Below are 40,705 nucleotides of genomic sequence, written 5' to 3'. Positions count from 1 at the left end.
CGAGAGGGTGTTCTGTGCGGTTTCGCCGGGTTTCCGGTTGAGTTGATATCTGGTACGCGGGGTCGATCGTATTGCGTTCGGGGGCTGATGCGTTCTACTGGGTGTGGCCAGACGGCAGCCGCGTGGTCGCCTCAGGTAACCATCAGGTGTCGTCGCGGCGCGAGGACGTTGGCGTCCCGGTTCCGGCTGAGCCCCCGGGCGCGGGACGGCTAGTCTGCCCGGGGTCCTCGCCGAGGAGGGTGAGGAGTAGCTCGCGGAGCGAGCTAAGGCCGTCGGGGCTGAGCCGGGTAGACCATTCCTGCTCGACCGCCAACGCGGTGGCGCGCATCGCGCGTAGTGCCGCCAAGCCGTGGGCGGTGAGCCGGACAATTTTGGCCCGACCGTCGTGGGGGTCGGCGGCCCGCTCGACGTAGCCTGTGGGGCTCCAGAACCCCGATTTGGGCGGTGACCTGCGCGTTTGCCTGCCGGACAGGGCCCGCGTCGGGCAGGCTGGATGGTCATGGTGTGGTCGCTGCTCCACGCCCTGACACGCAACGCTCTCGGACTGACGTTGCTCCGCGTGCGCGGCGACACCGCGAAAGACGTGGAGCTCCTCGTCCTGCGACATCCGGTGGCGGTGCTGCGACGGCAGGTGAACCGCCCGACGATGGAACCGGCGGATCGGCTGATCCTCGCAGCCCTGTCCCGGCTGCTACCCCGAGCTCGCTGGGGTTCGTTCTTCGTCACCCCAGCCACCGTGCTGCGCTGACACCGTGAGCTCCTCGCACGAAAACGGACCCATTCGCGCAAGACCCCCGGACGGCCACTGATCCGCAGGGAGATCCGCGATCTGGTCCTGCGCCTCGCCCAGGAGAACCCGACCTGGGGCCACCGCCGGATCCAGGGAGAACTCGCCGGGCTGGGCTACCCGGTCGGAGTCGCCACCGTCTGGCGGATCCTACACCGCGCCGGTGTCGATCCCACGCCCCGGCGGGCCGATGCCTCCTGGCGCACGTTCCTACACACCCAGGCCTCCGGCACCCTCGCCTGCGATTCCTTCACCGTGGACACCGTATTCCTACAACGGATCTACGTGTTCTTCGTCGTCGAGCACGCCACCCGCCGAGTCCACCTCCTCGGGGTCACCGAGCATCCAACCGCGGCCTGGGTCACCCAACGTGCACGGAACCTGCTGATGGACCTCGAGGAACGTGGCCACCGGTTCCGGTTCCTCATCCGTGACCGCGATACGAAATTCACGGTTTCCTTCAATGCTGTCTTTGCCGGGGCCGGTATCGACGTGGTGCGCACACCGCCACAGTCGCCGCAGACGAACGCGATCGCGGAACGCTGGGTCGGCACCGTCCGCCGGGAATGCACCGACAGGCTGTTGATCGTCTCCGAACGGCACCTGACATCGGTCCTCGACAGCTACGCGGAGCATTTCAACACCCACCGACCCCACCGCTCCCTCAGCCAGCACCCACCCGACTCGCCACCCGTGGCCACCCCGACGCCGGATTCCACCGTCCGTCGCACACGCATCCTCGGCGGGCTGATCAACGAATACCGCAACGCCGCCTGACGACCTCCACAGGCGATCACCCGGGCTACAAAAGAGCAGCTCACAGGCCGCACCCGGATTTTGGAGCCCAACAGCCACCGGCTGGGTGTGATCCCCGAAAGGGTGCTGTGGCTATGACTTACGCGGCGCGCGACAGCCAGACCGCCGCTGTTCGCCGTGCGCGCCTGCTGCGGTGACTGGCCGCCCGACCGCCATCGCAGCGACGCCCCGTCGATGATCCGCCCCTGGAGCGGCGGTGAAGTAGCCAGGCGACCATGCGGGCAGTCCTCGCAATGGCTGCCCCTATGAGGATTGCAGTCGACAGAAGCCAATCGTCGAATACGGCAGCATACATATCCGCCCTTACAGACAAAACGAAGCGGGCGAGCCCTTACCTCCGGGATCGTCGCACACGTCGCGGCGCACTGATTTCGCCGTCGAACAGCGTTCAGAAATTTCGAATCAGCGCACTTCCGCGGTCGGGCAGAGCTGGTCGCGGCGGGCCGCGTAGTCGGCGAGCATTGTTACGGTCGTGAGGTGGAGGGGGGCACTTTAAGGGTGCGGCCTTTATTGCCGGTCACGGTCAGCTGGGCGGTGTCCCAGCCGACGTCTCCGCGGTCGAGCCCGAGCGCCTCGCCGATCCATCCACTGGCGGCGTGCACCAGCCTGCCGTGTCCCTCGAGGGCTCAGCAGCTTTCGACTGTCCGATCTTTGTCGCCGGGCGAGACGAAGCCGGTTTCGTAGGCGAGGGTCACGAGTTGTGCGCGGTCGCGGCGGTCGAGTTTGGCGAGGATGTTGCTGATGTGGGTTTTGGCGGTGAGGGGGCTGATGAGGAGTCGGCCGGCGATCTCGGCGTTGGTGAGGCCGCGGGCGACGAGGCGAAGGACGTCGCGTTCCCGGTTGGTGAGGGTCGCCAGCGTCGCGGGGGGCACGCTTGGGTCGCGGCGGGCGGCGAACTCGGTGATCAGCCGGCGGGTCACGGACGGTGCGATCAGTGCATCGCCGGCTGCGACGACGCGGATAGCGTGGAGCAGTTCGCGGGGTCCGGCGTCTTTGAGGAGGAAGCCACTGGCTCCGGCCCGCAGTGCTGTGTAGACGTACTCGTCCAGGTCGAATGTGGTGAGGATGAGGACCCGGGTGCGGGTGAGGGTCGGGTCGGTGCTGATGAGGCGGGTTGCTTCCAGTCCGTCGAGAACGGGCATGCGGATGTCCATCAGCACCACATGCGGAAGCACTCGCCGGGCGATGTCGACGGCCTGGCGTCCGTTGCTGGCCTCACCGGCCAGCACCAGCCCGCTCTCGGCCGCGACGAGGGCGGCGAAGCCGCCGCGTACCGCGGCTTGGTCGTCGGCGATCAGAACGCGCGTCATGTGACTGCCGGTGCTGGGCGGTAGGGCAGCTCGGCGGACACCCGGAATCCGTGCGGTATCCGGGTCGCCGCGAGAGTTCCGCCGATCGCTGCCGCTCGTTCGGTCATCCCGATGATTCCGACTCCGGCACCGACCTCGCTCTTGCCGGCAGCCCCGGCTGCGGCCGCGGTGTCAGTGCCGGTGCCCGTACCGACGCCTATTCCCGCAGGCTCGGTCGGGTTCTCGATGGTGATGAGCATCTGCGTCGCGGTAAAGGTGAGGCCGACCTGTGCGGATGCGCCGGGGGCGTGGCGGCGGACGTTGGTCAGTGATTCCTGGACGATCCTGTAGGTCGCGAGACCGACCGCATCCGGTATCCGTTCGGGCTGCTCACCCTGTACTCGGACGGTGACGTCGAAGCCGCTGTCGCGGAGCCGGGCGACGAGGTCGTGAACGGTTTCGACGGCGGGAGTCGGTTCGAGTGGCGCTCTGGCAGGGCCGCTGTCGGAGTCGCGATCGCGCAGGACTCCGACGACGGCCCGGATCTCGTCGAGGGCGTCGCGGCTGGCGTCGGCGATCGTCGCGAGGGCCGCTCGGGCGTGTCCGGCCTTGTCGTCGAGCAGGTGCGCCGCGACGCTGGCCTGGACGTTGATGGTCGTCAGGGTGTGTGCGACGACGTCGTGCAGGTCCCGGGCGATCCGTAGCCGTTCCTGCTCGATGAGCCGCCGTGCTTCCTGCTCACGGGACTGTTCGGCGAGTTCGACGCGCTCCAGCAGCAGCGACACGTAGGAACGGCGGGTCCGCAGTGTGTCGGCGGCGAGCATCGGTATGGCGACGAGAGCGGCGTGGCCGAGAGTATGCGGGGCGATGGTGGCCGGGCTGGTGAGGAAGAGGTCGGTGGCGAGGATCGCGGCGACGGCCGCGAGCGCCGCGACGACCTGATGGGCCCGGCCGCGGCGCAGTCCCACCGAGTACAGCGCCGCGGCGGGTGCGAAGACGGCCGCGGCGCCGGCCGCGGGCTCGATGGTACACAAGCCGAGAACGAGGCCACCGGTAACGGCGAGTGTGATCACAGGAGCGCGGTGGCGTGCCGCCAGAGCCGCGGCTGCGGCCAGTCCCAGTGGTAGCGCCGTGTGGACGGTTTCGGTCTGCGCACGAACGACGATTCCGGCGGTGATCACGGCACCGACCAGGATCGGGACGGCGGCGTCCACAGCGGAGATCTGCCCGCGTCCCATGAGCCGAATCTAACCGCGCCCTGCCCGGCGCGCATACGCCTACAGGAGTAGACGACCCGCTTCCCACGGCCGATGCCACCGCACCCTGGTACCGACACGATCGGTGCCGGACAGACAACCAGACATCACCGTGAGGAGTTGCGCATGGACCACCGGACCGGCGATGTGAGGCCCACAGCCTTGGCGTCGACCCACGACGCGATCGTCAGCGTGCGCTCGCTGAGTAAACGCTACGGCGACACCGTCGTGCTCGACGACCTGACCTTCGCCTTGGAGAAGGGAACCGTCACCGGATTTCTCGGCCCGAACGGAGCAGGGAAGACCACAACACTTCGGCTTCTGCTAGGCCTGGCCACGCCGAGTTCCGGCGAGGCCCTCATCCTCGGCCATCCGTATCAGGACCTGGGTAGTCCCGCGAGGCAAGTCGGTGCGGTGCTGGACGTTCATGACCTTCACCCCGCCCGCTCCGGCCGCGAGCACCTGCGTGTCCTCGCGCTGGCTGCCGGGATCCCCGATACCCGCGTCGAGGAGGTGCTTGCCATGGTCGAGCTCGACGCGGCGGCTGACCGACGGGTGCGGACCTACTCCCTGGGGATGCGTCAGCGGCTCGGGCTCGCCGGAGCCCTTCTCGGTGAACCCCGCCTACTCGTCCTCGACGAGCCTGCGAACGGCCTCGATCCAGCAGGGATGCAGTGGCTGCGCGCGATGCTGCGCGGATTCGCCGAGCGGGGCGGGGCAGTCCTCGTCTCCAGCCACGTCCTCGCCGAGGTCAGTCAGACCGTCGACCAGGTACTGATACTCCACCGAGGTCGGCTGGCAACACAGGGTCGGCTCGATCAGCTGACCGCGGACGGGCAGACGCTCGAAGAGGTCTACCTCGCCGTCACCTCCGAGGTGGCCGCGTGAACACCGTCCTCGCCGCCGAACTGCGCAAGCAGCGCTCGACCCGCACCGACCTCACCCTGCTGCTGACCCTGCTCGGTCTCGGCCTGTTCGCGGTGGCCCTCCATGCGTTCAGCCTCAGCACAGACCAGCTGGTAACCGTCACAGATCAGATGCGGGTGTTCGGCTGGGGAGTCCTCGCAGCCCTGTTCGCCGGGATCGGCGGCGCGATGACCATCGCCACCGAGTTCCGTCATGGAACGATCCGCTCGACGTTCCTCGTCACCCCGCGGCGAGGACAGGTCCTGACCGCCAAGCTCGGCGCGAGCGCCCTCACCGGGGCAACGTTCGGGTTCGCCGTGGAACTCGTCGCCATCGTCGTCGGAAGCTCTGTCCTCGCTGGTCGTGGCATCGACATCACCCTCGCCCACCCCGATGTCGTGCGTCTCCTTCTTGGCGGGGCCCTGGTGGGCGCGCTGTGGGCCGCCTTCGGTCTCGGTCTGGGCGCGATCCTGCGTAATCAGGTCACCGCCCTGGTTGGTCTGGCCACCTGGCTGCTGTTCATCGAGAACCTGCTGATCGCCTATATTCCCGACGTCGGACGGCTCGCCCCCGGCCAGGCCGGCTTCGCTCTGATGGGGCAGGACCCCGACATCCTGCTCCCACCGGCCGTCGGCGCCCTCGTACTTGCCGCTTGGTCGGCGCTCGCGGCCACCGCCGGTCGCGTCCTCACCATGCGGCGCGACGTGCCCTGACCGGCCTGAGTCAGGCGCTGCTCCAGCTTGTGGGTGCGGGGTCCCCGACGCATCGATGAACCCGGACGACGAACGTTAGCTGGCCCGGTAGATGAGGGGCTGGGTGTCCGCGTCGGCGTGACCGGCTGGGGCGAAGTCGGTGTCGGTGTCGATGTCGGTCGAAGGGGATGCCGAGCCTGGGGGGTGTCGTCGTGATGCGGCGAGTGCCGCGATGGCGGTGGTGAGGGGTACCGAGGCGACGAGGCCGATGGTGCCGGCCGCGGTCCGCACGATTTCGGCGCCGACGAGGTCGGTGCTGGCCAGGTCGGCGCTGCTGCGGTCGGCGAGGGTGAACAGGAGCAGGGTCGGGAGCGCGGCGCCGGCGTAGGCGAGGACGAGGGTGTAGACGCTGGAGGCGATGTGGTCGCGTCCGACGCGCATCCCGGAGCGGTACAGGTGCCGCAACGAGGCCTGCGGGGCCGCGGCGGAGACCTCCCAGACCGCAGCAGCCTGGGTGATCGTCATGTCGTTGATCAGGCCGAGTGAGCCGATGATGACACTGGCGAGGACAAGACCGGGAAGGCTCAGCTGCCCGGCGAACCCCTTGAGCATCACGTCCTCGTCAGAACCGAGTCCGGTGATGCGCGCGAGGTCGATCGCCAAGGCGCCGAAGGCGCCGGCGAGGGCCATGCTGGCGAGGGTGCCCAGCAGCGCGGCGGTCGTGCGGGCGGAGACGCCGTGGGCGAGGTAGAGCAGGACGACGACCAGGGCGGTGCCTGTGATCAGGGCGACCGCGACGGGGGAATGTCCGTCGAGCAGGGACGGCAACGTGAACTTGACGATCACGAGGTAGCTGAGGGCCAGGCCGGCGAGCGCGGCCAGTCCGCGCCAACGGGCAACCGCGACGACCACCGCGGCGGTGAGGAACGCGATCCAGCCGATCGGAGTGGAGCGTTGGAAGTCCGCGACGTAGTAGGTCGCCTGGCCCGCGATGTCGGTGGTCGGGGCGAGACGGACCTTGTCCCCGGCTTTCAGGATCGGGCCGGTGGGGTCGACCAGAGTGTCGAGATGGAGCCGGCTGTCGGATTCCGACGCATCGTCCAGGACGACGTCGATCTGTTCGCAGGTCGCAGGAGGTGCCCCTGCGCCGGTCAGGTCAGGGCAGGGACCCCGGCCAGCGCGTTCGATGGTGGCGTTGACGAGCTGGCTGGCGCCGCCCACCAGGCCGCGCAGATCCTCGGGGGTTTCTCGGGTGCCACCGGACGGCCAGAGCAGGACGACACCGACCACGGTGAAGATCAGAAACAGCGCCACCGCCACCGCCATGACAGTCGTGGCCGGCCGCGACGTCTCGCCGGTCCCCGCTCCTCCACTGTGGTGATGTCCATGCCCCATGGCTCCCGAGTGTGGCCGTTGGGCATGGTGCTACCTGCGGCCAGGTGGCGCCCGCCTCGTGGCATTCGCCGAGGACCGGCTACTGCTCACCAACCGCCGGGGGCAGACCTGGTACTTCCTGCCGGGCGGGAACGTCGAGCCGGACGAGACCGTGGACACGGCACTTCGCCGGGAGACCGCCCTACGAGGAGACCGGTCTCCGGGTCCGGAACGTCGAGTTCCTAGGCTGCATCGAGCATGCCTACGACGAAGACGGCGAACCCTTCCACGAGATCAACCTTCTCTTCGCGGCGCTTCTTCTGCGAACCCATGACACAGTCCTGACTGGCAGAGAGGAAGAGATCTGCCAGACCGAACCTCTCAACCAGACACGCCAGAACTAAGCAGCGACACGCTACTAGACGAGCTCACCAGCGCCGCCGCCATAAGCCCCGGTGCAGCAGCGCTGCTCCGTCACCGGTCACCACCCATCCCAGGCTAGACCTGTGCCACCCTCGGCGGGCTCAACCGGTGATGGCAGGCAGTCGCGGTCGGGGTAGTAGGCGGGGTCAATACGTGGGTCGGGTCCGCTGTCCCAGCCGTTCCCGAGGGCGACGAGGTGCCCATCGGGCCAGCGGTGGCGGTCCTCGGCGATCGAAACCGTCTGGACGAGATTAAGGCCGGCCTGGGAGTCATCCTGTCGAAGCGGGTCGAAGCCGTTGTCGTAAACCAGGAAACGACCATGGCCGTCACGAGCGAGGTGTAGGTCACCGGGGTCAGCAACCACGATCACCTTGGTGACCCTGCCACCTTGACCGTCCACGTCCGACTGCACCCGTACGAACACTGGCGCCTGGTATTGCACCCACCGCACCAGCGACCCACCGACGGAAGGCGGATTGCCCTGTGTCCCACCGACAACCGGCCCCACACCGTCTACCTGCTCGAAGTTTTTGGACATAGTCATATATTTCACCTCGTAATTGACCCGCGCCACGGGTCCGATCCGCTACGACCGGCACCCGCTGCGGCCTAGCCGCCGACGACGCCTGGAACTGGGCTCTGGCGCAAGTTCCGTGATTGTGGTTTGGATCTTTATTGGTCGGCGAGCTCACAGGTGCGGAGCAGGTCTGGGTTCGCTCGTCCAAACATTTGACGTTTGATCATTTTGATCCAACATGACCCCCTGCCCTCCGGCCTGGCCGGAGCTCCACGTGTGGGTGACACCGGCGGCGACCGCGTCCCAGCCGGAACGCAGGCCGGTGGCGTAGCCGCGTAGCGCAGGCAGGGCGCATGCCTCGGCCCACTGGACCCATGCTTCCAGCGCTGCGCCGCTGCGGCGATGGACGAGTACGTCGGCGAAGGAAGCGACCCGTTCGCGGGCGAAGAGCCGAGGTCGGGGCAGCCGTCGCACAGCTCCTGGTGGAGCTGGCGGGTGCTGGTGACACCGGCGTTCCACCGTGCGGTCAGATAGACGGCATGGCGGTCCGAGGTGCCGCGTCGTCTCGTAGGAGCACCGTTGATCGGCTCGTCAGAGGTGGTCGCACGGGCGAAGCGACGCACGGTCTTGCCGTCGAGCCAGAGTCGCCCGGCGATCTGAGAGTGGGGTAGCCCGGCGACAAGCAGCACGTGCACGCACCACCCATTCAAGATCTTACCTTCACCGAACTTGCCATGGCAGTCTGATCACGACACCAGCCGGGGGGAGCAGAGCCCCTTGCCGCGGCCCTCAGCTTCGCCCGTAACCAACCACACCCCGTGGCGCTCACACGCGCTGGCTGAAAGTCACGCGGGAAAGGCTCACTTCTCTGTCTTCTTACCGACTACGGCCGGTTGGCGTTGATTCATTTCCCGGCGGCAGGGATTCCGAGCCGTCGGAGCAGAGTCTTTGATTTACGACATCGAACGCGGTGCCGGTGGGGTTGACACGGACGAACGCGAAGCAATCGAGGGGGTGGGTAGAGTTGGTACTTAGGTCGACAGGCGAGATCAGACCGTCCGCATCATAGTCAGTGACACTCCGTAGAGCTTTGATGAACCCTTCACGGGTTGGGCAGGTGCCGGCCAGGTCAAGTCCGCGTAGGAACAGGTCGGTGTATATGTAGGCGAGCATGGCGAACTGCTGGTCGGGTTCGATACTTTCAGGCGCGTAGAGTGTCATTGCATCGCGGTAGCGGTCGATGGCTGGGCCTCCCGCCTCGAACGGACGAAAATACACGGGGATCGACACACCAGCCAGCGCTTGACCGAACGCGGGAAGAAGGGCTTTGTCATAGCCGGTCAGGGAAACACCGACGTTCAGGCGTAGGCTCGCGGCACGAGCTGCCTGCACGATGTCAGCAAGATCCTCTGGCGCGGTGAAGCCGATCAGGGCATCGGCGCGAATAGCAGCGAGCTGGTGGACTATGCGCTGCGGGCTGTCACTACTGCTCGTGTACGGGATGGGATCGGTCGCGGCGAGTCCGAGAGCACTGAAGGCGTTTTTGTACTGAGTGATGGTCTCCATGGTTAAGGCTACAGTGCCAGTGGTAACAACAGCGATTCTCGTCCCACCGTGGGCCTGGATATATCGGGCGACCGTTCCCGGAGAGGGCATGTAGAGGTGGGAAAAAAGGTTACGATACCTGTTCCAAGACGGAAGCGCGATACCTACCACGGGGATGCCCTGCGCGTCGAGACGAGCCAGTGAACCTTCGAGCGAGGCCGTAGCTGCCACGAGACCGAACACGGATTCCTGCACAAGATCCTGAGTGGCCAGCGCGTTCTGCGACGAGGAACTCGCGTCATCGCGCCACTGGTAAAAAATCCTACGACCGTGGATGCCACCTTGAGCGTTGGCCAGGTTGATCCGAGCATCCACCCCGGACCGGGCCGAGGAAAGTGCAGTGCTACCAATACCCGAGTCAGAGAACACCAACCCCAGTTTCACCTGGTCGGAGGTGACTCCCGGGCTGTCACAGCCAACCGCCACCGGTCGCCGCTTCCCACTGCCCGGCAAAGTACAGCCAGCCACAACAACGACAATTGCAACCGACACTATCCATCGTATCGACAATCTACCGAAAATCATCGCTTCTCCGTGGAATGGCGAAGAGCAGCGACCGGAAGTATCCATTTCGCTACTCTGTAGAGCACACTATGCGCCTTGCCTCGTCTGTCGCTGTATTCGGCCGCCCGTGCTGTCGACGCCGGCTTCTCCGAACTCGCGCAACGCACGAAGGGGTATTCAAGGACGTGGACGGGGTCCCGGCGATACCAACCTTAACGATTCGAGGCTCCGCCAAGCCCACCACGCATAGATAGAAACCCTCGCTGTTTTCTCGGCAAGACTACCGGAACCTCTCCGCGCGCGCCGAGATTGGGCATGCCATTTTCCCTCTCCGGCACGGCGTTCACGGATTCCTCGCGCTTCGCTCCACCCTCGTTCCGGACGCACCATAGTCAGACCCTGACCCTTCAAGATTGATAAGGGGGGAGACTGTCAGGATCTCTTCGGGCCCCCTGGCCCATGTGAACGGTTTCAGGTTCTTGATCCCCTGCCCGCCAACAGTAGAGATGCTCCGGGCGTCCAGGCCGTCCATAACGTTGGCGGCGGATTGCCAGCCGTTCCTGGGCCAACCGTTCGAGGTAACGTCGGGCGGTTACTCGGGAAATGCCTAATGTTCTGGCAACATCGTCCGACGAGACCGGCGTGGACGCCGCGCGCAGGCACGTGACGATGGCATCGAGTGTCGCCGCGGTCAGGCCCTTCGGGGCTTTTGGCTGCGCCGTGGGGTCTGGCGACAGCATGGCCAGAGCGGAATCGATCTCGTGCTGTCCTATCTGGCCGGTGGCATTATCCGCGACCTGCTGTCGGAATAGCGCGTACCGGTGGAGGCGGGCCCGGAAGTCGGCAAAATCGAAAGGCTTCACCAGGTAATGAATGACTCCGTAGGAGACGGCTACTCGGACTGTTGCAAGTTCACGGTCGGCGGTGACAGCGATTATGTCCGGCCCCGCGTTACGGGACCGAATTGATCTACATACTTCAAGGCCAGCCATATCGGACAGGTCGAGGTCGAGTATGACTAGATCATACGAGTTGTGAGTGAGTAGCCGTATGGACTGGCCGCCGGTGAGAGTCACCGCACCAACGGCAAATCCGGAGATCTTCTCGATGTTCATCCTGATGGACTCGGCATACGACGAGTCGCCGCTGACGACCAGCGTGTCAATCTGGCTTTTTGGTGCGTACCGTGCTCCGGTGGGGCGAGGGCGGCAGACGTATGATATTGGCATGAATGCGCAGCCTTTCAGCCCGGTAAGCGTGTCTGAATCTGCCTGTACGGCGGAGGGCGATGACCTGCATCGGGCACTCAGTGGATGCGATCTGGTTGTGCGTAGGCGAGCAGTGCGGCGCGGTCGGCAGTCAGCGCGAAACCGGCCTCGATGGTCTTGTCGACCGCAGCGGTATAACGCTGCAGGTAGGCGTCCTTCGTGGGGTAGAGCATGGCGATGCGCGTGACCGGCAGTGGTTTCGTCGAGCCGAACAGTTCACAGAGCACTGAGGCGTTCGTTGCGGGAGTACCAGACAGGATATCGACGGGCGGGGTACGTATGCCGCCTTCGGCGATGCCGTCGGTGTCGCGGGCGACGTCGGGACTGTCGCCGGAGATGACCGTGATTCGCGGCGCGGTGGGCGGTGGGGTCCCGGCCTGGACCCAGGTCTCGAGGGCACGGATCGCGGCCTTCACCATGATGTGTGTCGGGGCGTTGTTGACTGGCACCCCGCAGTCGAGCGCATTCACGAACGGGCCGAGCGCGTGGGCGTCGGCGTGTGCGGCTCCGGCCACCTCCCAGAGGCGGAACCGGCTGCTGTCATCCTGCCGCGCCCGCAGGGAGTTCAGGACGACGGTGAGGTCACCCTCGGTCTGGACGTCGAGCACAGGCACGCCGGTATCGCTTCGGACGAGTGTCGGTGTGGTCGCGGCGGTGTCGGTGAGGCTGGTGGACTGGCCTGGCCCGACGAGCGGTAGTGCGCCGCTGCCTCTGCTGTGGACCAGGAAGCCGTCGAATGCCTGGGTGAGCGGCTGCACCCCGTTGATGTAAGTGACCATGGCATACGCCGACTGGGATTCGCCGGCGGCGAGCAGGTATTTCGGCGTGGAGCCGCCCATCGCCACACCGCCCGCGCGTATCGCCCGGGCCACCGGGGTGAAGATGTCGAAGGCGTAGCCGTCCCCGGGCTGGTTGAGCGACCCGTATCGGGCCGGATCGGTGCCCCGTAGGCCGGTTGTCGTACTGCCGGCGGCGGACGGTGTGAGTACGTCCCCGCCCATCACGCCGATGCGCTGGGCCGAGACGCCCACCCAGACGTCACCGTGCCGCATCAGCTCCTCATAGGTGTTGTACCACTCGACGTCCGAGTCGACGCCGGAGCTGACATTCAGCCATTCGATGACCACGGTGCCGCTGACGTCCCGCGCATCCGCCGGACGCCGGACGAGAACCCGGGTGCGGTAGGCGGCAGCATCGGCGGGCTGGAAAACCCAGCGGCCATCGCGGGCCAGCGCACCCTGTGGCCGGTAGGACGTCGCGGTGCCCGAGGCTACATATTCGTTCTGGATGTAGCCGGGCCCGGTCAAGTCGACCACCACCGGCGAGCCCATGTTCACCCCTTTGCCGCCGGTCAGCTCCTGTAAGTCGGCCGCTGGCCCTGCTGGCCGCGGCGCGGGCATCACGGACGTCGTCGGCTTCTGCGGCGCCCCGTCCGAGCAGCCCGCCACCGTCGCAGTGGCGGCAAGCAGGCAGCAGAGCAGCGCCGCCCTCAGCCAACCCGGTGCGATCCCTCGGCCACGGGGGCTCATGTCAGCAGGCATCAGTCCAACTCTCCAACTGTGATCATCAGTTCGGGTGGACGTTCACGGAGGGCGACGGCGGACAGCATCCGGATCAGCCGGTCCGCAAACGCCTCCGGGTCGAGGGGATCGGGCCCATCCACCACCCACGAAGCGAAAAGCGCGGACCACCCACCGACAACGAACCCGGCAAAGTCCTCGACGAGATCCGGGGCGAGTGACCCGTCGGACATCCGAACCACCAGTTGCTGCCCGAACGGAGCGACGAGACCGTGCAAGATCCTGGCCAGACCGAACGCACACGACCCCATCAGCATCGCCCGGTAGAAGGACCGGTACCGCGCGAAGTGCCGGGTCGTGACCAGCACTCGAAGGCGTCCGCCCTCAGGCTCCTGGGTGATGTCGGGCAGAAGCTCCCGCGCCAGAAGATCACGTGCCGCCTCCAGGAACAGGGCGTCACGATCACCGAACTGCAGATACATCAGCTGGCGGCTGACATCCGCCGTCTCCGCGAGATCAGACACCTTGATCGCTGTCGTGCCCCGCTCTGCCACCAAGGTCACCGCGGCCCGCATGAGCGCGGCGCGCGAACGGCGGACCCGCCGGTCGCCGACCCGGGCAGGCGCGTTGCACCGGACGTACCGGCGCCGGAGCCTGGCGCACGGCCAGGTCGTGCGGCCAGGTCGTGCGGCGCCTCGCTCACACAATCACGACCTTCGGAAGGATCGTCTGGTGATAGTCCCAGGCGGACAGGGCGTTTTCCTGCCCCGCCAGCACCTCCGGATGCCACTGTCCGACGAACTGGTGTGGATCTGCCGGGCGGTACTCGTCAGCCTCGGCCGAGGTCCACGAGGCCGGTCTCGTTAGTTCCGGCGGTAGCCGCGTCCACCCGTCGCCGTATGCCGCGTCGATCTGATCCTGGACCAGTCCCACCGCGGTGATGAGGTTCGCTCCGCCCAGCCAGGCGCCGGTCAGGTCCGCCTCGGTCAGCCAGGCGCGGGTCAGGTTCGCTCCGCTTAGCGATGCGCCCGTGAGATCCGCGCCGTCCAGCCAGGCGCGGGTCAGGTTCGCTCCGCTTAGCGATGCGCCCGTGAGATCCGCGCCGCCTAGCCGGGCGCGGGTCAGGTTCGCTCCGCCCAACCAGGTATAGCTGAGGTTGGCCTCGTTCAGCGAGGCGCCCGTGAGATCCGTGCCGCCCAGCCGGGTGGCAGTGAGGTCCGCCCGACCCAGATGGGCGTGGCTGAGGTCCGCTCCGGTGAGGTCGGTGTTGCTGAGGTTGCCATAGCTGGCCTGTATGCAGTGCAGGGCGGCGGGACCTGTCAGCTTCGCACCACTCAAGTCCGCGCGGGGGACACCGTCGAGGACGGACAGACGCCCCAGGACCGCCACCGCAGCGTGGATGTCCACGGCAGGGCGCAGCGGAACGACCGGACCGGACGCGGCGGGCCGCAGCGTAGGGTCCGTGCTGCGGGTGCGGATGAAGGCGGAGAGGACCTCGACGACCGCGCGCTGGTCACTCGGTGAGTCCATCGCGATCCGCTCCAGGGCGTAGATCCCGCCGAGGCGAGTCGTGTTGTTCTCGCTGCCGAGCCGGTCAACCGCGCGGCCGAAGAAATACCGGGCGCAAAAGCGGGCATTGCTGTCCTTTTCCCGGATGCCCGCTGTCCATGCCTGCGCGTACGCTCGGCGCGTCCCGTCCGCGGCGACCTGGTAGCCGGCCAGCGTCGCCAGCGTGACCGATGCAATCAGCAACACGCACTCCACCATCGCCCGAGCCTCCGCTTCTCCGCCGAGGCCAGACGGATGCATCGAGGCGCGCAGGTAGAAGATCCCCATCGTCGCAAGCGCAGCCCCCGACGCCGCGGCCCCGGTAGCGACCCGCAACCACCGCCCAGCGATTAGATACTCCGCTCTCCTTTCAGTAACCTGAAAGTCGCGCTTGGCAGAAAAATACATACCAGTTCCCCACTGACACCGAGTCGATCCCGACACGTATGCCCTTTCCGGATCCTGCACCGGGCAGATTCCTCCCGGACGCTCTCTTCCCCAGGCCCGCCGGGGCGGACTCAATCCGACTCCCGAGCCTCAACCACGTACAGATCGATAGTGGTCAGCGCTGGCACCTGGCTGCCAGCGACCGGCTTCTGCGTCACGACCACCCAGCGCGACCCGACGGTCCTCCGCCCGCGCCAGGCCGGATCATCGATGGCACTGGGCAATAGCGAGGGGAAAAGCACGCCCTCCGCCGTCCGCAGGTCCAGGCCGACCACGTTGGGGACAACGACCGGAGCTCGGGTGGCTCTGATCGGGGCGGCATCTGAAGGGAGCGAAGGGACAGCGGTCTGGGCGTATCGGCGTAACAGATGCGGTATCTGGTCCGGCGCATTTGCACTCGCGCCCGGCGTGACCGCCGAAGCACCAACTCCCGCCGGCCGCGCGGATGGACCAGGAAGATTCGCCGCCGCCAGGAGCGCCAGAAGGATTCCGCCGACGACGATCGCGAACTGCTTCCAGACCTGTCGCAGGCACGACGGGAGTCGCGGCCATCCTTTCACCAGTCCGCCCTCCAGCCTAGTTTGATTGTCATTACAGATTGCATTTCTTAACTCCCACGCACCGTTTCTGTCAGCTCAGAGAATCAGCTGCTTCGACAGCGATCCACCGGGACCAAATCTGAGGCTCTCCGGTTCTGGAAATATGATCGTAAGCCCCAGGGCCATTTGATATACCGCGCCTCAACGATGGCTGGGAGAGCCTCGTCCGCTGGCGGTTTCAGTAGCGTCGCAGAGCCGCCCAGTATCTGACAACCGGGCTAAGCTGGGTTGGGGTCCCGGGACATCAGACCGGCTGTGACCTGCGGAAACGCAGCGCACTGGGACGCGGAGATCCTCGGACGCCCTCCGTCGGTAGCATGCTGGCCATGACTTCACCACGGGATGGGGATCTAGGGAAACCCGTCAGGACGGCCTCATCCTCCGAGGAGCTGGGTGAACTCCTCTCTGCACTCAAGCAGCGCAGCGGTCGGAGTTACGAATGGATCGGCCGAAAGGTCAACGCGGGTCGATCCACAGTACAGCGCTACTGCACAGGCCAGTCCGTGCCAGTACAGTTCGGCACCATCGAACGCGTCGCGCGAGTATGCGGCGCCGACGGGGACGAAATCGCACGCCTGTTCAGACTCTGGGAAACTGCGGCGTCGATCTCGACGAGCGACGGCACCGAACTTCCCACCGCAGGCGGCGACAATGATAACACCGATTCTGTTGAAGGCGCCGAGTACTCAACCCATCCGGTCTCTCTGGTGCCACCAGCACTCGCAGCCGCGGACGACTCCGCACCAAGACCAGCCGCACAGAATGAACACAGCCGGTTTCACGGCGCGCGCAGATCCGGCTGGAAGTGGAACCGCCGGAGTATCTCCGTCGCAGCTATCATCATGGTGTTGTTCTCCAGCGTGGTAGGTATCGTTCTCATTCTCGCCATGATTCTCGGGCGTGAACCCGGTGTCCGGCCGCTCGGGCGCCCGTTGGCCGATCAGAACGGCTGGGCGTTGTCCACCGCGTTCTCCCCCGACGGGAAAGTAATGGCTAGCAGTAGCAGGAAAGGCGGAGTGTGGTTGTGGGACATGACCGACCCCGCCACGCCCGTCCGGATCGATCCTGCCCTAACCGGCCCACGCGACGGGGTGACATCACTGGCGTTCTCGCCAGATGGGCGTATTTTGGCCGGTGGCAGCTGGGACGGATCCATATGGCTGTGGGACACAGCCGACATCGGGGCTCCCCAGCCGGCTGGTCGTGCGCTGACCGACGGCTCGAGACCGATATGGTCGGTGGCGTTCTCCGCGGATGGCCGCACGCTCGCATCCGGCAGCGACGACACGACGGTGCGACTGTGGGACATGACCAACCACGCCAGACCGTGGCAATTCGCGCGACTGAGCAGCGATATGGAGTTCGTGACATCGGTTGCTTTCTCCGCGGACAACCGCCTCCTGGTAGCCGCCGGCTACAGCAGGACCATCGCGATCTGGGACATGGCCGACCGTGGGGCCCCTAAACGACTGACCCAATCCCTGCCAACACCCGCCACCACGTACGTGGCCGCCTTCTCCCCCAACGGACGACTCCTTGCCACCGGGAGCACCGACGGCGTGGTCCGACTCTGGGACCTTGCCGTTCCGGAGGACCCCCACCCGATCGGGAGACCGCTCACCGGGCATACCAACCGCGTCTGGTCGCTCGCTTTCTCCCCGGATGGCAGCACTCTCGCCAGCAGCGGGTTCGACAACTCCGTGAGACTGTGGGACGTGACCGACCTGTCCAACCCGGAGCCCATCAGCGCGCCACTCACCGGCTACCAGGGCTGGGTTCTCTCGGTGCGCTTCTCCCCGAACGGCCGCGTGCTGGCAAGCACCAGCAGCGACAGCACCATCCGCCTATGGTCGCTACCCTGAACGACATTATGGCCACGATAGGCCATGTGAAGACCCGCGCAAGACCCCTGGGCGGCCAGCGGTCCGCCGGGAGATCCGCGATCTGGTCCTGCGCCTCGCACGGGAGAACCCGACCTGGGGCCACCGCCGGATCCAGGGAGAACTGATCGGGCTGGGCTACCCGGTCGGGGTCGCCACCGTCTGGCGGATCCTGCACCGCGCCGGCGTCGACCCCGCACCCCGCAGGTCCGACACCTCTTGGCGCACATTCCTACGCGCCCAGGCCTCCGGCATCCTGGCCTGCGACTTCTTCACCGTCGACACCGTGTTCCTCCAACGGATCTACGTGTTCTTCGTCGTCGAGCACGCCACCCGCCATGTCCACCTCCTCGGGGTCACGAAGCATCCGACCGCGGCCTGGGTCACCCAGCGGGCCAGGAACCTGCTGATGGATCTCGAGGAACACACCCACCGGTTCCTCCTCATCCGTGACCGAGATGCGAAGTTCACGGCCTCGTTCGACGCTGTGTTTGCCGGGGGCGGTATCGACGTGGTGCGCACACCGCCGCAGTCACCGCAGGCGAACGCGATCGCGGAACGCTGGGTCGGCACCGTCCGCAGGGAATGCACCGACAGACTATTGATCGTCTCCGAACAGCACCTCACGTCGGTCCTCAGCAGCTACGCCAAGCATTTCAACATCCACCGGCCCCACCGCTCCCTCGACCAGCACCCACCCGACCCGCCACCGATGGTCACATCGACCTCGGAGTCCGCCGTCCGTCGCACACGCATCCTCGGCGCCATGATCGACGAATACCGCAACGCCGCCTGACGACGCCCCCAAACGATCACGTCAGCTGCAAAAGAGCAGATCAGAGGCCGAAACCCAAGTTCTGGAGCCCCACAGGCCCGCAGCTACCTTGCTCGCAGGCCCGAGAGGGCTGTTCCTGAGGGCCTGAGCCGGGTCGGTCTCCGCATCAGCAACCCTGATCATCAGGGTGGCCATCTGCGCCTGGACGAGTTGGAGGATGGCGTCGGTGGCGGTGAGGTGGGTGTCGAGGTCGGCCTGGTACTGCTCGGCGGCCTGGTAGACGGCGGTGTAGCGCTGGTGGAGCCGGCGGACCTGGTAGGGGTGTGGCCCTCGGCCCGGGCGCGGGCGATGTCGCGGGCGATGGATTCCAGGTCAACCTGGGCCTTGGTCGCGAACGCGCTGTCGACCCTCCCTCTCCGACCCGGCGGCAAAAACGCACGCTCAGCGGGAGGGGCGACGGGACCGTGCGGGGGTCCGCCGGGCAGGCGTGGTCCCACGCGCAGCGAGGGCGGGGCGTGGCGGTGGTGCACGAAGTACACCCCGGGGTGGATCCGCACCGCGGTGAGCGCGTCTTCGACGATGTCGCGCAGCATCTTGCGGAGCCGGTCAGCGGAGATGTACTGGCTACGGGTGTGTAGTCGGTGATGATCGCGCCGATCAGGTCGGTGATCAGGGTGCGCTCGTCGGGGCCGAGCCGGTCGACGGTCTCCTGCTCGGCGGTGAGGATCATCGTCCCGGACCCCTCGGGGAGATTGGGGTCGGTCGCGCGGACGAACTCCGCGCTCGCGACCCGCACCTCGTAGGACAGCGCTTCGTCGGCGTGGTCGGCGAGCTCGCGCACGAGGTGGCGCACCATGCGGGTCTCGTCCCGGGCGACGTTGCGCATCATCAGGGTCACGTTCTGGCCCTGGCTGGCGTGGTTACGGCCACGGTGAGGGCCGAGGGCGTAGCGGGCCTTCGCCGCCGAGGTGGTGGCTACGGCGGTTCCGTATGGGACGGCCAGAGCTCCCGGCGGGTCGCGCCAGGTCGGAGTAGCGGCACGAGTCAGACGGCGCGCCATCACATCCAGGGGTGGTGGGCGGCGAGGTGCAGGACGGTGGTGCGGGCGTGGCGGGCGAGCCGGCCCGCGAGCGAGAACAGCCGGTGGCGTAGCCGTTTCGGTTCCCAGCACCGCGCGGGCTGCCCGGCGAGGGCGAGCGTCTGGGTCCAGATGGTCAGGTCGAGGGCGAGTGCGACGAGGGCGCACCAGAGCTGGTTCTGGGTGAAGTCGTGCAGCGGCAGGTTGGTCAGGCCCGTCGGCCGCGCGCGAAGTACTCCGCCGACAGGCACGGATCGACGGTAATTCCGGGCCGCTGAACGAGTTTTTCCGACGCTCCCGAAATCGCGCCCGCCAAGGCCGCGACGGTAAATTCTCGTGACCAAAACGACCAAAATTCACCCACCGCGGCGGGGTCCGGCGCGACTGTCAAGCGATACCCCTGCAAATAGGAAGAAGGTGGCATAACGCGTTGCACCGGAATCGAGGGAGCGTAACAGTAAGCAAAAATTGGCACGGGCGGTTTCTCCGTGCTGAACCCATGTCCAGCGACCTGTCGTTTCTCCCTCCAGGAGAGGTGGATGCACGCTACTCCCAGAACCGGCGAATTTCCCGCCGAACGTGCCAGGGGTTCCGTGGGCGGGTTGCGTGACCGCCTCGCCGGCCAACCGGATTCCGATCAGGTTCGAGCCCTGCTGAACCTGATAGCGGAACTCGTCGGCGCCCTGACTGATCGAGAGCCCGCGGACATAGCCGCGGATCCGATCACGCCCTGGCGCCGCCTCGGGATCTATCGGCAGGTCGCCCGGCAGTTGCAGTCCGAGCTGGAGACCGCGACCGGCCTGCGGCTGCCGGCGACGCTCTTCTTCGATCTCCCGTCACCGGACGCGCTGGCCGGCTATCTGCGCTCGCGTCTCCTCGGCGGCGCGGAGAACCCACAGGTCACGGCGGTCGCGCCCGCTGGAAAGCCCCGGGAGGACGACCCGGTTGCCATCGTCGGCATGGCCTGCCGACTACCAGGTGGCGCGGATTCCCCAGAAGCACTGTGGGAGCTGGTCCGTGACGGCCGGGATGCCGTCGTCGGCCTTCCCACCGACCGGGGGTGGGACGTTGACGCGCTTTATCATCCGGATCGCGAGCATCCCGGCACCATTTACACCCGCGAGGGTGGCTTCCTGCCTGACATCGGCATGTTCGACCCGGGCTTCTTCGGTATAGGCCCGCGCGAGGCGAACGCCATGGATCCCCAACAGCGGCTGATGCTGGAGATCTCCTGGGAGGCGTTGGAACGCGCCGGCGTGGATCCCGGATCCCTGCGCGGCACCCGGACCGGCGTGTTCACCGGGGTTTCGCTGCAGGACTACGGTCCGCCCTGGCACCGCGCTCCGGCCAAGGCCCAGGGACAGCTGCTCACCGGCAACGCCCTCGGCGTGATCGCCGGCAGGGTCTCCTACACGTTCGGTCTCCAGGGGCCGTCCCTGTGCGTGGACACCCAGTGCTCCAGTTCCATGGTGGCCATCCACCTCGCGGGCCAGGCGCTGTTGTCGGGTGAGTGCGACCTGGCGCTGGCCGGCGGCGTCACGGTCATGACGACACCGGGCATGCTCCTGGAGTTCAGTCGGAAGCAGGGTCTCGCTCCCGACGGGCGGTGCAAGGCCTTCTCCTCGGACGCCGACGGCACCGGGTGGGCGGACGGCGCCGGGGTTCTCCTGCTGGAGCGGCTCTCCGACGCCCGGCGCCACGGCCACCCGGTGCTCGCACTGATCCGCGGCACGGCCGTCAACCAGGACGGCGCCAGCAACGGCCTGGCCGCACCCAACGGCCTCTCCCAGCAGCAACTGATCCACCAGACCCTGGCAAACGCCGGTCTGGCGCCCGGCGACGTGGACGTCCTCGAGGCACACGGGACCGGCACCGCCCTCGGCGACCCGATCGAGGCCCAGGCCGTCATCGCCACCTACGGCCGGCACCGCCCGGCCGGCCGGCCGCTCCACCTCGGGTCGCTGAAGTCGAACATCGGGCACACGCAGGCTGCCAGCGGAGTGGCCGGCGTCATCAAGATGGTCCAGGCCATCCGGCACGGAGTGCTGCCGCGCACCCTCCACGTGCGGGAGCCCTCGCCCCACGTGGACTGGGCGGACGGAGGCGTCGCGCTGCTCACCGAGGAGCGTGGCTGGGAACGCGACGGCGCCGCGCCGCGCCGGGCGGCGGTATCCGCGTTCGGTGTGAGCGGCACCAACGCCCACACCGTGCTGGAAGAGGCCCCGGCGGTGGCCGACCCGGCGCCGACGGCCCCGGTGCCGATCGTCCTGTCGGGCCGGACCGAGGCGGCGCTGCGGGCCCAGGCGGCACGGCTCGGCGAACGCCTGGCCCGGGACCCGGACCTCGATCCGGTCGACATCGCCTTCACCCTCGCCCGGCGCACCCGGTTCGAGTCGCGGGCAGTCGCCGTCGTCCCGGCCGGACCCGCCGGGCGCGCACGCCTGGCCGGCGCCCTCGCCGCGCTCGCCGAGAACCGCCCCGCGGCGGGGCTCGTCGCGGGCGCCGCCCGGCCGGCGATCGCCCACGGCCGGACCGCCGTCCTGTTCACCGGGCAGGGCAGCCAGCACCCGGGGATGGGCCGTGACCTCTACCAGGCCTACCCGGTGTTCGCGCAGGTGCTGGACGAGATCTGTGGCCGGTTCGCGTCGCTGCTCGAGCGTCCGCTGCGCGAGGTCATGTTCGCTCCCGCCGGCTCGCCGGACGCGGCGCTGCTCGACCAGACCGCCTACACCCAGTGCGCGCTGTTCGCGTTCGAGACCGCGCTGTTCCGCCTCGCGGAGTCCTGGGGATTCGTTCCCGACACTCTCGCCGGGCACTCCATCGGCGAACTGACGGCCGCCCACGTCGCCGGCGTCTGGTCGCTCGACGACGCGTGCCGGCTGGTCGCCGCCCGCGGCCGGCTGATGCAGGAATGCCGACCGGGTGGCGCGATGGCCGCCATCGGCGCGAGCGAGGCGGAGGTCCGGGCGTCGATCGCCGACCTCGTCGGCAAGGTCGAGATCGCCACGGTCAACAGCCCGTCCGCCACGGTCGTCGCCGGCGACGCCGAGCTCGTCGAGCGGGTGGCCGCTGAGTGGTCGGCCCGGGGGCGGCGCACGAAACGGCTGACCGTCAGCCATGCTTTTCACTCCCCGCACATGGAGGACATGCTCACGGCGTTCCGGACGGCGGCCGGGCAGGTCACCTACCACGCCCCGGCCATACCGGTCATGTCCAACCTCACCGGTGAACCGGCCACCGCGACGGAACTGACGTCCGCCGAGTACTGGGTGCGGCACGTGCGTGAGCCGGTCCGCTTCCTCGACGGGGTTCGCCGGCTGCACCGGGACGGCGTGACGGCGTTCGTCGAACTCGGTCCCGACGCGGTCCTGACCGCGCTCGTGCCGGCCTGCCTGCCGGCGAACGCCGCAGGCGGCGGCGCGGAGACGGTGCAGGTAGCGGCCTGCCGGACCGGACGTCCCGAGCCCGAGACGCTGCTCGCCGCCCTGGCCGAGCTGGACGCCGCAGGCATCCCCGTCGCCTGGCGGGCGCTGCCGCCCGTACGCGGCGGAAAACACCTGGACCTGCCGACCTACGCCTTCCAGCGCACGCACCACTGGATGGACGGGACGCCCGTCACAACCGCCACCGCGACGGACCGGGGAGCCGCCGAGCGGGCAACGGATCCGGAACACTGGCGCTACCACGTGCGGTGGGAGCCGTTCTCCGACGAGCAGGCCACCGCGACCGTCGCCGACCACGTCGCCAACGGCGCGCCGATGACCGGCCTGTGGCTGCTGGTGACCCCGCCGGCTGGGATCGACGACGACACGCTGTCCCGGCTGTCCTGGGTCGTCGAACGCCTCGGCGGAACACCGGTCCAGGTCCCCCTCTCCGGGACGGACGCGGAGCGCGGTCTTGTCGCCGCGGCCCTGTCGAAGCACATCTCCGGCCGCGAGAACGATATCGGCGGCGTCCTCTCGCTGCTCGCGTTCGACAGCCGGTTCAACCCCGTGCACCCGGAACTGACCAACGGACTCGCGCTGACCTGCGCACTCGTGCAGGCACTCGACGACCTCGGCCAGTACGCGCCGTACTGGTGCGCCACGCGCGGCGCCGTCAGCACCGGCCCCGCCGACCCGGTCAGCGCTCCGGCCCAGGCGATGCTCTGGGGGCTGGGCCGGACGCTGGCCCTCGAACGACCCCGTGGCTGGGGCGGTCTCGTCGACCTTCCGGCCGATCTCGACGACGAGACGCTGGCCCTGTTCGGCGCCGCGCTGACCGGCCCCGGCGGCGAGGACCAGCTGGCCCTGCGAGACGGCGCGCTGTTCGTCGCCCGGCTCGCCCCCGCGGGCCCCCGCCCCCGCCCCGGCGTCGGCACGGAAGCGGGCGTCAGCTCCGCCGGCGGGGCCGACGGGCTGGGGACGCCCGTCTGGCGCCCGAACGGAACCGTACTGATCACCGGCGGTACCGGAGCCCTCGGCGCGCAGGTCGCCCGCCGCCTCGCCCGCAACGGGACGTCCCGACTCGTCCTGGCGAGCCGACGCGGCCCGGCCGCTCCCGGGGCCGCGGAACTGGTCGCCGAGCTCTCCGCACTGGGCACCGAGGCATCCGTCGTGGCGTGCGACCTAGCCGACCGCGAACAGGTCATCGCTCTGCTCGACGAGGCGGCCGGCGGCGGCGAACCGCTGACCGCAGTCGTCCACGCCGCCGGCGTCATCGGCCGGACCGCGCCGCTGCGCGAACTCACCCTCAGCGAGTTCGCGCAAGTGGTGACAGGCAAGGCCACCGGCGCGGCGCTACTCGACACGCTGACCCGTCCGGACGGCGCACGGCCCATCCCGCTGGAAGCCTTCGTGCTGATCTCGTCGATCTCGGCGACGTGGGGCAGCGGCGGCCAGCCGGCCTACTCCGCCGGCAACGCCTACCTGGACGCCCTCGCCTCGCACCGGGCCGGCCACGGTCTGCCCGCCACCTCCGTCGCGTTCGGCCCCTGGGCCGAGGCCGGTCTCGGTGCCGAGCCGGGCCTGCGCGACTACCTCCGCGAACGCGGTCTCGCGCCGCTGCCAGTGGAGCCGGCTGTTACCGTCCTCACCGAGGCGGTCGCCGGTGGCGAGGCGGCGACCACCGTCGTCGACGTCGACTGGGGACGCTTCCTGCCGCCGTTCACCGCGCTCCGTCCCGGCCGTTTCTTCGACGGCCTGCCCACCCGTGCCGAGCACGGTGCCGGACCGGCGCCGACCGCCGGCTCCGCTCCGGATGGGCCAGCGGACGGCAGGCGGATGGACCTCGCCGGCCTGACCGGCGAGGAACGTGTCAGCACGCTGGCCCGGCTGGTTCGCGAGGAGGCCGCGGTCATCCTGGAGCACGAGTCCCCCGACGACGTGGACCCGCGGCGCCGGTTCCTCGACCTCGGCTTCGACTCGCTGGCCTCCGTTCAGCTCAGCCGCCGGCTCACCGCCGCCACCGGGCTGGCGCTGACACCGCCGGTCGTCTTCGAACACCCGACCGTGACCGAACTGGCCGAGTACCTCGCGACCCTCGTCGGTGCCGGGCGGCCGGCCGCGCCGACCACCCACGCCGCGCCGGCCGGGGTCCGCGACCTGTACCGGCAGGCGTGCTCGGACGGGAAGTTCGTCGAGGGCGTCGAAATCCTGCAGGCCGTCGCCAGGCTGCGGCCCGTCTTCCACGACGCGGCCGACTTCGGCCCGGTGCCGCCACCGGTCCGGCTCTCCGCCGGCCCGGCCCCCTGCACGCTCGTCTGCGTGCCCTCAATGGTCGCACCGTCCGGACCGCACAGCTTCGCCCGGCTCGCCCTCCACCTGCACGGCCAACGAGACGTCTACGGACTGTCCCTCCCCGGATTCGGGGAAGGTGAACAGCTGCCCGCCTCGTCCGACCTCGTCGTCGAGATACTGACGGACCTGGTCGCGGCCCATTTCATCGGCGTACCCATCGCCATCGCCGGATACTCGTCCGGCGGCTGGCTCGCGCACGCGGTCGCCGCCGGTCTGGAGGAACGCGGCATCCACCCAAAGGCGGTCCTGCTGCTCGACACCTGGCTCCCCGGCGACCGGATTCCCGCCGAGGAGATCCAGGAGGAACTGCGCGGGATCGCCGTCAACGACCAGGCGTTCGCACTCATGACCGAGGCGCAGGTCACCGCCCAGGGCGCCTACCTGACCCTGTTCGAGAAATGGAAGCCGAACCCGGTCGAGGCACCGATCGTGCTCGTCCGAGCCGAGGAGCGCATGCCCCAGCTCTCCCCCGGCGACCAGAGCACGATCGAGGAACACGGCTGGACGACAGACTGGGAGATCGACCATCTCACGCTGGACGTCAGCGGCAACCACCAGACGATGATGAACGAGCACGCCATCTCCACCGCGCGAAATCTCCACCACTGGCTCAGCAACCTCGACCAGTCGCCCTGACCGGTCAGGTATTCCAGGGCTCTCAGGCCTTTTCTCGGACCCTCGTGGACAGGCAACCAGCGAAGGGGCCGAAACACACGCAGCCCGTCACCCGAAAGGGGCCATGGCCTGCCCGGGGGCCGGCACCTGCCGTCCCCCGGGCCGTGGCCGCGCCGCGCGAGTCCCGCACCCGTCCATGAGCCGGACACCAGACCGGGGAGACCTCATGACCAGAAAGCCGCTCCGATGACCGAGTTGACCACCCGCACCCGCATCACCGTGGCCGAACAACCCAGGCCACCGCGCGACCCGCGGGAACGGCTAGCCCGCCTACTCGACCCGGGAACGCTCACCGTTATCCCGCACTCGCCGCCCTGCCGCGTCACGGTCGCCCACGGCCGGGTCGACGGCACCGACGTCATCGCCTACTGCACCGACGCCACCTCGATGGGCGGCGCGATCGGCGCCGCGGGCGCGCGGCGGATCGCCGACGCCATCGACCGGGCGGTCGCCGAACGTATCCCGGTGATCGGGCTGTGGCACTCCGGCGGGGCGAGCCTGGGCGACGGTGTGGAAGCCCTGGACGGCATCGGCCAGATGTTCGCCGCCATGATCGCCGCGTCCGGACGGGTGCCCCAGGTGTCGGTCGTACTCGGCCCGGCGGCCGGCGGCGCGGCCTACGGACCGGCCCTCACCGACGTTATCGTCATGGCGCCCGAGGGCAAGGTGTTCGTCACCGGGCCCGACGTCGTCCGCCAGGTCACCGGCGAGCAGATCGACATGGACGGCCTCGGTGGAGCCGACGCGCACGGCCGGCGCTCCGGCGTCGTGCACGTCACCGCCCGGTCGGAAGCCGACGCATACCTGCGGGCGCGGCGGGTGACCACGCTGCTGGCGGCACCGGGGGCCTTCGACCTCGCCGCCACCCGCGACGGACTCGATCCCAGCTCCCTGCTGCCGGACAACCCGCGGCGCGCCTACGACATCCGCCCGGTAGTACGCGCCGTCCTCGACGGCCCGGACGGCGCGGTCGCTCCGGTCGGCCCGCCTGGTTCGGGCACCGGGACGAACCCGGACGGCGGGAACGGCGCGGCGCACCAGACCGGCCTCGCCGACGACGACTACGTGGAATTCCAGCCGCGCTGGGCACCGAACGTCGTCGTCGCGCTCGGCCGGCTCTCCGGGCGTTCGATCGGCGTCATCGCCAACAACCCGCTACGCAAGGGCGGCTGCCTGGACTCGCTCGCCGCAGAGAAGGCCGCGCGGTTCGTCCGGATGTGCGACTCCTTCGGGCTTCCCCTGGTAGTCCTCGTCGACGTCCCCGGTTACCTCCCGGGCGTCGGTCAGGAGTGGGAGGGCGTCGTGCGGCGCGGCGCGAAGCTCCTCTACGCGTTCGCCGAGGCCGTGGTGCCACGGGTGAGCGTCGTCCTGCGCAAGTCCTACGGCGGCGCCTACATCGCGATGAACTCCCGTTCGCTGGGCGCCACGACCGTCCTCGCCTGGCCCCAAGCGGAGGTCGCCGTCATGGGTGCCGAGGCCGCCGTGGGCATCCTGCACCGGCGCGCCCTAGCCGCGGCCGCCCCCGACGAGCTCGCCGCGCTGCGGACCACGCTCGTCAACGAGCACACCCATACCGCCGGCGGCCTGTCACGAGCGATCTCCCTCGGAGTGATCGACCGGATGATCGAACCGGCGGACACCCGCAGGGAGCTGACGCTCGCGCTGGCCGCAGCGCCCGGCGACCGCGGCACTCACGGCAACATCCCACTGTGAGCAGGCACCAGGGCGGCGGCAACGGGGGAAACGCCGGGTGAGAACGCCCGCGGGACGGGACAGGAGCGCGGCCTCCGGCCCCACTGATGAGTGGGCGTTCAGTGACATCGCGCGGGCCGCCGTAAGGATCGTCCGTCGGTGACCGGCACCACACCCTGGGAACGATGACGGACGACGCCTTGCAGGAGCGCCTGCTCGAGATGCTCGACCACTACGAGACCCGCAGGACGCTGAGCGAGTACAACAACGGCTGCGACCGTGCCACCGACGAGGCCGGCGCGGAGACCTAACTTCTTCGCGTGTGGGTGCCCGAAACTCGTCCGTGAGCCCTGAGCAGGGGTTTTGGCTCACTCGACGATCCCACCCGGTGATCGATAGGCCTTCCGTCGAAGGCGATCGGACACCTGTACCTCTGCCTGTCGTCCAGCCGTGCTCTGCCTGTGGGGTGCCCGAACTCGGCCACCGGCGTTTACCTGGCCTTTTAGGCGGCTCGTTCGTATTCGTTGATCAAGCCGCCGAGGACAGGCCGACGTTTGATCCTTTCCTTGGTCAGGTCTGCGACGGGGTGGTCGGGCCGTGGTGGTTGAAGGTCACGGCCGCGGTGGGGTCGTCGTCCGTTGTGGTGGGCCGCGTACTCGGCCAGGACGGTGCGCAGGTGCCGTTCACCGAAGATCAGCATGCGGTCGGTGACCTCGGTCCGGACGGTGCGGACGAACCGTTCTGCGTAGGCGTTCGCGCGGGGAGTCCGGGGTGGGATCTTGATGGCTGTGATGTTGGCGTCTGCGAGGACTGCGTCGAAGGAAGCGGTGAATTGTCCGGCGCGGTCGCGGATCAGGACCTGGAAGTCGGCGGCCCGGTCGCCGAGGTCCATGAGGAGGTTGCGGATCTGTCGGGTGGTCCACGGTCCGTCGGGGTGGGCGGTGACCTCGACGATGTGGACGGTGCGGGAGCCGACTTCCAGGACGAAGAAGCAGTACAGGCGCTGCAGTGTCACGGCGCAGTCCACGTGGAAGAAGTCGACGGCCAGCATGGTCGAGGCCTGGGTGCGTAGGAACTGCCGCCAGGTCGTGTCGGTCTGCCGCCTGGGCGCCGGTGGGAGACCCAGGGACGTCAGGACCCGGCGGATCGTGGACGTGCTCACCCGGTGGCCGAGCTTGAGGAGCTCGCCTTGGATTCGCTGGTATCCCCACGTCGTGTTCTCGGTCGCGAGCCGCTCGATCAGTGCGGCGATCTCCGGGCTGATCGGTGGCCTGTGGGGCTCCAGAACCCCGATTCGGCCTGTGAGCTGGCCTTTTGCGGTTTGATCCGGTCTTCCCCGGTAGGTGCAGGCGGCGTTGCGATATTCGTTGATCATGCTGCCGAGGATGCGTGTGCGGCGGACGGTGGACTCCAAGGTCGGGGTGACCACGGGCGGCGGGTCGGGTGGGTGTTGGCCGAGGGAGCGGTGGGGTCGGTGGGTGTTGAAATGCTTCGCGTAGCTGTCGAGGACCGAGGTCAGGTGCCGTTCGGAGACGATCAGCAGTCTGTCGGTGCATTCGCGGCGGGCGGTGCCGATCCGGCGTTCCGCGATCGTGTTCGCCTGCGGGGCTTGAGGGGGTGTGCGCATCACGTCGATGCCGGCTGCGGTGAAGACGGCATCGAAGGAAGCCGTGAGTTTCGTGTCGCGGTCACGGATGAGGAACTGGAACCGGTGGCGGTGCTCCTCGAGATCCATCAGCATGTTCCGCGCACGCTGGGTGACCCAGGCCGAGGTCGGATGCTTCGTGACCCCGAGGAGGTGGACGTGGCGGGTGGCGTGCTCGACGACGAAGAACACGTAGATCCGTTGGAGGAACGCGGTGTCCACGGTGAAGAAGTCGCAGGCCAGCAGGCCGGAGGCCTGGACGCGCAGGAATGTGCGCCAGGAGGTGTCGGCCCGGCGGGGTGCGGGGTCGACGTCGGCGCGGTGCGGGATCCGCCAGACGGTGGCGACCCCGACCGGGTAGCCCAGCCCGATCAGTTCTCCCTGGATCCGGCGGTGGCCCCAGGTCGGGTTCTCCCGTGCGAGGCGTAGGACCAGATCGCGGATCTCCCGGTGGACCGGGGGCCGCCCGGGGGTCTTGCGGGGGTCCATTTTCGTGCAAGGAGATCACGGTGCCAGCGCAACACGGTGGCCGGGGTGACGAAGAAGGCGTCCCAGCGGGCTCGGGGCAGCAGCCGGGACAGGGCTGCGAGGATCAGCCGATCCGCCGGTTCCAGGGCCGGGCGGTTCACCTGCCGTCGCAGCACCGCCACCGGATGTCGCAGGACGAGGAGCTCCACGTCTTTCGCGGTGTCGCCGCGCACGCGGAGCAACGTCAGTCCGAGAGCGTTGCGTGTCAGGGCGTGGAGCAGCGACCACACCATGACCATCCAGCCTGCCCGACGCGGGCCCTGTCCGGCGGGCAAACGCGCAGGTCACCGCCCAAATCGGGGTTCTGGAGCCCCACAGGGTCTGTTACGCGCCGAGGCCGGTGTGTGTGGTTGGCTGACGCGATTCCTCTGTGCCTGTGGGGCGCCAGGCGCCGACGTTCTAGCACTGCCGTTCAGCGCTTGATCTAGCCAGACCCCGATCATGTAAGATCCGTGCCTGGATAGCAGGCTTGCAGAGGCACGTTGGTCAGCGGCGGTCCCGCTCGGCGTCGTAGCTGACGAGGCCACCCGCGAGGACTGGACGTCGTCGGCCAGGCCCCGGCCTGCCGCCCTGATTGTCACTTGCCGCACCGAGTCCAGCCCCAGATTTAACACAGGCGAAGCCTGGCTTCAATTTTCGGCGAATCGGGGTATGCGAATCTGGCATGCACGGCATCCGGGTCAGCCCACGCCAGCGGGGTAGCTCGGCACGTGCTCGACATCCTCGAAAGGCGGTGTTCCCATGGTTTACGTAGTCAACATAGCCGCGCCGATCGACGAGATTCCTACCATGGAGGAAACCGATGCGATGCTGAACAAGCTGTGCCAGCTCCCGCGCACCACGGACACAACCACGATGATCGACGATCTTCTGGAGTTCCGTTCGCTACTCGACGCAACGCGTTGACAGCACGCGCCGAGTAGTGAACGAAAACCGGACCGCGCACCGGCGCAGATCATGTTCTTGCGGGTGCGTCTGACAGGCGGATGGTTACTGCTGGGAGCCGAACCGCTGACCCTGGACGCCCTGCTAGCCGCCGCTGAAACGCTCGCCGGAGGGCCCGATCTGGCCTCCTCCGACACCCGCCAGCTCCCGGAGACGGTTCTCGACGTAGCGCTCACTGTGGTTCGTCTTGTCCGCGATCCGCGCGACGAGGTCATTGATGTCGGTCGCGGCGTCGAGGTCCGCCGTGCTGATCTGACCGAATTGGTCGAGGATGTTGTAGCGGAGCTGCCGCCAGTTCTGGCGCAGCTGCTGCTCTACCTGCTGGCGCTGCTGATCCTGCTGCTGGGCCATGTAATGATCCCCTTCTTGGTGGTCATTTTCCAGGCGCGGTGAAGGTGTGGGAGGAACGCTACCTCAGCTGGTTCCGGCAGTGCGAAACCAGCACGGGAATCGGAATGTATACGCGCAGCCCAGGTGTCTTCCATCGAACTTCCCGCCGAACCCATACGCGCGATCCATACGGAAATACAGACCATAAAATCCACCTGTGGGGTGCCAGAAGTCGGCCTGAGTCTGTGACCGGGCGTGACGCGAAGGTGTGGGATCGACGGCATGATGGTCGGCTGTGTCCGCACGTCTGCTGCATCTGATCTTCGTACGGGTACGTAACCGGCTTGTCCTGCTCGGCCGTTCATCAGCGTCCAAGGACTTGGAACTGTTGGTGTTACGACACGAGGTCGGTGACGGCACCAGCGTACCGCCCGGGCGCCTCGTGGCCCTCTTGTGATCCTTCGTGTTGCCCAGGGGTGGTCTGCCTCGTCGGAGCTGGGATTCCACCGCAGGGAAGCGATAGGAATCTCTGCGACAGTGAAGCCGCAAAACGGGGAGTAGCGGTGAATGGCATGGGTGCCGCAGCAAATCCGACCGTGGTAAGCTTCGCGGCCGCCCATACCCATCTGGATGCGTCCTACAATCTGTATTTCGTCGGACTTTCCTATGGCTTAGCGGCGCTCGGCTCCTTTGCGGCCCTGGCCAGCGCGACCCGGATCCGGGAGCACCACGGGGCCAAGCGGCTTGGCTGGGCGGCGGTGACGGCCCTGGCGCTGGGCGGCGGCGGGATCTGGTCGATGCATTTCGTCGGGATGGTCGCCTATCACGTCGAGGTCCCCGTCAGCTTCGACCTCCGGATCACCCTGCTGTCGCTCGTCATCGCGGTCGCCGTCTCCGGGGTGGGAATTTGGGTGGTGGCCGCAGACCCGTTCAACGCCGACAGGCTCGTTCGCGGCGGCATCTTCGCAGGGCTGGGTATCGCGGCGATGCACTACACCGGGATGGCGGCGATGCGGACCGCCGGGGCGATCGACTACAACCCCAGCTTGGTGTTGATTTCTGTTGTCATCGCCGCAGTGGCTGCCACTGTCGCCTTCTGGATCGCGTTCCGTGTCGGCGGCATCATCCGGGTCCTCAGCGCATCCGCGGTCATGGCTGGCGCGGTCTGCGGGATGCACTACACGGCGATGGCGGCAACCCGTGTCACGCCCGATCCAAGCCTGTACCCACAGGTCGGATGCGACCCGTTCACGCTGGGTATTCTCACCACGTTCGGGTCGACCATCGTGCTGATGTTCATCATCGTCACTGCGCTCGGCGGTGTCACCAGCCCCGAGTTCCACGTCCACAGAATCAGGCGGGACAGGATCTTCGTCTCGTTGCTGAGGGGTGGCTCCGTCCCGGATGCCCCCGCCGCGCCGGCCGCGACCCGGCGGATCACCTCGGTGAGACCGACATCGCCGCCCGGAACCCGCGCGAAAGCACCCTGCCACTGCGCACGGTCCCCCGGCAGCAGCCGGCGACACCACCGGTGATGCGCAGATAGCACCCACGGGACCGGTCAGCCGCCCTGTGCCAGCGAGAGATCAGCAGACGGGACAAGACGATGTACGGCCAAGATCGACGGGTCCCGCTGGATGCACCCAGATCTCCTTGCCGCGCCTACCCCGGCAACAGCCGCTACCGGCGGCACCACGACAACCCCTGCTATCACAGGGAGCGTCGAATGGGTGTCGGCGGAAAGGTCAGAGGCTCCATTCGACCCGGCGGTTCAGGTCGTTCGCTTGGACTTGCCTTTGGTTCGGTGTGGTCCGCTGGCTGGTGGCACGCCCGCTGGGCGGACGGCCGGTGGGTGAGGTGCTGCCCTGCGCGTGCCGCATACCGGCCGTCAGTGGGATGCTGGGACACGGTCCGGATTGCTGACGACGCACGTTCGGATCGAGGCCCTCGGCCGGTGTGTGGACGCACCGACCGGGGCCGCCCTATCCGTGCCTGCCTGTGGGTGCCCGAAACCTGTCCGCAGGACCTGACCAGGGCTTCTGCCTCACCCGATGATCGATAGGCCTTCCCCTGAAGGCGATCGGACACCTATACCCCACCGGCTACACGTGCCCTTGACCGGGACACCACCACGTGGATGATCCTGGCCATGGCGGTTCGGCTGATCTACCTCGTCTTCTGTCAGCTGGCAGGCTGGCTGGGGCTGGTGGCTCGCAGCTCGGCGGCGAAGGACGCCGAGATCCTCGTGCTCCGCCACGAACTCGCCGTGCTACGCCGCCAAGTCGCCCGGCCCCGGTTCTGCTGGGCCGACCGCACGATCCTCGCCGGGCTGGCCCGGCTGCTCCCGCAGGCGTCCCAGTCGATCTTGTTAGTGCGGCCAGAGACGATTCTGCGCTGGCACCGCCAGCTGGTCCGCCGCCGCTGGACCCAGCCGCACCGCCCACCCGGCCGGCCCTCCACCCCAACGGAGATCCGCCAGCTGATCCTCCGCCTCGCCAAGGAGAACCCCCACTGGGGCTACCGCCGCATCCACGCCGAACTCATCCGACTCGTCCATCAGATCGGGGCCAGCACCGTCTGAACGATCCCGCGCGCCGCCCAGGTCGATCCCGCACCCCGGCACACCAGCCCCACCTGGCGACAGTTCCTGCACACCCAAGCCCACGGGATACTGGCCTGCGACTTCTTCACCATCAGACACCGTCCTGCTGAGCAAGCTGTACGTCCTGTTCTTCCTCGAGCTGGACTCCGCCGGGTGCATTTCTCTGGTCACACGGCGTCACCTCCCGCTGTCTGCTGGGCGCACGAAAGATCCGGGTTAGAGCGGGTTACAGCACTTAAGTACCCGCATCAACGATTGTGTTCTAATGCATTGCGCTATCTATATGAATGAAGGGGAGCCCGCACTCCTCCTTGGGTCGCATTGCCCTAAGATCACACTCCATGATCCTTTTTCTTGCTCGGGCGGGTCTGGTTTCCCGAATGGTGGTGGCGATGGTTGCCGGTATCCTCGCGGCGACTGTGGCGGTGGTGTCCGCGACTCCCGCCGGGGCCGTGGAGCCACTGTTCCTGGGCTGGACGAGCCTGCTGCCGCCGCTTCCCACCGCCTACGCTCCTGCTGACGCGGAGGAATGCGCCGCCGGAGATCCGGCCTGCGTGGACGCGACCATCGTCCAGATGCAGACCCGCTACGACGATCTCGTGGCGAGCTGTGACCACAACGCGGTGTTCGCTTTGACGTATCTGCGTACGACGGAGGAATACCGGCGGGTGGCCGCGGAACCCGGGTTCTTCGACGACGTCTCCTACGTCAACACCGAGGACGCCGTGTTCGCCGCCTACTACTTCCACGCCTACGACGCCTGGCAGGTCGGGCAGAGCGCCGCGGTGCCACGCGCCTGGGAGATCGCGTTCGACGCGGCGAAGCAGCGCCGGCTCGCCGGGGCCGGCAACCTGCTGCTCGGCATGAACGCGCACGTCAACCGCGACCTCCCCCTGGTGCTGGCGTCGCTGGGTCTGGTCGCGGCGGACGGGCGCAGCCGCAAGCCTGACCACGACCAGATCAACGTCATGCTCAACCGCGTCGTCGACCCGCTGCTGCATGAGGCGGCGGATCGGCTCGACCCCTCGATCGACAACATCGCGACCCCGCTGGGCCTGTCCTACACGGCGCTGATGCAGATCCTGGTCGTATGGCGCGAGTCCGCCTGGCGTAACGCCGAACGCCTGATGAACGCCCCGACCGTCGAGGCCCGGGCACGGATCGTGAACGAGATTGAGGCGGCTGCCGCGACGACCGCCGTGACACTGCGGACCCTCTACACCCGCCCCGGTCTGCTTCCTCTTGGCCAGGACCGCGACGAGTACTGCGCCTCCCGTGGCTAGCGCCCGGGAAGGCGGCAGCGCGGGCGCGGGGTACTGTTCCGACGACAGCGGATTATGACGGGTCGGCCGGATGGCTGAGGTCGACGCCGGCCGTCAGGGGCGTTCGTGGCTGCCCGAGCAGCGGCGGGCGCCCGGCGGGGGAATCCGCTGTCGCGATGGAGGGGGGCCGTCGATGACATCAGTATCAGGTGATGCCCGGCACGTCGGCGCGGGGAGCCGGGTTGGCGAACATGTCGGTGATGTTGAGGCCGCCGTGCTGCTCGATACGTTGAGCGAGGTGGTGTTCCGGACCGACGCGGAAGGCCGCTGGACGTATCTGAACCGGGCGTGGACGAGGCTGACCGGCTTCGAGATCGGCCCCAGTCTCGGTGCCCGGTTCCTGGACTACGTCCACCCCGACGAGTTGGAGTACACGGTCGCCCTGTTCATGGGGGTGGTCGCCGGTGGCGCCAACCACTGCCATCACGAGACCCGGTACCGCACCAGTGACGGCAGCTACCGTCGCGTGCAGATCAGGGCGAACGTGCTCCGGGACGGGGCCGGTGAGGTGATCGGTAACACCGGCACGATTCTGGATGTCACTGACTCCCGTCGTGGCAGCGAGACGATCGGTGAGCACGCCGCTCTGCTCGAGCTCGTCTCCTCGGACGCACCGGGCGGCGAGCTGCCCGTGGGGGTGGTCGTGTATGACGCTGATCTGCGGCTACGGCGAGGCTCACCGGTCGTTGATCGGCTGGCCGAAGCACCGCAGCGCATCGGTGACCCCCTCGCCCAGCTGATGGAACTGTTGGCGCCGGCCGTCCCGGGGCAACGCGCCCTGGGCGGTGAGTGGGGGCTGGTTGCGGTCGCGAAACGCACCAACCACGCCCAGGTCAGCGACCTCGACATCGCCGACCCCCGCCCCGGCCGGTCGCTGCGGGTGTCGGTGATCCCTTATCTGCGGGACGGGGAGGAGATGCTCGCGCTCGTCCTGGCCGACATAACCGACCTACGCCGCGCCGAACACCGTCAGGCAGGCCTCGCCCGGCTCGGCCACCGGGCCATCTCCAGCTCAGACACCGCCGCGCTGGTAAGCGAGGCCGCCGCGATGGTTGCCTCGACACTCAGCGTTGCCGGCTGCGAGCTGATCCACGTCGACCCGCGAGGCGGCGACGCAGTCGGCACGAGCCCGCTACTTGACCGGGTCCTGGCCGACGACCAGCCTGTAGTGATCGATAGCCCGGTCACCGAACTGGCTCGTTCTCTGGCCGGATCCCCGCCAGACTCGCCGGATGTCGCCACCGTGCTCGCCACGCGTGTCGGCGGCGCAGGGTTACTGTTCGGTGTCCTCGCCGCCCACAGCACGACCCCACGTTGCTTTACCGACGACGAGGTCCAATTCGTCCAGGCGGTGGCCGATATCCTCACCGCAGCCCTCGAACGCGACCGCACCGACCACGAACTGCGCAGACTCTACCGGCGGGCGGAACACGGCAGAGCATGGCTGGCCGCAAGCGCGCACACCATCACCCAGGTCCTCGCCGCCGCCGAGCCGCGCGACGCCCTCGACCTGGTCGCAGCCACGGCGAGAACGATGGCGGGCACCGACATCGGGGTGGTTGCCGTGCCCGACGAGCACGGCAACCTGGTGATAACCACAGCCGACGTCGCTCCCGGCCTGCCGGCTGCGCCCGATTCCCTGCTCGGGCTGACCCTCGCACAGGGCGTGACCCCGGTGGCCGAGCAGCTCACGGCCGGTGGCACCGTCGTCCTCGACAGCCTCGACCTGCGTGGCAGCAGGATCTCCCCGGCGCCCGACATGCCTATCGCCACCGCACTGATCCTCCCGCTACGGATCACGCAGCGATCATCGGCCGTGCTCATCCTCGGAAACCACACGGACACAGCACACCTCCCCCTCCACGACGTCGAGCTGATCGAGGCGTTCACCCACGACGCCGCGCTCGCAGTCGAACTCGTCCAGACCCAACACGACCGGGCCCGCCTCGCCGTCTACCAGGACCGCGACCGCATCGCCCGCGACCTCCACGACCAGGTCATCCAACGCCTCTTCGCGATCGGCCTACACCTACAATCCCTGACCCGGGCCGCCGGTGACATCGCCGCAGCCCGCCTCACCAGCGCCATCAACGCCCTCGACCACACCATCGACGACATCCGCCACACCATCTTCGACCTACACCCCACACAACCAGGCCCATAAAACCCGACCCAAACGGGGGTCCGCTGGTCCTGCACCGGCATCGGCCCCGCCGCCCTCGTCCTGGTCGGGCAGGACCGTCCACCCCATCGGATGCTCCCTGCGGGTCATGGGAGAGTCTGGGAGAAAACGCCAGTATCGTCCGTGTACGGGCACTGTCGGAGACTAGGGGGGATCGTGACTGAAAGCGACGATGCTGGCTGGGACTACCGCTCGGTAGCGCCGGACTGGGTGCCACCGGACGTCGACCTGAGAACCGACGTGGCGCACTCGGCGCGGGTCTACGACTACGTCCTGGGCGGCAAGGACAACTTCCCGGCCGACCGGGCGGCGGCTGGGGAGTTTGTCAAAAGTTTGCCGAACCTGTCCACGTCCATGCGGGCGAACCGAAGTTTCATGGTCAGGATGGCCCGTGTCCTGGCCGCGAAGCACGGTATCCGCCAGTTCCTGGACATCGGTACCGGGCTGCCGACCGCGCCGAACCTGCACGAGGTCGCCCAGAAGGTCGCGCCGGAATCGCGGATCGTCTACGTCGATAACGATCCCATAGTGTTGGTCCACGCGCGGGCCCTGCTCACCAGCACCCCCGAGGGGCGGACCGCCTATCTCGATGCCGACCTCCACAACCCAGAAGGGATCCTGGAGTCCGACCAGCTGCGGGAAACCCTCGACCTGAGCCAGCCCGTGGCGGTCAGTCTGATCGCGATCGTGCACTTCATCGCCGATGACACGGTCGTGCAAGACCTCATCGACCGGATCATGCGTCCGCTCCCGGCGGGCAGTGTCCTGGCGCTTTCCACCACTACCGCCGACAGCGCGCCCGAGGAAGTTCACGCCGGCGAGGCCGCGTACAAGGCCAACGGCATTCCGCTGATCGCGCGTGACAAAAGCACGGTGGAGCGTTTCTTCCACGGGATGGAACTCCTCGACCCCGGCGTCGTGCTCGTCCACCACTGGCATCCCGACGATGAGGCGGCTGCGCTGGACGACGCCCACGTGTACATGTACGGCGGAGTCGCCCGGAAACCGTAGGATGCGCGCTGTCAGCGTCAGCCTGGTGTCGCTGGTCATGACAGAGATCCCGGCTACTGGGCATGAGCGAGAAATGCACCGACGTGCCGTTTCCGACCGTGTGAGGCTCCAGAACCCCGATTTGGGCGGTGACCTGCGTGTTTGCCTACGGGCCGGGGTCCGTGTCGGGCAGGCTGGATGGTCATGGTGTGGTCGCTGCTCTACACCCTGACACGCAACGCTCTCGGACTGATGCTGCTCCGCATCCGTGGCGACACCGCGAAAGACGTGGAGCTCCTCGTCCTGCGACATCAGGTGGCGGTGCTGCGACGACAGGTGAACCGCCCGACGCTGGAACCGGCGGACCGCGTCATCCTCACAGCCCTGTCCCGGCTGCTACCCCGAGCCCGCTGGGACGCCTTCTTCGTCACCCCAGCCACCGTGCTGCGCTGGCACCGCGACCTCCTCGCACGCCAATGGACCTACCCCCGCAAGACCCCCGGGCGGCCGCCGGTCCGCCGGGAGATCCGCGAACTGGTCCTACGCCTCGCGCAGGAGAACCCGACCTGGGGCCGCCGCCGGATCCAAGGAGAACTCCTCGGGCTGGGCTACCCGATCGGGGTCGCCACCGTCTGGCGGATCCTGCACCGCACCGGCATCGACCCCGCACCCCGCAGGTCCAACACCTCCTGGCGCACATTCCTACGCACCCAGGCCTCCGGCATCCTCGCCTGCGACTTCTTCACCGTCGACACCGCGTTCCTCCAACGGATCTACGTGTTCTTCGTCGTCGACCACGCCACCCACCATGTCCACCTCCTCGGGGTCACCAAGCACCCGACCACGGCCTGGGTCACCCAGCAGGCACGGAACCTGCTGGGTGATCTCGACGAGTGTGACCACCGGTTCCGGTTCCTCATCCGTGACCGCGACACCAAGTTCACGGCTTCCTTCGACGCCGTCTTCGTCGGGGCCGGTATCGACGTGGTACGCACACCCCCTCAAGCCCCGCAGGCGAACGCGATCGCGGAACGCTGGGTCGGCACCGCCCGCCGCGAATGCACCGACAGACTGCTGATCGTCTCCGAACGGCACCTCACGTCGGTCCTCGACAGCTACGCGAAGCATTTCAACACCCACCGACCCCACCGCTCCCTCGGCCAGCACCCACCCGACCCGCCACCCGTGGTCACCCCGACGCCGGATTCCACCGTCCGTCGCACATGCATCCTCGGCGGCATGATCAACGAATATCGCAACGCCGCCTGACCACTTGCGCGGAAGATCCCGTCAACCGCAAAAGACCAGCTCACAGGCCGAATCGGGGTTCTGGAGCCCCACAGGGACGCAGCGCCGGATCGGTGCTTTGTGCACCCCGGACGCTCCGGGGAAGGCGAGAAGTTCCTGGTTCTCAGCGGTACCTGTCAGGGCGACGTGCGCGTCAGAGCTTCTTCCCGAAACGGTAAAGAGCGCCGCTCTTGGTCGCGATAAACCGGGTCGGAGTGACGAAGAAGACCTCGAACGAGTCGCTTACCGCGCCGGCACCCGCTTTCAGGTTCTCGCAGCGGATCCCGTTGCTGACCTCAGGGATCGCCGTGTAGCCGCCGACCCAAAGCGTTCCGGCGTTCATGGCCTCCTGATGGAACTCCCACGGAGTGGGGTGGAAGCTACCGATAGCGCCGTTGTCATCAAACGCAGCGACCGACCACTTCGTGTTCGCAGGACTGAACGGCATGATGTAAGTTCTCCCCGCTTCTCGGCGCCCGTGTATCTCACGCGCGCATGGCGTTGACCGTGATTCCTGAGAGCTTCACCGGTGGCAGAAGGAAATTTCCGCTATCGCAGTGGGCTAGATTTCCGTGTCCAGGTTAGAGCTCTGTCGAGCTAGCCATGGACGAAGTCAAAAGATCGATGACTTTGCGAGTGGAACTTTCCCACCCCGCGCGACGAACAGCCGATGCGACGTGGAAGCTTCTGTCGGATAGTTCGATTCTCTGCGATGGCCATCCCCCCCCAGAAGTCAGCCCACATGTTGCCCTCCCGACGGCCGCCGATGAGGGGTCATCAGCCGTCGATCCAAGCCTGGCAGGAACCAGGCCCGCATGGGGAGACTTCTCAAAAATTTGACACCTCGCAAATAACGCATCACCCGCCGCCAGCGCGCCTCGCCGCGCTCATCTAGGAGTGTGTCTCAGTAATGGTGACCTGCGGGGCTCCAGAACCCCGATTTGGGCGGTGACCTGCGTGTTTGCCTGCGGGGCGGGGCCCGTGTCGGGCTGTGGGGTGCCAGAACTGGGCCATCGGCGCTGACCTGGGCTTTTAGGCAGCCCGTTCGCACTTGTTGATCAAGCCGTCGATGACGGGGCCGGTGTCCGAGTTCTGGCACCCCACACGCACGGGCCGGCGTGCACGAGTCGGTTCGGTTCGTCGAGGTCGAAGATCCCGAGATGGCGCGGACGGGACGGCGGGGAGAGACCCGCTGTCGCGTGTCGCCCCGGCCCTGGAACCCGTGTCGTCAGCCCTCCCACCTGGGAGGGCGACAGACGACACGACACGCGACAGCAGAGACAGCACGGCCGTTTTAGCCCGGCCTGGCCGGGCACCCCCGGTTTACCCGGCCAGCGGCAGGGTAGGGAGAGCTGGGCGCTGCCTGGCCACTCCCAGAGTGGCGACTGTGTGGCCGACGGCGCCCGCCTCGACCGCCGGCCCCGCTGCCCCACCCCGGGACCGGCG

Annotated in this window: 25 protein-coding genes and 7 pseudogenes; 15 read left to right on the top strand and 17 right to left on the bottom strand. The window is 67.8% G+C overall.

Annotated features, from left to right (window positions below; translation table 11 throughout):
- Positions 1 to 457 precede the first annotated feature (457 nt).
- Positions 458 to 1,564 (top strand): annotated as a pseudogene (locus AC559T_RS28515) (integrase core domain-containing protein).
- 665 nt (positions 1,565 to 2,229) lie between these two features.
- On the opposite strand, the gene AC559T_RS28510 reads toward AC559T_RS28515, so the two are convergent.
- Both AC559T_RS28510 and AC559T_RS28505 read right to left on the bottom strand, forming a co-directional pair.
- The gene (locus AC559T_RS28510) at positions 2,230 to 2,913 is read right to left on the bottom strand and encodes a response regulator (RefSeq protein ID WP_498870680.1); all 684 of its coding nucleotides are present in this window, start codon (positions 2,911 to 2,913) and stop codon (positions 2,230 to 2,232) included.
- Complete coding sequence (locus AC559T_RS28505) at positions 2,910 to 4,130, bottom strand: sensor histidine kinase (RefSeq protein WP_498870679.1); 1,221 nt, start codon at positions 4,128 to 4,130, stop codon at positions 2,910 to 2,912. Before AC559T_RS28505 ends, AC559T_RS28510 begins: the two co-directional genes overlap by 4 nt.
- A gap of 144 nt (positions 4,131 to 4,274) precedes the next feature.
- On the opposite strand from AC559T_RS28505, the gene AC559T_RS28500 reads away from it, so the two are divergent.
- Both AC559T_RS28500 and AC559T_RS28495 read left to right on the top strand, forming a co-directional pair.
- A complete protein-coding gene (locus AC559T_RS28500; RefSeq protein ID WP_112108545.1) occupies positions 4,275 to 5,036 on the top strand; it encodes an ABC transporter ATP-binding protein in 762 nt (253 codons plus the stop codon).
- Positions 5,033 to 5,767 (top strand): ABC transporter permease, encoded by a 735-nt coding sequence (locus tag AC559T_RS28495; protein ID WP_498870678.1) that lies wholly within the window; start codon positions 5,033 to 5,035, stop codon positions 5,765 to 5,767. Before AC559T_RS28500 ends, AC559T_RS28495 begins: the two co-directional genes overlap by 4 nt.
- 75 nt (positions 5,768 to 5,842) lie before the next feature.
- On the opposite strand, the gene AC559T_RS28490 is transcribed toward AC559T_RS28495, so the two are convergent.
- Positions 5,843 to 7,072 carry a YibE/F family protein gene (locus AC559T_RS28490; protein ID WP_498870677.1) on the bottom strand — a complete coding sequence of 410 codons (1,230 nt, stop codon included), beginning with the start codon at positions 7,070 to 7,072 and terminating at the stop codon, positions 5,843 to 5,845.
- 67 nt (positions 7,073 to 7,139) lie between these two features.
- Here AC559T_RS28490 and AC559T_RS28485 point away from each other — a divergent pair.
- Positions 7,140 to 7,307 (top strand): annotated as a pseudogene (locus AC559T_RS28485) (hypothetical protein); the annotation flags it as partial.
- Between the two features lie 294 nt (positions 7,308 to 7,601).
- Here AC559T_RS28485 and AC559T_RS28480 read toward each other — a convergent pair.
- The 6 genes from AC559T_RS28480 to AC559T_RS28455 form a co-directional block, all read right to left on the bottom strand.
- Positions 7,602 to 8,117, bottom strand: coding sequence for a hypothetical protein (locus tag AC559T_RS28480; protein ID WP_498870676.1), 516 nt, complete (start codon positions 8,115 to 8,117; stop codon positions 7,602 to 7,604).
- A gap of 819 nt (positions 8,118 to 8,936) precedes the next feature.
- Positions 8,937 to 10,190 carry an ABC transporter substrate-binding protein gene (locus tag AC559T_RS28475; protein WP_112104961.1) on the bottom strand — a complete coding sequence of 418 codons (1,254 nt, stop codon included), beginning with the start codon at positions 10,188 to 10,190 and terminating at the stop codon, positions 8,937 to 8,939.
- A gap of 386 nt (positions 10,191 to 10,576) precedes the next feature.
- The gene (locus AC559T_RS28470) at positions 10,577 to 11,398 is read right to left on the bottom strand and encodes a response regulator (RefSeq protein ID WP_498870675.1); all 822 of its coding nucleotides are present in this window, start codon (positions 11,396 to 11,398) and stop codon (positions 10,577 to 10,579) included.
- Between the two features lie 77 nt (positions 11,399 to 11,475).
- A complete protein-coding gene (locus AC559T_RS28465) occupies positions 11,476 to 12,978 on the bottom strand; it encodes an alpha/beta hydrolase domain-containing protein (RefSeq protein ID WP_498870674.1) in 1,503 nt (500 codons plus the stop codon).
- A complete protein-coding gene (locus AC559T_RS28460) occupies positions 12,978 to 13,532 on the bottom strand; it encodes a TetR/AcrR family transcriptional regulator (protein ID WP_112104958.1) in 555 nt (184 codons plus the stop codon). The genes AC559T_RS28465 and AC559T_RS28460 overlap by 1 nt, the downstream gene beginning before the upstream one ends.
- A 124-nt stretch (positions 13,533 to 13,656) precedes the next feature.
- Positions 13,657 to 14,913 carry a pentapeptide repeat-containing protein gene (locus tag AC559T_RS28455; protein WP_112104957.1) on the bottom strand — a complete coding sequence of 419 codons (1,257 nt, stop codon included), beginning with the start codon at positions 14,911 to 14,913 and terminating at the stop codon, positions 13,657 to 13,659.
- Between the two features lie 955 nt (positions 14,914 to 15,868).
- Between AC559T_RS28455 and AC559T_RS28450 the strand changes: the two genes are divergently transcribed.
- Positions 15,869 to 17,413 (top strand): helix-turn-helix domain-containing protein, encoded by a 1,545-nt coding sequence (locus tag AC559T_RS28450; RefSeq protein WP_498870673.1) that lies wholly within the window; start codon positions 15,869 to 15,871, stop codon positions 17,411 to 17,413.
- Between the two features lie 304 nt (positions 17,414 to 17,717).
- Positions 17,718 to 18,227 (top strand): integrase core domain-containing protein, encoded by a 510-nt coding sequence (locus tag AC559T_RS28445; protein ID WP_498870672.1) that lies wholly within the window; start codon positions 17,718 to 17,720, stop codon positions 18,225 to 18,227.
- A gap of 21 nt (positions 18,228 to 18,248) precedes the next feature.
- Here the strand turns inward: AC559T_RS28445 and AC559T_RS28440 are convergent, their stop codons facing one another.
- From AC559T_RS28440 to AC559T_RS28425, 4 genes and pseudogenes are all read right to left on the bottom strand, one after another.
- Positions 18,249 to 18,572 (bottom strand): DUF6744 family protein, encoded by a 324-nt coding sequence (locus tag AC559T_RS28440; protein ID WP_498870682.1) that lies wholly within the window; start codon positions 18,570 to 18,572, stop codon positions 18,249 to 18,251.
- 158 nt (positions 18,573 to 18,730) lie between these two features.
- A pseudogene (locus AC559T_RS28435) lies at positions 18,731 to 18,832 on the bottom strand (hypothetical protein); the annotation flags it as partial.
- A 122-nt stretch (positions 18,833 to 18,954) separates the two neighbouring features.
- Positions 18,955 to 19,266 (bottom strand): annotated as a pseudogene (locus AC559T_RS28430) (DUF6744 family protein); the annotation flags it as partial.
- Positions 19,266 to 19,511 (bottom strand): annotated as a pseudogene (locus AC559T_RS28425) (transposase); the annotation flags it as partial. The pseudogenes AC559T_RS28430 and AC559T_RS28425, both read right to left, overlap by 1 nt.
- A gap of 312 nt (positions 19,512 to 19,823) precedes the next feature.
- Between AC559T_RS28425 and AC559T_RS28420 the strand changes: the two are divergent.
- From AC559T_RS28420 to AC559T_RS28410, 3 genes are all read left to right on the top strand, one after another.
- Positions 19,824 to 25,697, top strand: a complete 5,874-nt coding sequence (locus AC559T_RS28420) for a type I polyketide synthase (RefSeq protein WP_498870671.1) — start codon at positions 19,824 to 19,826, stop codon at positions 25,695 to 25,697.
- Between the two features lie 225 nt (positions 25,698 to 25,922).
- Positions 25,923 to 27,449, top strand: a complete 1,527-nt coding sequence (locus AC559T_RS28415; protein ID WP_498870670.1) for an acyl-CoA carboxylase subunit beta — start codon at positions 25,923 to 25,925, stop codon at positions 27,447 to 27,449.
- A 164-nt stretch (positions 27,450 to 27,613) separates the two neighbouring features.
- A complete protein-coding gene (locus AC559T_RS28410; protein WP_255565715.1) occupies positions 27,614 to 27,739 on the top strand; it encodes a hypothetical protein in 126 nt (41 codons plus the stop codon).
- Positions 27,740 to 27,930: 191 nt separating this feature from the next.
- On the opposite strand, the pseudogene AC559T_RS28405 reads toward AC559T_RS28410, so the two are convergent.
- From AC559T_RS28405 to AC559T_RS28395, 3 genes and pseudogenes are all read right to left on the bottom strand, one after another.
- A pseudogene (locus AC559T_RS28405) lies at positions 27,931 to 28,701 on the bottom strand (integrase core domain-containing protein); the annotation flags it as partial.
- Positions 28,702 to 28,776: 75 nt separating this feature from the next.
- A pseudogene (locus AC559T_RS28400) lies at positions 28,777 to 29,876 on the bottom strand (integrase core domain-containing protein); the annotation flags it as partial.
- A 754-nt stretch (positions 29,877 to 30,630) separates the two neighbouring features.
- Positions 30,631 to 30,897: a hypothetical protein gene (locus AC559T_RS28395; protein WP_498870669.1), complete on the bottom strand. Its 267-nt coding sequence runs from the start codon at positions 30,895 to 30,897 to the stop codon at positions 30,631 to 30,633.
- Between the two features lie 551 nt (positions 30,898 to 31,448).
- Between AC559T_RS28395 and AC559T_RS28390 the strand changes: the two genes are divergently transcribed.
- The 6 genes from AC559T_RS28390 (at position 31,449) to AC559T_RS28365 (ending at position 39,241) form a co-directional block, all read left to right on the top strand.
- Positions 31,449 to 32,411, top strand: a complete 963-nt coding sequence (locus tag AC559T_RS28390) for an MHYT domain-containing protein (RefSeq protein WP_498870681.1) — start codon at positions 31,449 to 31,451, stop codon at positions 32,409 to 32,411.
- Between the two features lie 614 nt (positions 32,412 to 33,025).
- Entirely contained in the window at positions 33,026 to 33,457 is a 432-nt protein-coding gene (locus tag AC559T_RS28385; RefSeq protein WP_498870668.1) for a helix-turn-helix domain-containing protein, read from the top strand.
- Positions 33,458 to 33,870: 413 nt separating this feature from the next.
- The gene (locus AC559T_RS28380; protein WP_235013609.1) at positions 33,871 to 34,761 is read left to right on the top strand and encodes a DUF5995 family protein; all 891 of its coding nucleotides are present in this window, start codon (positions 33,871 to 33,873) and stop codon (positions 34,759 to 34,761) included.
- Between the two features lie 172 nt (positions 34,762 to 34,933).
- Complete coding sequence (locus AC559T_RS28375; RefSeq protein ID WP_498870667.1) at positions 34,934 to 36,964, top strand: GAF domain-containing protein; 2,031 nt, start codon at positions 34,934 to 34,936, stop codon at positions 36,962 to 36,964.
- Between the two features lie 174 nt (positions 36,965 to 37,138).
- Positions 37,139 to 37,993 carry an SAM-dependent methyltransferase gene (locus AC559T_RS28370; RefSeq protein ID WP_243657907.1) on the top strand — a complete coding sequence of 285 codons (855 nt, stop codon included), beginning with the start codon at positions 37,139 to 37,141 and terminating at the stop codon, positions 37,991 to 37,993.
- A 141-nt stretch (positions 37,994 to 38,134) separates the two neighbouring features.
- Complete coding sequence (locus AC559T_RS28365; protein ID WP_498870666.1) at positions 38,135 to 39,241, top strand: integrase core domain-containing protein; 1,107 nt, start codon at positions 38,135 to 38,137, stop codon at positions 39,239 to 39,241.
- A 172-nt stretch (positions 39,242 to 39,413) separates the two neighbouring features.
- Here the strand turns inward: AC559T_RS28365 and AC559T_RS28360 are convergent, their stop codons facing one another.
- Positions 39,414 to 39,707 carry a hypothetical protein gene (locus AC559T_RS28360; RefSeq protein WP_112104805.1) on the bottom strand — a complete coding sequence of 98 codons (294 nt, stop codon included), beginning with the start codon at positions 39,705 to 39,707 and terminating at the stop codon, positions 39,414 to 39,416.
- Positions 39,708 to 40,705: the final 998 nt, after the last annotated feature.

The sequence above is a fragment of the Frankia sp. Hr75.2 genome (assembly GCF_949319125.1).
Lineage (GTDB): Bacteria > Actinomycetota > Actinomycetes > Frankiales > Frankiaceae > Parafrankia > Parafrankia soli.
The sequence above is the reverse complement of the archived record's forward strand: the minus strand, read 5'-3'. Positions and strand labels throughout refer to the sequence as shown.

What these genes read in the sequence shown, in the direction of transcription:
- AC559T_RS28510 (WP_498870680.1), bottom strand. Translation starts at nt 2,913, where the DNA reads ATGACGCGCGTTCTGATCGCCGACGACCAAGCCGCGGTACGCGGCGGC.
- AC559T_RS28505 (WP_498870679.1), bottom strand. Translation starts at nt 4,130, where the DNA reads ATGGGACGCGGGCAGATCTCCGCTGTGGACGCCGCCGTCCCGATCCTG.
- AC559T_RS28500 (WP_112108545.1), top strand. Translation starts at nt 4,275, where the DNA reads ATGGACCACCGGACCGGCGATGTGAGGCCCACAGCCTTGGCGTCGACC.
- AC559T_RS28490 (WP_498870677.1), bottom strand. Translation starts at nt 7,072, where the DNA reads ATGGCGGTGGCGGTGGCGCTGTTTCTGATCTTCACCGTGGTCGGTGTC.
- AC559T_RS28475 (WP_112104961.1), bottom strand. Translation starts at nt 10,190, where the DNA reads ATGATTTTCGGTAGATTGTCGATACGATGGATAGTGTCGGTTGCAATT.
- AC559T_RS28470 (WP_498870675.1), bottom strand. Translation starts at nt 11,398, where the DNA reads ATGCCAATATCATACGTCTGCCGCCCTCGCCCCACCGGAGCACGGTAC.
- AC559T_RS28465 (WP_498870674.1), bottom strand. Translation starts at nt 12,978, where the DNA reads ATGCCTGCTGACATGAGCCCCCGTGGCCGAGGGATCGCACCGGGTTGG.
- AC559T_RS28460 (WP_112104958.1), bottom strand. Translation starts at nt 13,532, where the DNA reads ATGCGGGCCGCGGTGACCTTGGTGGCAGAGCGGGGCACGACAGCGATC.
- AC559T_RS28455 (WP_112104957.1), bottom strand. Translation starts at nt 14,913, where the DNA reads ATGTATTTTTCTGCCAAGCGCGACTTTCAGGTTACTGAAAGGAGAGCG.
- AC559T_RS28450 (WP_498870673.1), top strand. Translation starts at nt 15,869, where the DNA reads ATGCTGGCCATGACTTCACCACGGGATGGGGATCTAGGGAAACCCGTC.
- AC559T_RS28420 (WP_498870671.1), top strand. Translation starts at nt 19,824, where the DNA reads ATGCACGCTACTCCCAGAACCGGCGAATTTCCCGCCGAACGTGCCAGG.
- AC559T_RS28415 (WP_498870670.1), top strand. Translation starts at nt 25,923, where the DNA reads ATGACCGAGTTGACCACCCGCACCCGCATCACCGTGGCCGAACAACCC.
- AC559T_RS28410 (WP_255565715.1), top strand. Translation starts at nt 27,614, where the DNA reads ATGACGGACGACGCCTTGCAGGAGCGCCTGCTCGAGATGCTCGACCAC.
- AC559T_RS28395 (WP_498870669.1), bottom strand. Translation starts at nt 30,897, where the DNA reads ATGGCCCAGCAGCAGGATCAGCAGCGCCAGCAGGTAGAGCAGCAGCTG.
- AC559T_RS28390 (WP_498870681.1), top strand. Translation starts at nt 31,449, where the DNA reads ATGGGTGCCGCAGCAAATCCGACCGTGGTAAGCTTCGCGGCCGCCCAT.
- AC559T_RS28385 (WP_498870668.1), top strand. Translation starts at nt 33,026, where the DNA reads ATGGCGGTTCGGCTGATCTACCTCGTCTTCTGTCAGCTGGCAGGCTGG.
- AC559T_RS28380 (WP_235013609.1), top strand. Translation starts at nt 33,871, where the DNA reads ATGGTTGCCGGTATCCTCGCGGCGACTGTGGCGGTGGTGTCCGCGACT.
- AC559T_RS28375 (WP_498870667.1), top strand. Translation starts at nt 34,934, where the DNA reads ATGACATCAGTATCAGGTGATGCCCGGCACGTCGGCGCGGGGAGCCGG.
- AC559T_RS28360 (WP_112104805.1), bottom strand. Translation starts at nt 39,707, where the DNA reads ATGCCGTTCAGTCCTGCGAACACGAAGTGGTCGGTCGCTGCGTTTGAT.